Annotated in this window: 47 protein-coding genes and 1 other RNA gene (1 of these 48 cut by a window edge); 34 read left to right on the forward strand and 14 right to left on the reverse strand. The window is 69.9% G+C overall.

The window, feature by feature from the left end:
- From U742_RS0111205 to U742_RS0111220, 4 genes are all read left to right on the forward strand, one after another.
- The coding region (locus U742_RS0111205) for a Re/Si-specific NAD(P)(+) transhydrogenase subunit alpha (protein ID WP_051660780.1) at window positions 1–1,143 on the forward strand (1,143 nt) is incomplete at its 5' end.
- A 202-nt stretch (window positions 1,144–1,345) separates the two neighbouring features.
- On the forward strand, window positions 1,346–1,795 hold the full coding sequence (locus tag U742_RS0111210; RefSeq protein ID WP_029349539.1) for a proton-translocating transhydrogenase family protein: 450 nt from the start codon (window positions 1,346–1,348) through the stop codon (window positions 1,793–1,795).
- 13 nt (window positions 1,796–1,808) lie between these two features.
- The gene (locus U742_RS0111215; RefSeq protein WP_029349537.1) at window positions 1,809–3,215 is read left to right on the forward strand and encodes an NAD(P)(+) transhydrogenase (Re/Si-specific) subunit beta; all 1,407 of its coding nucleotides are present in this window, start codon (window positions 1,809–1,811) and stop codon (window positions 3,213–3,215) included.
- 139 nt (window positions 3,216–3,354) lie between these two features.
- Window positions 3,355–4,518 (forward strand): extensin-like domain-containing protein, encoded by a 1,164-nt coding sequence (locus tag U742_RS0111220; protein ID WP_051661088.1) that lies wholly within the window; start codon window positions 3,355–3,357, stop codon window positions 4,516–4,518.
- 18 nt (window positions 4,519–4,536) lie between these two features.
- Here U742_RS0111220 and dapB read toward each other — a convergent pair whose 3' ends face one another.
- From dapB to U742_RS0111235, 4 genes are all read right to left on the reverse strand, one after another.
- Entirely contained in the window at window positions 4,537–5,346 is an 810-nt protein-coding gene (gene dapB / locus U742_RS0111225) for a 4-hydroxy-tetrahydrodipicolinate reductase (protein WP_029353016.1), read from the reverse strand.
- Window positions 5,347–5,453: 107 nt separating this feature from the next.
- Window positions 5,454–5,843: RNase P RNA component class A (gene rnpB / locus U742_RS22535), an RNA gene on the reverse strand.
- 91 nt (window positions 5,844–5,934) lie between these two features.
- A complete protein-coding gene (locus U742_RS23565; protein WP_029353017.1) occupies window positions 5,935–6,429 on the reverse strand; it encodes a transglycosylase SLT domain-containing protein in 495 nt (164 codons plus the stop codon).
- A 210-nt stretch (window positions 6,430–6,639) separates the two neighbouring features.
- Entirely contained in the window at window positions 6,640–7,440 is an 801-nt protein-coding gene (locus U742_RS0111235) for an N-acetylmuramoyl-L-alanine amidase (protein WP_051661090.1), read from the reverse strand.
- Window positions 7,441–7,703: 263 nt separating this feature from the next.
- On the opposite strand from U742_RS0111235, the gene U742_RS0111240 reads away from it, so the two are divergent.
- The 22 genes from U742_RS0111240 (at window position 7,704) to U742_RS0111345 (ending at window position 36,208) form a co-directional block, all read left to right on the forward strand.
- A complete protein-coding gene (locus tag U742_RS0111240; protein ID WP_029353019.1) occupies window positions 7,704–8,183 on the forward strand; it encodes a division/cell wall cluster transcriptional repressor MraZ in 480 nt (159 codons plus the stop codon).
- Window positions 8,180–9,235: a 16S rRNA (cytosine(1402)-N(4))-methyltransferase RsmH gene (gene rsmH / locus U742_RS0111245; protein WP_029353020.1), complete on the forward strand. Its 1,056-nt coding sequence runs from the start codon at window positions 8,180–8,182 to the stop codon at window positions 9,233–9,235. The genes U742_RS0111240 and rsmH overlap by 4 nt, the downstream gene beginning before the upstream one ends.
- A gap of 13 nt (window positions 9,236–9,248) precedes the next feature.
- Window positions 9,249–9,914, forward strand: a complete 666-nt coding sequence (locus tag U742_RS0111250) for a cell division protein FtsL (protein ID WP_029353021.1) — start codon at window positions 9,249–9,251, stop codon at window positions 9,912–9,914.
- 20 nt (window positions 9,915–9,934) lie between these two features.
- Window positions 9,935–11,737 carry a peptidoglycan D,D-transpeptidase FtsI family protein gene (locus tag U742_RS0111255; protein WP_029353022.1) on the forward strand — a complete coding sequence of 601 codons (1,803 nt, stop codon included), beginning with the start codon at window positions 9,935–9,937 and terminating at the stop codon, window positions 11,735–11,737.
- A gap of 195 nt (window positions 11,738–11,932) precedes the next feature.
- Complete coding sequence (locus tag U742_RS0111260; RefSeq protein WP_029353023.1) at window positions 11,933–13,408, forward strand: UDP-N-acetylmuramoyl-L-alanyl-D-glutamate--2,6-diaminopimelate ligase; 1,476 nt, start codon at window positions 11,933–11,935, stop codon at window positions 13,406–13,408.
- Between the two features lie 3 nt (window positions 13,409–13,411).
- Window positions 13,412–14,848 (forward strand): UDP-N-acetylmuramoylalanyl-D-glutamyl-2,6-diaminopimelate--D-alanyl-D-alanine ligase, encoded by a 1,437-nt coding sequence (locus tag U742_RS0111265; protein WP_029353025.1) that lies wholly within the window; start codon window positions 13,412–13,414, stop codon window positions 14,846–14,848.
- A 4-nt stretch (window positions 14,849–14,852) separates the two neighbouring features.
- Window positions 14,853–15,938, forward strand: coding sequence for a phospho-N-acetylmuramoyl-pentapeptide-transferase (gene mraY, locus U742_RS0111270; RefSeq protein ID WP_029353026.1), 1,086 nt, complete (start codon window positions 14,853–14,855; stop codon window positions 15,936–15,938).
- 4 nt (window positions 15,939–15,942) lie between these two features.
- A complete protein-coding gene (gene murD / locus U742_RS0111275; protein WP_029353028.1) occupies window positions 15,943–17,337 on the forward strand; it encodes a UDP-N-acetylmuramoyl-L-alanine--D-glutamate ligase in 1,395 nt (464 codons plus the stop codon).
- A 350-nt stretch (window positions 17,338–17,687) separates the two neighbouring features.
- On the forward strand, window positions 17,688–19,202 hold the full coding sequence (locus U742_RS0111280) for an amino acid permease (protein ID WP_029353030.1): 1,515 nt from the start codon (window positions 17,688–17,690) through the stop codon (window positions 19,200–19,202).
- Window positions 19,203–19,364: 162 nt separating this feature from the next.
- Entirely contained in the window at window positions 19,365–20,528 is a 1,164-nt protein-coding gene (gene ftsW / locus U742_RS0111285) for a putative lipid II flippase FtsW (protein ID WP_029353032.1), read from the forward strand.
- Window positions 20,529–20,553: 25 nt separating this feature from the next.
- Window positions 20,554–21,702 carry an undecaprenyldiphospho-muramoylpentapeptide beta-N-acetylglucosaminyltransferase gene (gene murG / locus U742_RS0111290; protein ID WP_029353033.1) on the forward strand — a complete coding sequence of 383 codons (1,149 nt, stop codon included), beginning with the start codon at window positions 20,554–20,556 and terminating at the stop codon, window positions 21,700–21,702.
- A 90-nt stretch (window positions 21,703–21,792) separates the two neighbouring features.
- Window positions 21,793–23,190, forward strand: a complete 1,398-nt coding sequence (murC, locus tag U742_RS0111295; protein ID WP_029353036.1) for a UDP-N-acetylmuramate--L-alanine ligase — start codon at window positions 21,793–21,795, stop codon at window positions 23,188–23,190.
- A 4-nt stretch (window positions 23,191–23,194) separates the two neighbouring features.
- Window positions 23,195–24,133, forward strand: coding sequence for a UDP-N-acetylmuramate dehydrogenase (gene murB / locus U742_RS0111300; protein WP_029353037.1), 939 nt, complete (start codon window positions 23,195–23,197; stop codon window positions 24,131–24,133).
- A 24-nt stretch (window positions 24,134–24,157) separates the two neighbouring features.
- Window positions 24,158–25,078 carry a D-alanine--D-alanine ligase gene (locus U742_RS0111305; RefSeq protein WP_029353039.1) on the forward strand — a complete coding sequence of 307 codons (921 nt, stop codon included), beginning with the start codon at window positions 24,158–24,160 and terminating at the stop codon, window positions 25,076–25,078.
- A 116-nt stretch (window positions 25,079–25,194) separates the two neighbouring features.
- Window positions 25,195–26,064 carry a cell division protein FtsQ/DivIB gene (locus U742_RS0111310; RefSeq protein ID WP_248310338.1) on the forward strand — a complete coding sequence of 290 codons (870 nt, stop codon included), beginning with the start codon at window positions 25,195–25,197 and terminating at the stop codon, window positions 26,062–26,064.
- Between the two features lie 32 nt (window positions 26,065–26,096).
- Window positions 26,097–27,386 (forward strand): cell division protein FtsA, encoded by a 1,290-nt coding sequence (ftsA, locus tag U742_RS0111315; protein WP_029353043.1) that lies wholly within the window; start codon window positions 26,097–26,099, stop codon window positions 27,384–27,386.
- Window positions 27,387–27,473: 87 nt separating this feature from the next.
- Window positions 27,474–29,219 (forward strand): cell division protein FtsZ, encoded by a 1,746-nt coding sequence (gene ftsZ / locus U742_RS0111320; protein WP_029353045.1) that lies wholly within the window; start codon window positions 27,474–27,476, stop codon window positions 29,217–29,219.
- Between the two features lie 307 nt (window positions 29,220–29,526).
- Entirely contained in the window at window positions 29,527–30,468 is a 942-nt protein-coding gene (lpxC, locus tag U742_RS0111325) for a UDP-3-O-acyl-N-acetylglucosamine deacetylase (RefSeq protein WP_029353047.1), read from the forward strand.
- 278 nt (window positions 30,469–30,746) lie between these two features.
- Entirely contained in the window at window positions 30,747–31,619 is an 873-nt protein-coding gene (locus U742_RS0111330) for an outer membrane protein assembly factor BamD (RefSeq protein ID WP_029353049.1), read from the forward strand.
- Between the two features lie 72 nt (window positions 31,620–31,691).
- Window positions 31,692–33,371, forward strand: a complete 1,680-nt coding sequence (recN, locus tag U742_RS0111335) for a DNA repair protein RecN (protein ID WP_029353051.1) — start codon at window positions 31,692–31,694, stop codon at window positions 33,369–33,371.
- 28 nt (window positions 33,372–33,399) lie between these two features.
- The gene (gene ligA / locus U742_RS0111340) at window positions 33,400–35,592 is read left to right on the forward strand and encodes an NAD-dependent DNA ligase LigA (protein ID WP_029353053.1); all 2,193 of its coding nucleotides are present in this window, start codon (window positions 33,400–33,402) and stop codon (window positions 35,590–35,592) included.
- A gap of 49 nt (window positions 35,593–35,641) precedes the next feature.
- Window positions 35,642–36,208: a cysteine hydrolase family protein gene (locus tag U742_RS0111345; RefSeq protein WP_029353055.1), complete on the forward strand. Its 567-nt coding sequence runs from the start codon at window positions 35,642–35,644 to the stop codon at window positions 36,206–36,208.
- Window positions 36,209–36,214: 6 nt separating this feature from the next.
- On the opposite strand, the gene U742_RS0111350 is transcribed toward U742_RS0111345, so the two are convergent.
- The 4 genes from U742_RS0111350 to U742_RS0111365 all read right to left on the reverse strand — a co-directional run bounded on the left by U742_RS0111350 (window position 36,215) and on the right by U742_RS0111365 (window position 39,562).
- Entirely contained in the window at window positions 36,215–36,697 is a 483-nt protein-coding gene (locus tag U742_RS0111350) for a hypothetical protein (RefSeq protein WP_029353056.1), read from the reverse strand.
- Between the two features lie 92 nt (window positions 36,698–36,789).
- Window positions 36,790–36,942 carry a DUF3309 family protein gene (locus U742_RS22890; RefSeq protein ID WP_038361327.1) on the reverse strand — a complete coding sequence of 51 codons (153 nt, stop codon included), beginning with the start codon at window positions 36,940–36,942 and terminating at the stop codon, window positions 36,790–36,792.
- 156 nt (window positions 36,943–37,098) lie between these two features.
- Entirely contained in the window at window positions 37,099–38,931 is a 1,833-nt protein-coding gene (locus U742_RS0111360) for an aminopeptidase P family protein (RefSeq protein WP_029353058.1), read from the reverse strand.
- Window positions 38,932–38,953: 22 nt separating this feature from the next.
- Window positions 38,954–39,562 carry a LysE family translocator gene (locus U742_RS0111365; protein ID WP_051661091.1) on the reverse strand — a complete coding sequence of 203 codons (609 nt, stop codon included), beginning with the start codon at window positions 39,560–39,562 and terminating at the stop codon, window positions 38,954–38,956.
- A 141-nt stretch (window positions 39,563–39,703) separates the two neighbouring features.
- Between U742_RS0111365 and U742_RS0111370 the strand changes: the two genes are divergently transcribed.
- The 3 genes from U742_RS0111370 (at window position 39,704) to U742_RS0111380 (ending at window position 44,028) form a co-directional block, all read left to right on the forward strand.
- Window positions 39,704–40,483: an ABC transporter substrate-binding protein gene (locus U742_RS0111370; RefSeq protein ID WP_038361331.1), complete on the forward strand. Its 780-nt coding sequence runs from the start codon at window positions 39,704–39,706 to the stop codon at window positions 40,481–40,483.
- Between the two features lie 49 nt (window positions 40,484–40,532).
- The gene (locus tag U742_RS0111375; protein WP_156034206.1) at window positions 40,533–43,043 is read left to right on the forward strand and encodes an ATP-dependent helicase; all 2,511 of its coding nucleotides are present in this window, start codon (window positions 40,533–40,535) and stop codon (window positions 43,041–43,043) included.
- Window positions 43,044–43,113: 70 nt separating this feature from the next.
- A complete protein-coding gene (locus U742_RS0111380; protein ID WP_029353067.1) occupies window positions 43,114–44,028 on the forward strand; it encodes a 50S ribosomal protein L11 methyltransferase in 915 nt (304 codons plus the stop codon).
- Window positions 44,029–44,046: 18 nt separating this feature from the next.
- Here U742_RS0111380 and U742_RS0111385 read toward each other — a convergent pair whose 3' ends face one another.
- The gene (locus U742_RS0111385; RefSeq protein WP_029353069.1) at window positions 44,047–44,559 is read right to left on the reverse strand and encodes a thioesterase family protein; all 513 of its coding nucleotides are present in this window, start codon (window positions 44,557–44,559) and stop codon (window positions 44,047–44,049) included.
- Between the two features lie 250 nt (window positions 44,560–44,809).
- Here U742_RS0111385 and U742_RS0111390 point away from each other — a divergent pair, with 250 nt between their 5' ends.
- A complete protein-coding gene (locus U742_RS0111390) occupies window positions 44,810–46,222 on the forward strand; it encodes an FAD-binding oxidoreductase (protein ID WP_029353071.1) in 1,413 nt (470 codons plus the stop codon).
- Window positions 46,223–46,293: 71 nt separating this feature from the next.
- On the forward strand, window positions 46,294–50,079 hold the full coding sequence (locus U742_RS0111395; protein WP_029353073.1) for an AsmA family protein: 3,786 nt from the start codon (window positions 46,294–46,296) through the stop codon (window positions 50,077–50,079).
- Between the two features lie 120 nt (window positions 50,080–50,199).
- Here the strand turns inward: U742_RS0111395 and serB are convergent, their stop codons facing one another.
- Complete coding sequence (gene serB, locus U742_RS0111400) at window positions 50,200–51,093, reverse strand: phosphoserine phosphatase SerB (protein WP_029353075.1); 894 nt, start codon at window positions 51,091–51,093, stop codon at window positions 50,200–50,202.
- A 104-nt stretch (window positions 51,094–51,197) separates the two neighbouring features.
- Between serB and miaA the strand changes: the two genes are divergently transcribed.
- Window positions 51,198–52,112, forward strand: a complete 915-nt coding sequence (gene miaA / locus U742_RS0111405) for a tRNA (adenosine(37)-N6)-dimethylallyltransferase MiaA (protein WP_029353077.1) — start codon at window positions 51,198–51,200, stop codon at window positions 52,110–52,112.
- 27 nt (window positions 52,113–52,139) lie between these two features.
- Here miaA and U742_RS0111410 read toward each other — a convergent pair whose 3' ends face one another.
- The 4 genes from U742_RS0111410 to purE form a co-directional block, all read right to left on the reverse strand.
- Entirely contained in the window at window positions 52,140–52,613 is a 474-nt protein-coding gene (locus U742_RS0111410; RefSeq protein ID WP_029353080.1) for a nuclear transport factor 2 family protein, read from the reverse strand.
- Between the two features lie 24 nt (window positions 52,614–52,637).
- Complete coding sequence (locus U742_RS0111415) at window positions 52,638–53,621, reverse strand: protein-methionine-sulfoxide reductase heme-binding subunit MsrQ (RefSeq protein ID WP_029353082.1); 984 nt, start codon at window positions 53,619–53,621, stop codon at window positions 52,638–52,640.
- Between the two features lie 177 nt (window positions 53,622–53,798).
- On the reverse strand, window positions 53,799–54,875 hold the full coding sequence (locus U742_RS0111420; protein ID WP_029353084.1) for a 5-(carboxyamino)imidazole ribonucleotide synthase: 1,077 nt from the start codon (window positions 54,873–54,875) through the stop codon (window positions 53,799–53,801).
- Between the two features lie 16 nt (window positions 54,876–54,891).
- On the reverse strand, window positions 54,892–55,371 hold the full coding sequence (purE, locus tag U742_RS0111425) for a 5-(carboxyamino)imidazole ribonucleotide mutase (RefSeq protein WP_156034215.1): 480 nt from the start codon (window positions 55,369–55,371) through the stop codon (window positions 54,892–54,894).
- A gap of 162 nt (window positions 55,372–55,533) precedes the next feature.
- Between purE and U742_RS0111430 the strand changes: the two genes are divergently transcribed.
- Both U742_RS0111430 and U742_RS0111435 read left to right on the forward strand, forming a co-directional pair.
- Window positions 55,534–57,072: a sigma-54-dependent transcriptional regulator gene (locus U742_RS0111430; protein ID WP_029353088.1), complete on the forward strand. Its 1,539-nt coding sequence runs from the start codon at window positions 55,534–55,536 to the stop codon at window positions 57,070–57,072.
- A gap of 232 nt (window positions 57,073–57,304) precedes the next feature.
- On the forward strand, window positions 57,305–57,448 hold the beginning of the coding sequence (locus U742_RS0111435; RefSeq protein ID WP_051661095.1) for a L,D-transpeptidase family protein. It continues 1,974 nt past the right edge of the window; 144 of the gene's 2,118 nt are visible here — the first part of the coding sequence; the start codon lies at window positions 57,305–57,307; its stop codon lies off the right edge, out of view.

A 57,448-nucleotide genomic window follows, 5' to 3' on the forward strand; every position in this document is an offset into this window, starting at 1 on the left:
TCGGAGCCACGGGTTGGTGCGTCTGTTGAGACGGTTCGGCGAGTTGTTGGGCTTGGCGGGGAGGTTGTTGTGGCTTCGGGCGCGGGATTGCGCTCGGGGATTTTGGACGGGGAGTACGCGGCGGCGGGGGGCGTGATCGTCGCGGACAATGCGGCGGCGGTTGCGGGCGCGGACGTCGTGCTGGCGGTGCGGCGGCCGGCGGCGGCGGAGCTCTCAGGGGTGAAGCCCGGGGCGCTGGTGATCGCCATTGCGGACCCTTACGGCAACGAGGCGGCGCTCGGTGAGATCGCGCAGACCGGGGTGTCGCTGTTCGCGATGGAGCTGATGCCGCGCATCACCCGGGCGCAGGTGATGGACGTGCTGTCCTCGCAGGCGAACCTTGCCGGCTACCGGGCGGTGATCGACGCCGCCGAGGTGTTCGGGCGGGCGGTGCCGATGATGATGACGGCGGCCGGCACGGTGCCGGCGGCGCGGGTGTTCGTGATGGGCGCGGGCGTGGCGGGGCTTCAGGCGATCGCCACGGCGCGGCGTCTGGGCGCGGTGGTGTCGGCGACCGACGTGCGCCCGGCCGCCAAGGAGCAGGTGGAGAGCCTCGGGGCCAAGTTCATCGCGGTCGAGGACGAGGAGTTCAAGCAGGCGGAGACGGCGGGCGGCTACGCCAAGGCGATGTCGGCGGAGTACCAGGCCAAGCAGGCGGCGCTGGTGGCCGCGCATATCGCCAAGCAGGACATGGTGATCACCACCGCGCTGATCCCCGGACGGCCGGCGCCGAAGCTGGTCTCGGCGGAGATGGTGGCGGCGATGAAGCCGGGCTCGGTGATCGTCGACCTCGCGGTGGAGCGCGGCGGCAATGTCGAGGGAGCGGTGCCGGGCGAGGTGGTGACGACGGCCAACGGGGTGTCGATCGTCGGCTATCTCAACGTGCCGGGGCGCCTCGCGGCGACCGCCTCGCAGCTCTACGCCAAGAACCTCTACGCCTTCCTGGAGACGCTGATCGACAAGGGGTCGAAGAGCCTCGCCGTGAAGTGGGACGACGAGCTGGTGAAGGCGACGCTGCTGACCAGGGACGGGGCGGTGGTGCACCCGAACTTCGGCGGCGCCAAGGCTGCTGGAGACAAGCCTGAGGCGGCGAGCGCGGCGTAGACGCCGACGCGCTACGCCCTTTGCCCGGGCCCGGCCCGGGCATCCGAGGATCCCGGATCGGCCTGCGGCCGCCCGGGACGAGGCTATCCGGAACGACTGAGCAAAAGGGACGGCCGGTGACGGCCGACCCGTCGCAAAGCAAGGACAAGGCGGCGGGCGGCGGGATCGCCGGCCCGGCCAGATAAGGATCGGGGAGAGGACCATGGCGACAGCGGGAACACCGAGCGCCGATCAGGCGGCGGAAGGGGCGCGGGCGGCGGCCGAAGTGGCGCGGCAGGCGGCCGAGGCCGCGGCGGCCTATGCGGATGCGGCGGCCAGCGCGGCGGGCGCGGCGGCGCACGGGCTCACCGGCGGGGCGATCGACCCCTTCGTGTTCCGCCTCGCCATCTTCGTCCTGGCGGTGTTCGTCGGCTATTACGTGGTGTGGTCGGTGACGCCTGCGCTGCACACGCCGCTGATGAGCGTCACCAACGCGATCTCCTCGGTGATCGTGGTCGGCGCGCTGCTGGCGGTCGGCGTGGATACCGTGGCCGAGGGGACGGGCTGGGCGCGGGGCTTCGGCTTCGTCGGGCTGATCCTGGCATCGGTGAACATCTTCGGCGGCTTCCTGGTGACCAGCCGGATGCTCGCCATGTACGCCAAGAAGAAGTGAGGGCGCGGGGACCATGAACGCCAACCTTGTGGCCCTTCTGTACCTCGTCTCCGGGGTGCTGTTCATCCTCGCGCTGCGCGGGCTCTCCAGCCCGGTGACCTCGCGCCGGGGCAATCTGTTCGGCATGGCCGGCATGGGGATCGCCATCCTCACCACGCTGGCGGCCTCGCCGCCGGCGGGGATCGGCGCCTTCGCGCTGGTGGTCGGCGGCCTCGCCATCGGCGGCGGGGCGGGCGCCTATATCGCCAAGAACATCGCGATGACGCAGATGCCGCAGCTGGTGGCGGCGTTCCACTCGCTGGTCGGCCTTGCCGCGGTGATGGTGGCGGCGGCCGCGCTCTATGCGCCGGAAGCCTTCGGCATCGGCGAACCGGGCGCCATCCACGGCCAGGCGCTGATCGAGATGAGCCTCGGCGTCGCCATCGGCGCCATCACCTTCACCGGCTCGGTGATCGCCTTCGCCAAGCTCAACGGCAATATGAGCGGCAAGCCGATCCTGCTCCCCGCTCGCCATGTCATCAACGCCGCCCTGGCGGCGCTCATCGTGGTGCTGATCGGCGTGCTCACCGCCACCGAGAGCCACACCGTGTTCTGGCTGATCGTGATCGCCAGCCTCATCTTCGGCGGGCTCTTGATCATCCCGATCGGCGGCGCCGACATGCCGGTGGTGGTGTCGATGCTGAACAGCTACTCCGGCTGGGCGGCGGCGGGCATCGGCTTCACGCTGGGCAACACCGCGCTGATCATCACCGGGGCGCTGGTCGGCTCGTCGGGCGCGATCCTGTCCTACATCATGTGCAAGGGGATGAACCGTTCCTTCATCTCGGTGATCCTCGGCGGCTTCGGCGGCGACGCCGCTGCCGCCGGCGCCGGCGGAGCGGTCGAGACGCGCCCGGTCAAGCAGGGCTCGGCGGAGGATGCCGCCTTCATCATGAAGAACGCCTCCAAGGTGATCATCGTGCCGGGCTACGGCATGGCGGTCGCCCAGGCCCAGCACGCGCTGCGCGAGATGGCGGACCGGCTGAAGGCCGAAGGCGTCGAGGTGAAATACGCCATCCACCCGGTCGCCGGGCGCATGCCCGGCCACATGAACGTGCTGCTCGCCGAGGCCAACGTTCCTTACGACGAGGTGTTCGAGCTCGAGGACATCAACTCGGAGTTCGCTCAAGCCGACGTGGCCTTCGTGATCGGCGCCAACGACGTCACCAACCCGGCGGCCAAGACCGACCCGCAGAGCCCGATCTTCGGCATGCCGATCCTCGACGTCGAGAAGGCCAAGACCGTGCTGTTCATCAAGCGCGGCATGGCGGCCGGCTATGCCGGCGTCGAGAACGAGCTGTTCTTCCGCGACAACACCATGATGCTCTTCGCCGACGCCAAGAAAATGGTCGAGGACATCGTCAAAAACCTCGCACACTGACAGGGGCGGGGCTGAAAACTAGATAATGATACCGTGAAGCAGCCGGATCGTCGCGATCCGGCTGCTTCTTTTTGCCCGCCGTGTGTGGAGCGCCGCGCGCTTAACGTCGTGTCAACCAACAGCGCCGCATTTTACTCAAATGACGCGCGGCGTTTCCTGGTTTTTCGTAGCCCCGCTCGTCCTACTGGGGCTCTCCGCTTGCCAATTCTCGCTGTTCGAACAGCGGGAACCCTGGCGCTCGGAAGCCGAGGAACGGTGTCTGGCGGAGGGCCTCGTCAAGTCCTCCGCCTACATCACCCGCCTGCGCGAGGTCGACGGCGCCGGCACCTGCGGCATGGACCATCCCTTAAAGATCGCGGCCTTTGCCGAGGGACAGGTCGCCGTCGCCCCCAACGCGACGCTCGCCTGCCCGGCGACCGCTTCGGTCGAACGCTGGCTTGACGGCAGCATCCAGCCCGCGGCGATGGCCTGGTTCGGACAGCCGGTGGTCAAGATCAAGCAGATGTCCTCCTATTCGTGCCGCAACATGAACGGCGCGAAGACCGGCAAGATTTCCGAGCACGCCTTCGGCAACGCGCTCGATATCGGCGGCTTCGTGCTCGCCGACGGGCGCGAGGTGATGGTCAAGACAGGCTGGAAGGGCCAGCCCGACGAGCAGGGCTTCCTGCGCACCGTGCACGCCACCGCCTGCGAGCAGTTCTCGACGGTGCTGGGGCCGGGCTCCAACGTCTATCATTACGACCACATTCATGTGGATCTGATGCGCCGGCAGAGCACCCGCGTGGTCTGCGAGCCCTCGCCCCGGGTGCCGACGCCGCCGAACGGGCCGATGGTCGCGATGCCCGGCATGCAGCAAATGCCGCCGCAGACGGCGCCGCAGGCGATGCCGCCGGCCGAAGCGGGCATGGCGCCCGCGCCGGGAGAGGCGCCGATGCCCGAGGATTCCGGCCAGCCGCTCGTCATCTCGCCGCCGGCGGACGGCAATTACAATCACGGCGTCGACCCGAACTATCAGCCGCAGCCGGCCGGCTATCCGGTGCCCGCGAACACCGCGCCCCCGGCACCGGAGCCGGCTAACAACTATCCGCCGCCCGCCGCCTCGCCGCAGCAGGCGCCGCGTCCGGGGCTTCCGCTGCCGCCGGCGGCGGTGCCGATGGTCAAATGGCAGAAGGGTGCCGATCCGCTCGTCACCGGCTCGGTGAAGGCGCAGTCCTATGCGCCGGAAGCACCGCGCGCCTTCCCGCCCATGCCGCGGCTGGCGGCGCCGATCGAGCCGCCGCGCGCGATCCCCGGCGAGGATTGAGCCGGGCGGTACCCCGTCTCAGTCGAGCAGCGTGTCGAGACCCCGCCTGACGCCGGTCCAGCCGGCCACCTTGCGCGCGGCCAGCAGCGTGCCGGCGACATAGGGCGCGGCCGAGGAGCCAGCGTCGTGACGGATGGTGAGGCGCTCGTCGGGCGCGCCGAACACGGCTTCCACCGACAGCACGAAGGACGGCATGCGCAGCGCATGCACGCGCACCTCGGTAGGCCCCTCGCCGAAGGCGCCGCCGCGCGTCGCCGGCACGCCGGAGACATCGGCCACCGGGCGGCTGGTCGCGGGCCGGCGGGCGGCCGCCAGCGTCTCGGCGAGCTCGCGGGCGGTGCCGGAGGGCGCGTCCGGCTTGCTGGCCGAGGCGTAGTCGATGATCTCGACATCGGCGACATATTTCGCGGCTTCCAGCGTGAAGCGCTTCAGCAGCGTCGCGGTGATCGAGAAATTGCCGGCGGCCAGCACGCCGACGTCGGCCTTCTTCGCGGCGGCGTCGATCTCGTCATAGTCGGCGGCGCCGAGCCCCGAGGTGCCGACCACGACATGCCGCCCCGCCGCGACGGCGGCCAGCGCATGGGCCTTCACCGCGCCGGGCTTGGTGTAGTCGATGACGACGTCGGCCGGAACCGCGAGCGCCTCCTCCAGCGTGCCGAACACCGGGACCTCCGTCGGCGGGCCGCCGAGCGCGGAGCCGAGGTCCTGCCCGGCATGGCTGCGGGCGACGCCGGCGACCAGCTCGAGGTCCGGCGCATTGGCGATGGCGGGGGCGAGCGCCCGGCCGACCCAGCCGGTGGCGCCGCTGAGGATGATGCGGATCGTCATTGGCGGATCTCCTGTCGCCGGTGCGGGAGCCAAGGTCCTAGCAAGCGATGCGCGGGTCGCCAACCGCGGCGACCGCGGGACGGTCCCGGCCGGACCGGAGAAGGAAGAGTGCCAGCCGGCCTGTAAGCCGGGTTCTGTATGGCGGGATTTCTCCCGCGTGACGGCCATTCCTCTGGGACGCCGGTTACCCGGCGCCTCGAGCAGTCAACCCGGGCGACTGTCCGCAGACAGGACCTGAGGCCGGCGGACCGGCCTCGTGCCACCCCTATACGACTTTGCTCCCGGTGGGGTTTGCCGTGCCGCTTCCGTTGCCGGACGCGCGGTGGGCTCTTGCCCCACCGTTTCACCCTTGCCGCGGGCGCACCCGCGGCGGTCTGATTTCTGTGGCACTTTCCCTGGGGTCGCCCCCGCCGGACGTTATCCGGCACCGTGTCTGTGTGGAGCCCGGACTTTCCTCGGCGTCCATTGCTGGGCGACGCGGCCGTCCGGCCGGCTGGCGGCGGCACAGATGGGGGAGACGCGCGCGCGCGTCAAGCTTGACGCGCAACCTGGTGGGCCGGACGCACGCGCGCGAAACCGTTCGGATGGTCAGTTCGAGGCCATGATGGTGCGGGCCTTGCCGCAATAGGTGCGGGCGGCGCCCGACATGCGCTTGGCACCGTGGCCGCCCTGATAGCGCATCACCGTTCCGCAGGTGTCGCCGCCGGCGAGACGATAGGCGCCGGCGAGATAGCGCATGCCCCATTTGATGTTGGTGGCGGGATCGTAGAGCGCGGCGCGGGTGCCAGTGTAGCCGATGCCGCGCGCCGTCGGGTGCTTGATCTGCATGAGGCCGACCTCGCCGGCGCGCCCGGTCAGCCCGGCATTCCAGTTGCTCTCGATGCGCACGACGGCGCGAGCCAGGGCGATTGGAATGCCGTTCGCGCGGGCTTCGCGATCGACAATGGCGACGATGCCGTTCGAACGGCCTTCGTCTATCCGCGTTGTCTTGTCCGTATTCTGTTTCGCGAGAGCGATGTTCGCTCCGAGCAACATGGATAGTGAGACGGTAAGCGTAGTCAATCCGATCTTACTCAACACCATTCTTATGAACGCCCTTATGTCTGTTGTGATGGCGGGCGGCCATTGACCTTCCGAATCGGGCCTGAATGAGGCTCGATTTGGATTGGGTAGTGGAAATACAGGGGAGATCGGCGTCTATACGAAGGAGGTTGCGGCTCCCATGCGAGACGAATCGCCGCGGCTGAAGAGCATCCGGGTGAGGGCCCGACTCGGCGCCACCGCGTGCGCCCGTCAGGCGACCTCGGTCTCGCCCCTCTGGCTGGGATCGGGCCGCGCGGCGATGAGCTCGTAGAGGGTGGTCAGCGTCGAGACATCGGCGATGCCGTCGACGCGGGCGCGACGGAAATGGCGCTGGAAGGCGGTGACCACCGCCTCGGTCTCAGCGCAGAACGTGCCGGTGATCGGCACGCCATAGCCATACATGGCGAGCATGGCCTGCAGCGCCTCGATTGGCTGGCCGTGCTCGCCGCGCATGAAATAGCGCCCGTCGGTGACCGGCGCCTCGGGCACGAGATGGCCGACGCCGTGGCGGTGCAGCACCTCCCAGGGGAATTTCTCGCCGGGGTCCTGCTTGCGGCCGGGTGCTACGTCGGAATGGGCGAGCACCCGCTCGGCAGGGATGCGCCAGCGCGTCACGATGTCCTTCGAAAGCGCCGCCACCGCCTCGATCTGCCGCGCCGGGAAGTCCGGATAGCCGAAATCATGGCCCGGATTGGCGATCTCGATGCCGATGGAGCGCGAGTTGATGTCCCGCTCGCCGTCCCAGAAGGAGGCGCCGGCGTGCCAGGCGCGGCGCGCCTCCGGCACGAGCTGGAGGATGGTGCCGTCCTCCTCGACCACATAATGCGAGGAGACCGCGCGCTCCGGTGAGCGGAGCCACTCCACCGCCTGCGCCGTGGATTCCATGCCGGTGTAGTGCAGTAGCAGGATGTCCGGCGCAACGACGCCGACACGTTCGCCATGGTTCGGCGAAGCAAGGACCTTCGCGGCGAGCGGGGAATCCGCGGGGAAGAGGTCGGCGTCGGTGTCCATGCCGGCAGATAAGCTGCGGCGCGAAGCCGATTCAACCGATTCTTAAGGTTCAGAGAGCGTTAATGCCGGATGCCAAATTCGCTGCGTCGCCACTTCGGCGCGGCGCGTTTCGCGACCGCCTTCGAATTGACGCCCATCTGGTCCCATGCTATCCCAAACCATCCCGTTGCAGTATCTCGACAGCGTAGGCGAAGGGCGCCATTTGGCGGCCGTCGGCGGGCTGTGCGTTGCCGGCGGGAGCTGGGGGGATGTGTGGCCGTTCGATGGATCGCTTCGTATCGACCTATGTGCTGCGGCTCGATGCCAAGGGGCGCATCTCGGTGCCGGCGGCCTGGCGGGCGCTCATCGCGCGGGACGGACTCGACCATCTCTACTGCCACCCGGCGCTGGACCGTCCGGCGCTCGATGCGGGCGGGATGCGGCTGATGGCGGGGATCGACACCCTCATCGAACGCTATCCGCCCTATTCGGAGGCGCGGGAGGAACTCGCCGCGGCGCTCTACGGGGCGATCGAGACCCTGAAGCTCGATCCCGAGGGGCGGGTGACGCTGACCGAGAGCCTGAAGACGCACGCCTTCATCAAGGACGAGGTGGCGGTGGTCGGTCTCGGCACGAATTTTCGGATCTGGGAACCGGGGCGCTTCCGGGCGCACCTCGCGGAGGCCAACGCGAAGGTGCGCGCTCTGAAGCAGGGGCTCGGGGACCAGGGGGCGACGCGGGAGCACCGCGGCGAGGCGACATGACGGCGGGCGGCGGCGTTCCCGGAGGGAGCTCCGCTGGCGGACCAGCCCGCCATCTACCCGTCATGCTCGGCGAAGTCGTCGCCCACCTCGCGCCGAAGGATGCCGGCATCTATGTCGACGGCACCTTCGGCGCGGGGGGCTATACGCGCGCCATTCTGGAGGCCGCCAACTGCCGGGTCATCGCGATCGACCGCGACCCGAGCGCCATCGCCGGCGGGGCCGACCTCGTGCTCGCCTTTCCGGGTCGGCTCGCTTTGGTTGAGGACCGCTTCGGCAATCTCGACGCGGTGGCCGAGCGGCTCGACGCCCCCGCGTTCGACGGCGTGGTGCTCGACATCGGCGTCTCCTCCATGCAACTCGACGAGGGCGAGCGCGGCTTCTCCTTCCGCCGCGACGGACCACTCGACATGCGCATGTCGGGGGAGGGGGTCTCGGCCGCCGAGCTTGTCGCGAAGCTGCCGGAGGAGGAACTCGCCAACCTCATCTATCGCTTCGGCGAGGAGCGGCTGTCGCGTCACATCGCCCGCGCCATCGCGAAGGCGCGCGCCGAGGCGCCGATCGAACGCACCCGCCAGCTCGCCGACATCGTCTCGAAGGTGGTGCGGACGAAGCCGCACGAGCCGCATCCGGCGACCCGCACCTTCCAGGCGCTGCGCATCGCGGTGAATGACGAGCTCGGCGAGCTCGCCCGCGCGCTGGCCGCCGCCGAGCGGGCGCTCAAGCCGGGCGGCCGGCTGGTGGTCGTCACCTTCCACTCGCTGGAAGACCGCATCGTGAAGAGCTTCCTCGCCACCCGTTCGAAGGTCGCCGCCGGCTCGCGCCACATGCCGGCGGTCGGCGGCGCGGCGCCGAGCTTCCGTCTTGTCGCCAAGGGGGCGGTGGAGCCGTCGGAAGCCGAGACCGCCGCCAATCCGCGGGCGCGCTCGGCCAAGCTCCGTGCGGCGGAGCGCACCGACGCGCCGGCCCGCGACGTCGCCGACCTCGACGACCTGCTGCCGCCCTTGCCCGATCCCGACGCCCGCCGTCCCGCCGCTTCACACCGTCGCCGCTGAGGTTTTGCTGGTCATGTTCCGCGTCCTGAACCTCGTCTCCGTGCTGGCCCTGCTGGCCGCGGCCGGTGCGGTCTACCACGTCAAATATTCCTCGGTGTTCGAGGCGCAGGAGATCGCCAAGCTGCGCGACGACATCCGCGCCGAGCGCGACCGTATCGCCATCCTCAACGCCGAATGGGCGCGGCGCACCTCGCCCTCGCGCATCCAGACGCTCGCCGAGCATCATCTCGGCATGCAGATGCTCGACGCCGACCGCATCTCGACGCTCGCCAGCCTGCCGGCCAAGGCCGAGCGGAACGACGACGCGCTCGGCGGCATGATCGAGGCGCTGGTCGATGCGCCGGGCTCGGCGCCGATCACCGCGCCGGGCGAGCTGAAGAAGCCCGATCCGTTCAAGCTGCCGAAACCCGCTGCAACGCCGTCGCCGGCGAAGCCGCAGGCCACCGGCACGCCGGCGGCCAAACCCGCTCCCGCGCGCGTCCCGGCACCGTCCGCGCGGCAGGCCCGCGACGCCGGCCAGCCGCGCGCGCCGCTGCCGCTTTCGGCGATGCCGTCGGCCGGCACGGTGGCGCCGCGCATGGCCGGGCCGTCCGTGCCGGCGCCGGCGCAGCAGCCGATGGTTTCGGCGCCCGTCACCTCAAACGCACCATTCCTGCCGCCCGGCCTGGTCGGCCAGTAGCCTTTCGGGGATACCGCATCATGTTCGCGTTCCGCCTTCCCGCGTTCGGCTCGCTTTCCGGCTCGCTGCTCCGCACCGCGCGCGGCCTGCCGCGTCTCGCCTTCGGCTTCGTGAAGGGCGTGGTTCGGGTCGCCGCCGGACGCGACCGGCCGGACCCGAACGCCGTGGCGCGGGCACGCATCCTGCTCTGCATGATGGTGTTCGGCGTCGTCTACGTCGTCATCGCCGGGCGGCTCGCTCTGTTCGCCTCGGCGCCCGACAGCCAGCTCTCCCGGCGCACCTTCAATTCCGACGCGGTCGCCTCGGCGCGCCCCGACATCCTCGACCGCAACGGGCTGATCCTCGCCACCGACGTGAAGACCGCCTCGCTCTATGGCGAGCCCAAGCGGCTCATCGATGTCGACGAGGCGGTCGAGGCGCTGACCGCCGTCATGCCGGACCTCGATGCCGACGAATTGCGCCAGCGCCTTGGCTCCAAGCGCGGCTTCGTCTGGCTGAAGCGCGAGATCACGCCGCAGCAGCAGCGGGAGATCTATCGTCTCGGCCTGCCGGGCATTGGCTTCATGACCGACAACCGGCGCGTCTATCCGGGCGGGGACCTCGCCGGCCATGCGCTGGGCTCGACCAATATCGACAATCAGGGCATCGCCGGGCTGGAGAAGTGGGTGGACGGCAACGGCCTTGCCGAGCTGCATCTCGCCGGCCTCGCCACCGACCGCCAGCAGGAGCCGGTCGAACTCGCCCTCGACCTGCGGGTCCAGCATGTGGTGCGCGACGAGCTCATCGCCGCCAAGGAGAAGTTCAAGGCGATCGCCGCCGCCGGCACGGTGGTCGACGTGCGCACTGGCGAGATCGTCGCCATGGTGTCGCTGCCCGATTTCGACGCCAACGAGCCGGCCAAGGCGCTCGACCCGAAGAACCTCAACCGCCTCACCACCGGTGTGTTCGAGATGGGCTCGACCTTCAAGGCGCTGACCTTCGCCATGGCGCTCGACAGTGGCAAGGTCAACCTCAACTCCATGATGGACGCGCGCTCCGGGTTGAAGATGGGCCGCTTTACCATCAGCGACTATCACGCCCAGCGCCGCATGTTGTCGCTGCCGGAGGTGTTCACCTATTCCTCCAATGTCGGCACCGCGCGCATGGCGCTGTTGTGCGGCGTCGACGCCCACAAGGCGTTCCTCAAGAAGATGGGCCAGCTCGACCGGCTGCGCACCGAGCTGCCGGAGAGCGCCGCGCCCATCGTGCCGTCGCGCTGGGGCGAGCTGAACACCGCGACCATCGCCTTCGGCCACGGCCTCGCGGTGGCGCCGCTGCAGGCGGTGATGGCGGTGAACGCGCTGGTGAACGGCGGCTACCTCATTCCGCCGACCTTCCTGAAGCGCACGCCCGATGAGGCCGCCGCGCTCGCCAAGCGGGTGCTGAAGCCGGAGACCAGCGCCAAGATGCGCTATCTGATGCGGCTGAACGCCGAGAAGGGTTCGGCCTCGAAGCTCGCTCAGCTCGCCGGTCCCTATTATCCCGGCGGCAAGACGGGTACGGCTGAGAAGGTGATCCACGGTCGCTATTCCAAGACCAAGCTGCTCACCACCTTCACCGGCATCTTCCCGATGGACGATCCGAAATATCTCGTGCTGGTCATCCTCGACGAGCCGCAGGGCCTGCCCGAGACCTATGGCTTCGCCACGGCCGGCTGGAATGCGGGGCCGACCACCGGCAAGATCATGGCGCGAATCGCGCCCCTCCTCGGCGAGATGCCGCGCAGCAATTTCCCGCCGGTCGAGAGCCTGCTGACCGGCGGCAAGGTGGCCGCCGCCAACTGACGGCACTGCAGGGCCGCGCGCAGCGGGAGCCTGTTCCGCGCGCAAAAGCCTTTCAACTTTTGCGGGACTTGCTCTAAAGCCCCGCATGCCGATCCCGGCCGCGAGCGAAGCGGGGGCGCCGGGCACGGCGGCCGGAGGCGCCCTGCGGCGCGCCGGCGTTCACTGTCCCCGCTCGGCGGTTCTCGACGAGGCGACATGTCCGACGTCACGCGATCCTGGTCCGGCACTCTGGGCGACCTCGTCGGCCCGGATGCCGATTACGACGCGGCGGACGCCTCGATCAGCGTCGGCCGGCCGGCGCTGGACAGCCGCAAGGTCGAGCCGGGCGACGTGTTCTTCGCGGTCGGCGGAGCGAAGCTCGACGGCGCCGCCTTCATCGCCGACGCGGTGGCGCACGGCGCGGTCGCCGTGGTCGGCGAGGCGGAGCGCCCCGCAGTGCTCGATCCCGCCGTCTCCTATGTGCGCGTCGGCAATGTGCGCCGCGCCGTGGCGCTCGCCGCCGCGCATGCCTATCCCCGCCAGCCGGGCGTGATCGCCGCCGTCACCGGCACGTCGGGCAAGACCTCGGTCGCCACCTTCACCCGCCAGATCTGGCAGCGCGCCGGCCATCCGAGCGCGAGTCTCGGCACGCTCGGCGTTGTCGCGCCCTCCGGTGCCGTCTACGGCTCGCTCACCACGCCAGACCCGATCGCGCTCCACCGTACGCTGGACGATCTCGTCGAGCAGGGAGTGAGCCATCTGTGCCTTGAGGCCTCCTCGCACGGCCTCGACCAGCACCGGCTCGACGGCGTGCGGCTCTCGGCCGGCGCCTTCACCAACCTCTCGCGTGACCATCTCGACTACCATCCGAGCATGGAGGCCTATCTCGCCGCCAAGATGCGCCTGTTCCGCGATCTGGTGCCGCGTGGCGGCGGCGCGGCGATCTGGGTCGACAGCGAGGAGGGCGGGCGGGTGGCCGACGTCGCCGCCGACCATGAGCTGAACGTGCTCGGCATCGGCACCACGGGCGCCGGCATCGCGCTGCTGGAGCGCACCGACGACGGGCTCGGCCAGCGCCTCGTCGTCGAGGTGGACGGCAGGCGCCGCACGCTCCACATGCCGCTCGTCGGCGCGTTCCAGGCGTCGAACGCGCTGGTCGCCGCCGGGCTCACCATGCTGACCGACATCCCCGCCGCCGAGGCGCTGTCCGCCATCGAGCATCTCGAGGGCGTGCCGGGGCGGCTGGAGCTGGTCGGCAAGAAGCTCGGCGCCGGCGTCTTCGTCGACTATGCGCACAAGCCCGATGCGCTGGAGAACGCGCTGGCGGCGCTGCGGCCCTATGCGACCGGGCGGCTGATCGTGGTGTTCGGCTGCGGCGGCGACCGCGACCGGGGCAAGCGCCCGATCATGGGACGCATCGCTAGCCAACATGCGGACGTGGTGATCGTCACCGACGACAACCCCCGCAGCGAAGAGCCTGCCGCCATCCGCGCTGAAATCATGGCCGCGGCGCCGGGCGCCCGCGAGATTGGCGACCGGGCGGACGCGATCGAAGCCGGCATCGCCATGCTGAAGCCGGGCGACGTTCTGCTGATCGCCGGCAAGGGGCACGAGACCGGTCAGATCGTCGGCGCGCGTACGCTGCCATTTTCCGACCGCGATTGCGCGGTGGAGGTTCTGGGAAGGACCTGAACCATGACCGCACCGATTCCCGCACCCCTCTGGACCCCCGCCGAACTCGCCGCCGCGACCGGAGGCGAGCTTATCGGCACGCCGGCCGCGTCCATCGGCGGCGTCTCGATCGACAGCCGCACGCTGCAGCCGGGCGACGTCTTCTTCGCCATCACCGGCGAGCGCACCGACGGCCATGACTATGTCGCGGCGGCTGCCTCGCGCGGTGCCGGGCTCAGCGTCGTCGCGCGCGCCCGGCTTCCCGACATGCCGGAAGGCGCGCCGCTGCTCGTGGTGGAGGACGTGCTCGCGGCGCTGGAGGCGGCGGGCCGGGCGGCGCGCGCGCGCTCGGATGCGCGGATCGTCGCGGTGACAGGATCGGTCGGCAAGACGACGACCAAGGAGGCGCTGCTGCTGGCGCTCGGTGCCGATGGCCCGACCCACGCCTCGGCCGCCTCGTTCAACAATCACTGGGGTGTGCCACTCTCGCTCGCCCGCCTTCCGCGTACGGCGCGCTACGGCGTATTCGAGCTCGGCATGAACCATCCCGACGAGATACGCCCGCTCACCAAGATGGTGCGCCCGCACGTCGCCATCATCACCACGGTGGAGCCGGTGCATATCGCCCAGTTCCCGAATGTCGAGGCGATCGCCGATGCCAAGGCGGAGATCTTCGAGGGCGTCGAGCCGGGCGGGGCGGCGGTGCTGAACCGCGACAACCCGCATTTCGAGCGCCTCGCCGCCAGCGCCCGCGCCGCCGGCATCGAAACCATCGTCGGCTTCGGCGAATCCCCCAAGGCCGAGGTGCGGCTCCTCAGCGTCGCCCTCCAGTCACAGGGCTCGGCGGTGACCGCCGACGTGCTTGGCGAGACGGTGAGCTACAAGGTGGGGCTGCCCGGCCGCCATATCGTGCAGAACACCCTTGCCGTGATGGCGGCGACCAGGCTGGCCGGAGCCGACCTTGCCCTCGCCGGCCTCGCGCTCGCCTCGCTCGGCCCGCCACCAGGGCGCGGGGTGCGCACGCCGCTCGCCGCCAAGGGCGGCGAGGCGCTGCTGATCGACGAGAGCTACAACGCCAATCCCGCCTCGATGCGCGCCGCGCTCGCCGTGCTCGGCCAGACGCCGGTCGGCGCGCGGGGACGGCGCATCGCCGTGCTCGGCGACATGCTTGAGCTCGGCGAGACCGGAGAGAGCCTGCATCGTGATCTCGCGGCTCCGGCCGAGGCGGCCGACCTCGTGTTCTGCGCCGGGCCGCTGATGCGCGCGCTATGGGACGCGCTCCCCGCCAGCCGCCGCGGCGCCTGGGCGCCGAATGCCGCCGAGCTGCTGCCGCTGGTGGCCGGCGCGGTGCGCGGCGGCGACGTGCTTATCGTGAAGGGTTCGAACGGCAGCCGGATGGGGCCTCTCGCCCGCGGCCTCGCCGAGCGTTTTCGCGCCGACGGCGTGCCTGCGGAAGGTTGATCAGATGCTGCAATGGCTGGCCCAGTTCCAGGAGAGTCTGCCGGCTCTCAACGTCTTCCGCTACATCACCTTCCGCACCGGCGGGGCGATGATCACCGCGCTGCTCTTCGTCTTCATGTTCGGGCCGGCGATCATCGCGCTGCTACGGCTGAAGCAGGGCAAGGGCCAGCCGATCCGCACCGACGGGCCGCAGTCGCACCTCATCACCAAGAAGGGCACGCCCACCATGGGCGGGCTGATGATCTTCTCCGGCCTGATGGTCGCCACCCTGCTGTGGGCGAACCTCTCCAACGTCTATGTCTGGGTGGTTCTGTTCGTGACCATTGGCTTCGGGCTGATCGGCTTTTATGACGACTATCTGAAGGTCACCAAGCAGACCCATGCCGGCCTCTCCGGCAAGGCGCGGCTCGCCATCGAGGCGCTGATCGCCGGCTCGGCGGCGGTCATCATCATGCATGCCGGGCGCGAGCCGCTGTCGAGCTCGTTGGCGTTCCCCTTCTTCAAGGACCTGCTGCTCGACCTCGGCCTGTTCTTCGTCATCTTCGGCGCCTTCGTCATCGTCGCCGCCGGCAATGCGGTGAACCTCACCGACGGGCTCGACGGCCTCGCCATCGTGCCGGTGATGGTGGCGGCCGGCAGCTTCGGCGTGATTTCGTATCTCTCGGGCAACGTGCTGTTCGCCGACTACCTGCAGATCCACTACGTCGCTGGCGTCGGCGAGCTGGCGGTGATCTGCGGCGCCATCATCGGCGCCGGCATCGGCTTCCTGTGGTTCAACGCGCCGCCGGCGCAGATCTTCATGGGCGACACCGGCTCGCTGGCGCTGGGCGGCCTGCTCGGCACCATCGCGGTTGCCACCAAGCACGAGATCGTGCTCGCCGTGATCGGCGGGCTGTTCGTGCTGGAGGCGGTGTCGGTGATCGTGCAGGTGCTCTCCTTCAAGCTGACCGGCAAGCGCGTGTTCAAGATGGCGCCGATCCACCACCATTTCGAGCAGATGGGCTGGACCGAGCCGCAGATCGTCATCCGCTTCTGGATCATCGCCGTGGTGCTGGCGCTGATCGGCCTGTCGACGCTGAAGCTGCGGTGAACCGATGATCGCCGTCACCTCCCTGCGCGGCCGCTCCGTCGCGCTGTTCGGGCTCGGCGGCTCGGGCCTCGCCACCGCGCGCGCGCTGGTCGCCGGCGGTGCCATCGTCACCGCCTGGGACGATTCGCCCACCTCGGTCGCCAAGGCGCAGGCCGAGGGCATCCCAACCGCCGACCTGCGCGGCATCGACTGGGCCGGTGTCGCCGCGCTGGTACTGGCGCCGGGTGTGCCGCTGACGCATCCGGTCCCGCACTGGACCGTCGGCCTCGCGCGCAATGCGGGGGTGGAGGTGATCGGCGACATCGAGCTGTTCTGCCGCGAGCGGCGGCTCGCCGCGCGGCGCTCGCATTTCGCCGCCATCACCGGCACCAACGGCAAGTCGACCACCACGGCGCTGCTGGCGCATCTGATGCAGGTCGGCGGGCGCGACGTGCAGATCGGCGGCAATTTCGGCCCGGCGATCCTCTCGCTGGAGCCGCCCAAGCCGGGCCGCGTCCACGTGATCGAGTGCTCCTCCTACCAGATTGACCTCGCGCCCTCGCTCGACCCCTCGGTCGGCATCCTGCTCAACCTCTCGCCTGACCATCTCGACCGCCACGGCACGATGCAGCATTACGCCGCGGTCAAGGAGCGCCTCGTCGCTGGCGTCGAGGCGGGTGGCACGGCGGTGGTCGGCGTCGATGACGACTGGTGCCAGGCGATCGCCGATCGGCTGGAGCGGGCCGGCGTCAATGTCGTGCGCATCTCGGTGCGCCGCCCGCTCGCCGACGGCATTTATTACGAGAACGGCCGGCTGATCGTCGCCGAGGGCGGTGCGACGCGCTTTACCGTGCCGCTCTCCGGCATCGGCTCGCTGCGCGGCACGCATAACGGCCAGAATGCCGCCGCTGCCTTCGCGAGCGCCCGGGCGCTCGGCCTCGCGCCGGAGATCATCGCGGCGGCGATGAAGAGCTTTCCGGGCCTCGCGCATCGCATGGAGGAGGTGCGGCGCATCGGGCCCGTGCTGTTCGTCAACGATTCGAAGGCGACCAATGCGGATGCCGCCGAGCGGGCGCTGGCGAGCTTCGAGGACATCTACTGGATCGCCGGCGGCAAGCCGAAGGCCGGCGGCATCGCGCCGCTCGCGCCCTATTTCCCGCGCATCCGCAAGGCCTATCTGGTCGGCGAGGCGGCTGAGGCGTTCGCCGCAACATTGGGCGGTGCGGTGACGCACGAGATGAGCGGCACGATCGATAACGCGGTGGCGGCGGCGGCGCGCGACGCGGCGGCTTCGGGCGACGCGCATCCCGTGGTGCTGCTGTCGCCGGCCTGCGCCAGCTTCGACCAGTTCCCGAATTTCGAGGTGCGCGGCGACCATTTCCGCGCGCTGGTGCAGGCGCTGCCCGAGCCGGCGAACTGACCGTCCACGGCTTTCCCTAGCGTAATCATTCTTTCGTCTAGGGCATCTTCCCGGCGCAAGAGCTGGGAGGTTCTTGCGCCGGGAAGATGCTTCAACTCCTTGAATCAGAGCACTTTCTTGTCGATCGGACGATTTCACCCGATCGGCAACGGTTCCCGATTTTCGGTTCCCGGCTGTGGACTGGAGCGAATCCCCGTTGACCAAGGGTTAATGCACTGAAAACATGCATGCCTATCCGCGCGGCATGTCCGAGGCGGAACGGCACAAGACGGACGAACGGGCGGTCGCAGCGACCCGGTTCTTCGCGCTGGCGCGGCGCCTGCCCCCTTCTTCAGGGGATTTGCAGCGTCATGAGCATCGAATCAACGCAGGGCTCGCTTCCAGCGAGCGGAGGCGGCGTCACCTACACCACAGTCGACGTCGCCTATTTCGAGGCCCGCGGCCTCAAGCGCTATGCCGGCGTCGCCTCGCTGTGGGCGCTCGGGGTGGGCGCGGTCATCTCCGGCCATTTCTCCGGCTGGAACCTCGGCCTCGGCACCGGCGGCTGGGGCGGGCTATTCATCGCCTCGGTGATCATCGCCATCATGTATCTCGGCCTGACGCTGTCGATCGCCGAGATGTCCGCCGCGCTGCCGCACACCGGGGCGGCCTATTCCTTCGCGCGCACCGCGATGGGGCCGTGGGGCGGCTTCATCACCGGCCTGTGCGAGAACGTCGAATATGTCGTCACGCCGGCGGTGGTGGTGTTCTTCATCGGCTCCTATCTCGGTTCGATCTTCGGAACGCCGCCGGAGTTCCAGCCGGTCTACTGGGTGTTCGGCTACATCGTCTTCGTCGGGCTCAACGTCGTCGGGGTGGAGCTCTCCTTCAAGGTCACGCTGGTGGTGACGCTGCTGGCGCTCGCCTGCCTCGTCGCCTTCTGGGTCAGCGCGTTGCCGAACATCGACTTTACCCGCTGGGCGCTCAACATCGGCGCCGACGGCACCGAGCTGCCGGAAGGCGGCGGGCCGTTCCTGCCGTTCGGCTTCTACGGCGTGCTCGCCTCGCTGCCCTTCGCGGTGTGGCTGTTCCTCGCCATCGAGCAGCTTCCGCTGGCGGCGGAGGAATCGATCGATCCGAAGCGCGACCTCCCGCGCGGCATCATCCTGGGCATCGCCACGCTGATCGTCTCGGCCTTCATGATCCTCTGGCTGAACTCCTCGGTGGCGAACGGCGCCTTCGCGCTCGGCAAGTCCGGCGAGCCGCTGCTCGACGGCTTCCGCGCCATCTATGGCGACGGCGCCGCCAAGGTGCTGGCGCTGATAGCGGTGATCGGGCTGATCGCCTCGTTCCACACCATCATCTACGCGCAGGGCCGGCAGATCTATTCGCTGTCGCGCGCCGGCTACTTCCCGCGCTGGATGTCGATCACGCACGGCACCCGCAAGACCCCGCACCTCGCCATGGTGGTCGGCGCGGTGGTGGCGCTGCTGCTGATGCTGGTGATCTGGTTCAGCGTCGGCGCCGAGCAGGGCGCCTCGGTGATCGGCGGCACGCTGCTGAACATGGCGGTGTTCGGCGCCATGCTCTCCTATGTGATGCAGGCGCTGTCCTACATCCTGCTCAAGAAGAACGCGCCCCAGATCGAGCGGCCCTACAAGAGCCCGTTCGGCGTCGTCGGGGCGGGGCTCACCATCCTCATCGCGGTGGTGACGCTGTTCTTCCAGCTCTCCGATCCGGTCTACCGCGCCGGCGTCATCGGCGTCGCCATCTGGTTCGCGCTCGGCATCGTCTATTTCGCGCTCGCCGGCCGCCACAAGCTGGTGCTTTCGCCGGAGGAGGAGTTCGCGCTCTCCAAGGGCACCGCCGAATACAAGTCCCACTGATCTCCCGCGGCCAACCTCCCGCGATCTCGCCGGGCGTCCCCCACGGATGCCCGGCGCTTTCTTTCGCGGCGCCGCTCGCGAAAACCGCCGCGCTCTTAAGGCTCCATCAACCCTAACCGTTCGATATTTCCGGAAGTCAGTTGCGTTCCGGAGTGTGGCGTAATGATTTCGCGTGCCGAACGGACGGTGGTCGGCGAATGGTGGTGGACCGTCGACCGGCTGCTGCTTGGTGCGCTCGCCGCGCTGATGATCACGGGCATCGTGCTGGCGCTCGCTGCGAGCCCGCCCGTCGCCGCCCGCCTCGGCATTCCCGATCCGTTCCATTTCGTGAATCGGCAGGTGATGTTCCTCATCCCCGCCGTGGTCGTGCTGATCGGCACCTCCTTTCTCAACCCGCGGCAGATCCGCCGCGTGTCGCTGGTGCTGTTCCTGGTCTTCCTCACCCTCCTGTTCGCGACGCTGATCATAGGACCGGAGGTTAAGGGCTCGCGGCGCTGGCTCACGCTGGCCGGCATCACCATCCAGCCCTCCGAATTCCTGAAGCCCAGCTTCGTGATCATCGCCGCATGGCTGTTCTCGGAGAGCGTGCGGCGCCCGGAGATGCCCGGCCAGTTGCTCGCCATCGGCCTGCTCGGCGCGGTGGTGACGCCACTGGTGCTGCAGCCCGATTTCGGCCAGACCATGCTGGTCTCGCTGGTCTGGGGCAGCCTGTTCTTCCTCGCCGGCCTGCGCATCATCTGGGTGATGGCGCTCGGCGGTGTCGGCGCCTTCGGTCTGGTCGCGGCCTATTTCATGGTGCCGCACGTGACGAAGCGCATCGACCGCTTCCTCAACCCGGATTCCGGCGACACCTACCAGATCGACCGCGCCATCGACAGCTTCCTGAACGGCGGCTGGTTCGGGCAGGGGCCGGGCGAGGGCACCTACAAGCGCATCCTGCCGGACGGCCACACCGACTTCATCTTCGCGGTGGCGGGCGAGGAATTCGGCGCGGTGCTGTGCCTGATGCTGCTCGCCTTGTTCGCCTTCATCGTGCTGCGCTCGCTCAACCGGGCGATGGACGACGACGATCCCTTCGTGCGCTTCGCCGTCTCCGGCCTCGCCATCCTGTTCGGCCTGCAATCGGCCATCAACATGATGGTCAATCTGCACCTGATGCCGGCCAAGGGCATGACGCTGCCCTTCGTCTCCTATGGCGGTTCCTCGCTTCTTTCGCTCGCCTATGGCATGGGCATGCTGATCGCGCTGACCCGCCGGCGGCCGCGCAGTGCCACCCTCGCCGAGCTCGAGCGGCTCGGCACGCGCCTCGGCGGCCGGCTCGCCTGAGGCCAATGATGCGAGCTCCGCTGCCATGAGCGCTGCCGACAATCCGGCGGGAAAGCCCGTCATCCTGCTCGCCGCCGGCGGCACCGGCGGCCATCTGTTCCCGGCCGAGGCGCTGGCGGGCGCACTCGGGGCGCGCGGCGTGCTGGTCGATCTCGCCACCGACGACCGGGCGGCGCGCTATGCCGGCCAGTTCCCGGCGCGGCGGCTGCACATATTGCCGGCCGACACGGTGCGCTCGCGCTCGCCGCTCTCCCTCGCCCGCACCGCTTTCTCGCTCGCCTCCGGCATCGCCAAGGGCATGGCGCTGATGCGCTCGCTCAAGCCCGCCGCGGTGGTCGGCTTCGGCGGCTATCCGACCGTGCCGCCGATCATGGCCGGGGTGTTCGCCCGGCGGCCGACGATCATCCACGAGGCCAACGGGGTGATGGGACGGGCCAATGCGCTGCTCGCCCCGCGCGTCAAAGCCATCGCGACCGGCTATCCGGGCATCTGCGACGGCGATCCCGCGCTCGCCGCCAAGGCGCATCACACCGGCAATCCGGTGCGACCGGCGGTGCGGGCGGCGGCCGGCGCGCCGTTCCGCGCTCCGCAGGCCGGCGAGCCCTTCCATCTGCTCGTCTTCGGCGGCAGCCAGGGCGCGCGGGTGATGAGCGAGATCGTGCCGCCCGCTATCGAGCGTCTGGCGCCGGATCTGCGCGCGCGGCTGCGCATCGTCCAGCAGTCGCGGGCCGAGGACATCGAGGCGGTGCGGGCCGTCTATGACCGGCTCGGGGTCGAGGCGGAGCTCGCGCCCTTCTTCGACGACCTGCCGGCGCGCATGGCGCGCGCGCATCTGGTGGTCGGGCGCTCCGGCGCCTCGACGGTGGCCGAGCTCTCGGTGATCGGGCGGCCCTCGGTGCTCGTGCCGCTGCCCCATGCGCTGGACCAGGACCAACTCGCCAATGCGAAGGCGCTGGCGAATGCCGGCGGCGCGCTGCTGATGCCGCAGGACCAGTTCACGCCGGAGCGCTTCGCGGATGAGCTGGCGCGGCTCGCCGGCGAGCCCGCCGCGCTCGATGCGATGGCTGCCGCGGCGCTCGCGCTCGGCCGGGCGGACGCGGCCGAGCGGCTGGCCGACCTGGTTCTGCAGGTCGCCGGCCTCGGCACGCATGGCGGGACCGGCGCCCATGCCTGAGACGGGACGGGGCGGGGATGACGCAGCGGCGCGGCTGGTCTATTCCTCCGCGCCCATGAGCCGGCCGCATCCGGCAAGGAACGATACCCGATGAAGCTTCCCCTCTCCCTTGGACCCATCCATTTCGTCGGCATCGGCGGCATCGGCATGAGCGGCATCGCCGAGGTGCTGCACAATCTCGGCTATACGGTGCAGGGCTCCGACGCCGCCGAGAGCGCCAACGTGAAGCGCCTCGCCGAGAAGGGCATCAAGGTGCTGATCGGCCACGACGCCGGCAACATCGAGGGGGCCGAGGTTCTGGTCGTCTCTTCGGCGATCAAGCGCGACAATCCCGAGCTCGTCGCCGCGCGCCACAAGCGCCTGCCGGTGGTCCGCCGCGCAGAGATGCTAGCCGAGCTGATGCGGCTGAAGAGCTGCGTGGCCATCGCCGGCACGCACGGCAAGACCACCACCACCTCGCTGGTCGCCACTCTGCTCGACGCTGGCGGCCTGGACCCGACCGTTATCAATGGCGGCATCATCAACGCCTACGGCACCAATGCCCGCCTCGGCGACGGCGAATGGATGGTGGTCGAGGCCGACGAGAGCGACGGCACCTTCCTGAAGCTTCCCGTCGAGGTGGCGATCGTCACCAATATCGACCCCGAGCATCTCGACCACTTCAAGACCTTCGACGCGGTGAAGGACGCCTTCCGCGCCTTCGTCGAGAACCTGCCCTTCTACGGCTTCGCGGTGATGTGCACCGATCATCCGGTGGTGCAGGCCCTCGTCGGGCACGTCGAGGACCGGCGCGTCATCACCTATGGCGCCAATCCGCAGGCGGATGCGCGCATCGTCGACATTGACCTGCGTGGCGGCCAGTGCCGCTTCGGCGTCGTGTTCCGCGACCGGCATGGCGTGGTGGTGCACGAATTGCGCGACCTCGTGCTGCCCATGCCCGGCCACCACAACGCACTGAACGCCACGGCGGCGGTGGCGGTGGCCCGCGAGTTGGGGCTCTCCGACGAGCAGATCCGCACCGCGCTCGCCGGCTTCGGCGGGGTGAAGCGGCGTTTCACCCGCACCGGCGAATGGAACGGCGTCGCCATCTTCGACGATTACGGCCACCATCCGGTGGAGATCGCCGCCGTGCTCCGCGCCGCCCGCGCCTCGACCGAGGGGCAGGTGATCGCCATCGTGCAGCCGCACCGCTACACGCGGCTGCAATCGCTGTTCGACCAGTTCGCGACCTGTTTCAACGATGCCGACCACGTCATCGTCGCCGAGGTCTATGCCGCCGGCGAGGCGCCGATCCCCGGCATCGACCGCGATCACCTGGTCGAGGCGCTGCGCGCGCGCGGCCACCGCTCGGTGACGGCGCTGCCCGGCCCGGAGGCGCTGGCCGGCATCGTGAAGGGCTTCGCCCGCCCCGGCGACTATGTGGTCTGCCTCGGCGCCGGCAACATCACCCAATGGGCCTACGCGCTGCCCGGGCAGCTCGGGGCGTGAGGCCATGAGCGCCGCCGCGGTCGGCTTCCCCGACATCACCGCCGAGCTCGCCACCGCCATGCCGGAGCTGCGTGGGCGCATGAGCGCGAATCAGGCGCTCGCGGACGTCACCTGGTTCCGCGTCGGCGGACCGGCGCAGATGCTGTTCGCGCCGGCCGACGAAGCCGATCTCGCCTATTTCCTCGCGCACCTGCCGGCGGATGTCCCGGTCGTCGTCATCGGCCTCGGCTCGAACCTCATCGTGCGCGACGGCGGCGTGCCGGGCGTGGTGATCCGGCTCGGGCGCGGCTTCAACGCGGTTGCGGTCGAGGAAGGTCATCGCCTGCGGGTCGGCGCGGCGGTGCCGGATGTGAAGGTCGCCCGCGCGGCGGCGGATGCCGGTATAGACGGGCTCGCCTTCTATCGCGGCATTCCCGGCGGCATCGGCGGCGCGCTGCGCATGAATGCCGGGGCGCATCACGGCGAGACGCGCGACTGCCTGATCGAGGCGCGGGCGGTCGACCGGCAGGGCCGCGTGCATGTGCTCGCCAATGCCGATTTCGGGTTCAGTTACCGGCATTCCGGCGTGCCGGCCGATTTCATCTTCACGCAGGCGCTGTTTCTGGGGCGCCCGGGCGAGCCCGAGGCGATCCTCGCCGAGATGGAACGCATCACGAGCGCCCGCGAGGCCTCGCAGCCGATTCGCGAGAAGACCGGCGGCTCGACCTTCAAGAACCCGCCTGGCTCCAAGGCCTGGCAGCTCGTCGACGCGGCCGGCTGCCGGGGTCTGAGGCTCGGCGGTGCGCAGGTCTCGGAGATGCACTGCAACTTCCTGATCAACACCGGCGGCGCCACCGCCGCCGACATCGAGGGACTGGGCGAGGAGGTCCGGCGACGTGTGAAGGCGTCCTCCGGCATTGAGCTCGAATGGGAGATCAAGCGCATCGGCGTTCCCCTGTCCTGACGCGCCGGCGACCCGGAGTATGCCATGTCCAAGCATGTCGCCGTCCTGATGGGCGGCTGGTCGGCCGAGCGCGAGGTGTCGCTGCGCTCGGGGGCGGCCTGCGCCAACGCGGCCGAGAGCGTCGGCTACCGCGTCACCCGCGTCGATGTGGGGCGCGATATCGCCCAGGTGCTCACCGAGCTGAAGCCGGACGTGGCGCTCAACGTGCTGCACGGCCGGCCGGGCGAGGACGGCATGCTGCAGGGCGTGCTGGAGATCCTGCAGATCCCCTACACCCATTCCGGAGTGCTCGCCTCGGCGCTGGCCATGGACAAGGCGCAGGCCAAGATCGTGCTGGCCGCGTCCGGCGTTCCGGTGCCTGACGGCAGGGTCGTCTCGCGATTCGAGGCGGCGCGCGGGCACGTGCTGCCGCGCCCCTATGTGCTGAAGCCGGTGAGCGAGGGATCCTCGGTCGGCGTGTTCATCGTCACCGAGGAACACGAGCATCCGCCGCAGGAACTGACGCGCGCGGACTGGTCGCACGGCGATGCGCTGCTGGCCGAGCGCTACATCCCCGGGCTGGAGCTGACCTGTGCGGTGATGGGCGATGAGGCGCTCGGCGTCATCGAAATTCAGTCCGACCTAAGGTTCTATGATTACGAGGCAAAATACGCTCCGGGCGGCTCCCGCCACATTTTGCCTGCTAAAATTTTACCTAATATTTACCAAAAGGTCCGGATGCTGTCCCTCACGGCGCACCGTGCGCTCGGCTGTCGGGGCATCAGCAGGTCCGACTTCCGCTATGACGACCGGACCGGAGACGAATCCGGCCTTGTCTGTCTGGAGGTCAACACGCAACCCGGCATGACCGAAACGTCACTGGTGCCCGAGCTGGCGGCCCATGCGGGTCATTCGTTCGGCGAGCTTGTGAGATGGATGGTGGAGGACGCTTCGCTCGACCGCTGACCCCCCGGCAGCAGCCGGTGCGGGGACGGGAAGGCGTAGCCGGTCAAACAAAGCGTGCGCGGCCGGAATACCGGCCGGCGCTGCGGGTCTCGTCGGCTCCCGGCGGGGTCGGGCGCGTGCGGCCGGCCGACCGCTTCGTCATCGGTACCAAGCGCCTGATGGTGGCGCTGACCGGCTCGCGCATCGCCAATGGCGGCGGCATCTGGCTGCTGGCGGCGCTGTTCGCGGCGACCGGCGCCTATGGCGTCTCCCGCGGCGGCCATGTCGAGATGGTGACCGAATCGGCCCGCGACATCGCGGATGCCGGCGCCAACCTCGTCGGATTCAAGATCAGGACCGTCAATCTCTCAGGCCAGAATCACGTCACCCCCGGCGAGATCCTGGCGACCGCCGGCGTGAAGCCGACCTCCTCCCTGCCGTTCCTTGACGCCGAGGCGGCGCGCACCCGGCTCGAGGCAACGCCGTGGATCAAGCGCGCCACCGTGCAGAAGCTCTATCCGGACCGGCTGGACATCCAGGTGGTCGAGCGCGAGGGCTTCGCGCTTTGGCAGAAGGACGGCAAGATCAACGTCATCGCCCGCGACGGCACGGTGATCGCCCCCTATTCGGACGACCCGCGCTATGTGCGCCTGCCGATCGTGGTGGGCGAGGGGGCGCAGGAGCACGTCGTCGAGATCGTCGAGGCGCTGGACCTGGTGCCCGGTGTGCGCGACCAGGTGCGCGCCGCCATCCGGGTCGCCGACCGGCGCTGGACCCTGAAGCTGCGCAACGGCATGGATGTGCGCCTGCCCGAGCGCGGCCTCGACGACGCGCTGACCTCGCTCGCCGTGCTCGACCGCGACAAGCAACTGCTGACACGCGACATCACCGTCATCGACCTGCGCCTGCCCGACCGCGTCACGGTGCGCCTGTCGGACGCCGCCTATGAGGCGCGCCAGGCTGATCTCAAGGCCAAGAACAAGGCCAAGAAGGGGGGCAACACGTGAGACCCCGCGCTCCGTTCGAGATCGCGCCGAAGATGCGCCCGGTGCCCGCCCGCCGCACCATGGTGGTCGGCGCGCTCGACGTCGGCACCTCGAAGATCGTCTGCGTCATCGCCCGGCTGAAGCCGCGTGATTCCAGCGACGTGCTCCGCCGCCGCACCCATGCCGTCGAGATCATGGGCATCGGCCACACCCGCGCCCACGGCATGAAGGGCGGCACGGTGGTCGACATGGACCGTGCCGAGCAGTCGATCCGCCGCGCGGTTGACGCCGCCGAGCGCATGGCCGGCGTGCAGATCGCTTCGGTCATCGTCTCGATGGCCGGCGGCCGGCTCGGCTCCCAGCACTACGCCGCCGAGGTGGACCTGCCCGATCCGTCGGTGGCGGAAGGCGACATCCGCCGCGTGCTCGACGCGGCCTCCACCTTCGCGGTGGCGCAGGGCCGCGCCGTGCTGCACGCGCTACCGGTGGGCTATGCGCTCGACGGCGTGTCCGGCATCAGCGAGCCGCGCGGCATGCTCGGCCGCCGGCTCGGCGTCGACCTCCACGTGGTGACGGCGGAAGCCTCCGCCGCGCGCAACCTGCTGCTCTGCGTCGAGCGCTGCCATCTCGGCGTCGAGGCGATGGTGGCGGCGCCCTATGCGGCCGCGCTCTCGACACTGGCCGACGACGAGGCGCAGCTCGGCGTCACGCTGATCGAGTTCGGCGCCGGCACCACCACCGTCTCCGTGGTCTCGCAGGGGCACTGCGTGCATGTCGACGGCGTGGCGCTGGGCGGCCAGCACGTGACCAACGACGTGGCGCGCGGCCTCTCGACCCGGCTTTCCGAGGCCGAGCGGATCAAGACGCTGCACGGCGGCGTCACCGCGGTGACGGCGGACGAGCGCGACATGCTCACCGTTCCCTCGATCTCGGACGACGAGCGCGACCTGCCGCAGGCGGTGCCGAAGTCGCGGCTGATGCACATCATCCGCCCGCGCGTCGAGGAGACCATCGAGCTGGTGCGCGACCGACTGGTGGCCTCCGGCCACGCCGCCGATGCCGGCCAGCGGATCGTCCTCACCGGCGGCGCCGCGCAGCTCATGGGGCTGCCGGAACTGGTCGGGCAGATTCTCGGGCCTCAGGTCCGCATCGGACGCCCGCTCGGCATCTCGCGGCTGCCGGAGGCGGCGCGCGGTGCCTCCTTCTCGGTGGCGACCGGCCTGCTGGTCTACCCGCAGGTGGCCGGGCTCGAACATTTCGAAGCCCGTCGGCGGCGTGCCTCGCACGCCTCCGCCGACGGCTATTTCTCGCGCGTCGGAAACTGGCTGAGGGAGGCCTTCTGACGTGTCCATATCTATCCGCGCCGGCGGAACCGGCACTTGTGGGATCAACTCGGGACTGGGGCCCGCCGGCGTAAAGGGACGATAGCCATGACCATCAATCTTCAAGCACCCGATATCCGCGAGCTGCGGCCCCGGATCACCGTGTTCGGCGTCGGTGGCGCTGGCTCCAACGCCGTCAACAACATGATCACGGCCGGCCTGTCGGGCGTCGACTTCGTCGTCGCCAACACCGACGCGCAGGCGCTGACCCTCTCCAAGGCCGAGCGCATCGTGCAGATGGGCGTTGCTGTGACCGAGGGCCTCGGCGCCGGTTCGCAGCCGGAAGTCGGCCGCGCGGCGGCCGAGGAGGCGCTTGACGAGATCCGCGACCACCTCGCCGGCGCGCATATGGTGTTCATCACCGCCGGCATGGGCGGCGGCACCGGCACCGGCGCGGCGCCGGTAATCGCGCGGGCCGCCCGCGAGCTCGGCATCCTCACCGTCGGCGTCGTCACCAAGCCCTTCCACTTCGAGGGCCAGCGCCGCATGCGCATCGCCGAGATGGGCATCGCCGAGCTGCAGAAGGGCGTCGACACCCTGATCGTCATCCCGAACCAGAACCTGTTCCGGGTGGCCAACGAGAAGACCACCTTCGCCGACGCCTTCGCGATGGCCGACCAGGTGCTCTATTCGGGCGTCGCCTGCATCACCGATCTGATGGTCAAGGAAGGCCTGATCAACCTCGACTTCGCCGACGTGCGCGCGGTGATGCGCGAGATGGGCAAGGCGATGATGGGCACCGGCGAGGCTTCCGGCGACAAGCGCGCGCTGCATGCCGCGGAAGCCGCGATCGCCAACCCGCTGCTCGACGAAGTCTCGATGCGCGGCGCCCGTGGTCTGCTGATCTCGATCACCGGCGGCAAGGACCTCACCCTGTTCGAGGTGGACGAGGCGGCGACCCGCATCCGCGAGGAAGTCGACCCGGACGCCAACATCATCCTCGGCGCCACCTTCGACCAGACGCTCGACGGCCTGATCCGCGTCTCGGTGGTGGCCACCGGCATCGATCCGGCGGTGATCCCCGAGCAGATCCCGCACGGGCTGTCGAACCTCGCCGACATTGGCGGGCGTCGCGTCTCCAACGCCGGCCGGGCCGCCATCGAGGCGCGTCGCGACGCGGCGCTGCGTTCGGTCGCCTCGGCGCTCGACGACGTCGGCACCTCGCTGCCGCAGGAGAGCTTCGAGCCGACCTTCGCGCAGGCGCCGCGCGGCGAGCATGTCTATGCCGCCGACACGGCTCCGGTTCCGGCGCCGGCCGCCGCGGCGATCGACAATGTGACGATCCGTACGCTGGCGCCCAAGCCTGCGCTCTATGTCGAGCAGGAGGCGCCGGCCGCCTATGCCGAGATGGACAGCCACATCCACGACGAGCCGTTCATCCCGCCGCAGGCCGAGCGCCCGGAAACCCGCGTGCCGCGCATGCCGCGCGTCGACGAGCTGCCGATGCCGGCGCAGAACCAGATCCGCGCCGCCCGTGGCGAGCTTGCCGAGCATGAGCACCACGGCGACAAGAAGCGGATGAGCCTGCTGCAGCGCCTCGCCAATGTCGGCCTCGGCCGCCGCGACGAGGATGAGGCCCCGGCCCAGGCCGAGCCGCAGCTACGCGCCGCTCCCCAGGCCCCGGCTCCCGCCTATGCCGAGCCGCGCCCGCTCAGCGACCGGCGGCCGGAGGCGGGCTCCGAATTCGCCAAGCGGCCGCAGGCGGCGCGTCCGATCGACCCCTATGGCCGGCCGAACCGCCCGAGCGAGGACGAGCATCTCGACATTCCGGCCTTCCTCCGGCGCCAGGGCTGATCACGGGATCTGAAACACGGCGTAACAAAGACGCTTTTGCGGCGCCCTCCACGGGCGCCGCTCTGCGTGCAAGTGATTGATAATATTGGGTTGCACAGTGCCTGTGATTTCGCTGCGCAGCGGTAACAGACGGTAAACAAGCGTGATTTGGCACCTAAGGACCCCGCCGGTAGGGTGCCCGAGATAAAAATTCAGGTCGCGATTCGGCTCCGTTGCCGAAAATTCGATGGCCAAAGTCTGATGGTTTCGGGGAATTTGGGGGAGAGACGGGTTCGCGTCGCGTATCGGGCCCAACTCTTGATCTGGGATGAATGCTGTAAGGCAGACCACACTCGCTGACAGCGTCGCTTTCTCGGGCGTCGGAGTCCACTCCGGCAAGCCCGCCAGCGTTCGCATCTCTCCCGCCGCGGCCGACCACGGCATCGTCTTCCATCGCTCCGATTCGGCCCAGCAGGTGCGTGCCTGCCGCGGCGCGGTGCGCGGCAGCGATCTCGCCACTGTGCTGCGCGACGAGGCCGGCCCGGCCGTCTCCACCGTCGAGCATCTTCTCGCCTGCTTCGCCGGCCTTGCCATCGACAATGCCCATGTCGAGATCGACGGCCCCGAGGTTCCGATCCTCGACGGCAGCGCGGAGGCCTTCGCCGCCGCCTTCGATCAGGTCGGCATCATCGAGACCGACCGCGCCCGCCGTTATCTCAAGGTGCTGAAGCCGGTACGCGTCGAGACCGAGAACGGCTTCGGCGAACTCGTTCCCTATGACGCTGGCTTCCGCGTCGAGATCGAGATCGACTTCGCCCACGAGATGATCGGCCGGCAGCGCTATGCCGCCACCCTCTCGCCGGAGGTGTTCCGCAGGGATCTCGCCCCGGCCCGCACCTTCGGCTTCGTGAGCGACGTCGAGCGGCTGTGGCAGGCGGGCTATGCGCTCGGCGCCTCGCTCGAGAACACGATCTGCCTCGACGACACCGGCATCATGAACACGGACGGCCTGCGCTATGCCGACGAGTTCGTCCGTCACAAGGCGCTTGACGCGGTCGGCGACCTCGCCCTCGGCGGCCTGCCGATGATGGCGCGCTACCGTTCCTATCGCGGCGGCCACAAGCTCAATTTCGCCGTCGTCGATGCGCTGCTGTCCGACCGCTCGGCCTATGAGCTGGTCGAGGCCCACGTGCCGGCGCGCCGCCCGCTGCGCGGCCATGCCGGCTTCGGTATCGCGGTGGCGGTGCCGGCCTACGCGCCGGAGCTGTGAGCGTCACCTTATCGCCACGACCGGCGATCTCCCGAGGCCCGCATGTGGACTTCGGCCCCCAGGCGGAGCTATCCGCCATATTCCGGTCGGAAAGCGTCTTTAGCCGCTCTCTGTGGGGCCTTCCGTCGAAGGCGGCCCGAAGCATGTCCTGTCGGGGGCTGTCCCCGCGGCCGGCATGCGGTCCCAGCGGGCGGCCATTCGGCATCGTCCGTCCCGAAGACATGTGGTCAGGCGGCGGTCCGCGACGGGCGGTCCGGCAAGCGGGATAGAATGTGGTGATGCGTCTTCTCACTCTCGCGCCGGCGTGGGCCGGCTCTTCCCGCGGGCTGGCGGCCCGCCTGCTCGCCCTCTCGATGGTCGGGCTGACGGTGGCGGGCTGTGCCAATCCGTTCGCCGAGAAGGAAGACGAGCTCGTCATCACCGACGAGCCGGCCGAGAAGATCTATAATGAGGGTCTGACCCTCATGGCCAAGGAAGACTACGAGGCCGCCGTCAAGCGCTTCGAGGACGTCGACCGCCAGCATCCCTATTCGGACTGGTCGCGCAAGGCGCTGCTGATGATCGCCTATGCGAACTACACCCAGGGCAGCTATGACGAGGCGATCGCCGCCGCCAAGCGCTACCTCGCTTTGCATCCCGGCAGCGCCGACGCCGCCTATGCGCAATATCTGATGGCGGCGTCCTATTACGATCAGATCCCCGACATCTCGCGCGACCAGGCGCGCACCAACGCGGCGCTCGACGCGCTGAACGAGGTGGTGCGCAAATATCCCGATACGGAATATGCGGCCAGCGCCAAGAAGAAGATCGAGGTCGCCCGCGACCAGCTCGCCGGCAAGGAGATGATGATCGGGCGCTATTATCTCGAGCAGCGCAACTACATCGGCGCCATCAACCGCTTCAAGGTGGTGGTCACCCGCTATCAGACCACCCGCCATGTCGAGGAGGCGCTCTACCGACTCACCGAGGCCTATATGGCACTCGGCATCGTGAACGAGGCGCAGACCTCGGCCGCCGTGCTCGGCTATAACTTCCCGGACAGCTCCTGGTACAAGGACGCCTACAAGCTGGTGCAGTCGCGCGGGCTGGAGCCGGCGGAGAACCAGGGCTCCTGGATCAGCAAGGCGTTCAAGAACCTCGGGCTGGGCTGATGGACGGGCGGGCGCCCGCCCTGTTCAATGTGGCCGGGCGATTCGGCCCGATCGCGGCTCCGGAGCTTCATCATGCTGGCGGCCCTGTCGATCAGGGACATCGTGCTCATCGAGCGGCTCGACCTCGCCTTCCAGCCCGGCCTGACGGTGCTGACGGGCGAGACCGGTGCCGGTAAATCGATCCTTCTGGACGCCTTCACGCTCGCCCTCGGCGGGCGCGGCGACGGCTCGCTGGTGCGCCAGGGCGCCGCGCAGGGGCAGGTGAGCGCCGAGTTCGACCTGCCGCTCGACCATCCGGTGCGCGCGTTGCTGGCGGATGCCGGCATCGACGACGAGGGCGCGCTGGTGCTTCGCCGCGTGCAGCATGCCGACGGGCGCACCCGTGCCTTCGCCAACGACCAGCCGGTCAGCGCGCAGATGCTGCGCACCCTCGGGCGCGGGCTGGTCGAGATTCACGGCCAGCACGACGACCGCGCGCTGGTCGACCCCGCCTCGCACCGCACCCTGCTCGATGCCTATGGCGGGCTCACCGAGCTCGCCCGCGCGGTCGCCGAGCGCTGGCGGGACTGGAAGGGCGCGCGCAAGGAGGCCGATGCCGAGGCGGCGCGGCTCACTGAGGCGGCCAAGGAGGCGGACTATATCCGCCATGCGGTCGAGGAGCTGGGGGCGTTGTCGCCGGAGCCGGGCGAGGAGGAGCGCCTCGCTGGGCGCCGCACCGAGATGATGCGCTTCGAGAAGATCGCGACTGACCTCGCCGAGGCGCAGGACGCGGTCGGCGGCGCCGCCTCGCCGGTCCCGGCGCTGGCCGCTGCCGTCCGGCGGCTGGAGCGCCGGGCGGGGGAGGCAGAAGCGCTGGTGCGGCCGGCGGTGGAGGCGATCGACCAGGCGCTCAACGCCCTCGAGACCGCCACCAACCTGCTGAACGCGGCGCTCGCCGAGGCGGATTTCGACCCGCATGAGCTGGAGCGCATCGAGGAACGCCTGTTCGGCCTGCGCGCCGCGGCACGGAAATATCATTGCACGGTCGACGACCTGCCGCTCACGGCGGCGCGCTTCGCCGACGCGCTGGATGCGCTGGACCATGGCGCGGAGCGGCTCAAGGCCCTGGAATCGAAGGCCTCCGAGGCCGAGGCGGCCTATCGCCGTGCTGCGGCCGATCTCTCGGCGCGGCGCCGTGCCACCGCCGCCGAGCTCGACGCGGCGGTGAACGCCGAATTGCCGCCGCTCAAGCTCGAACGGGCGCAGTTCGTCACGGATTTTCAGGCCGACGAGAGCGACGGCCAGGCCGACGGGTATGATCGCATCGAGTTCTGGGTGCGCACCAATCCCGGCACGCGGCCGGGGCCGATGATGAAGGTCGCCTCGGGCGGCGAGCTTGCCCGCTTCCTGCTGGCGCTCAAGGTGGTGCTGGCCGACAAGGGCTCGGCGCCGACGCTGGTGTTCGACGAGATCGATACCGGGGTGGGCGGCGCGGTGGCGGATGCCATCGGCGCGCGTCTCGCGCGCCTCGCGCGGCGGGTGCAGGTGGTGGCCGTCACCCACGCCCCGCAGGTGGCGGCGCGCGCCGGCAACCATTTCCGCATCGCCAAGGAGCCGCTGCCCGACCTCGACCAGGTGGCGACCCGGGTCGCCCCGCTGGCTCCCGCCCACCGCCGCGAGGAGATCGCCCGCATGCTGTCCGGCGCCGAGATCACCTCCGAGGCGCGGGCGGCCGCAGAACGGCTGCTCAAGGGCGCGGAATCCGTTAAATAGGCTCTCCCTTCACCGGGTGAGTCCGCCAATGCCGCGTGCGCCGAAATCCTCCCTCCCCGACGCTCCCGACGTCGCCACGCTGACCGCCGACGAGGCGGCAAGCGAGCATGCCCGGCTCGGCGAGGAGATCGCCGCGCATGACCGGCGCTATTATCAGGAGGACGCGCCGACCGTCTCGGACGCGGAATATGACGCGCTGCGGCGGCGCTACGAGGCGATCGAGGCCGAGTATCCCGAGCTCAGGGGCATCGACAGCCTTTCGGAGAAGGTTGGCGCCGCGCCATCGGCGAAATTCGCCAAGGTGCGTCATGCGGTGCCGATGCTCTCGCTCGGCAACGCCTTCGCCGACAGCGACATCGAGGAGTTCGTGGCCCGCATCCGCCGCTTCCTCGGCCTGCCGGCGGACGCCGACATCACGCTGACCGCCGAGCCGAAGATCGACGGGCTGTCCTGCTCGCTGCGCTATGAGCGCGGCCGGCTCGTGGTGGCGGCGACGCGCGGCGACGGCTTCGAGGGCGAGGACGTCACCGCCAATGTGCGCACCATCGGCGAGATCCCGCAGGTGCTGATGGCGGAGGACGTGCCCGACGTGCTCGAGGTGCGCGGCGAGGTCTATATGGGGCACGCCGATTTCGCCGCCATCAACGCCCGCCAGCAGGAGGCCGGCAAGCCGCTCTTCGCCAATCCGCGCAATGCGGCTGCGGGAAGCCTGCGCCAGCTCGACCCGAAGATCACCGCCAGCCGGCCGCTGCGCTTCTTCGCCTATGCCTGGGGCGAGGTCTCGTCGGGTGGGCTGCCGGCCGACACCCAGTTCGGCGTCATCAAGGCCTTCGCGCGCTGGGGCCTGCCGACCAACCCGCTGACCGTGCTGTGCCATTCGGCCGATCAGCTTCTTGCGCATTACCGCATGATCGAGGAGCGGCGCGCCACCCTCGGCTACGACATCGACGGCGTGGTCTACAAGGTGGACAGCCTCGCCTTGCAGGAGCGGCTCGGCTTCGTGTCGCGCTCGCCGCGTTGGGCGATCGCCCACAAATTCCCGGCGCAGCGGGCAGTGACGCAGCTCGAGCGCATCGAGATCCAGGTCGGGCGCACCGGCGCGCTCACCCCGGTCGCCAAGCTGACGCCGGTGACGGTCGGCGGCGTCGTGGTGTCGAACGCCTCGCTGCACAACGAGGATTACATCAAGGGCATCGGCGGCGACGGCGAGCCGATCCGCGGCGCCTTCGAAGACAAGCCGGTCGACATCCGCGAGGGTGACTGGGTGACCATCCAGCGCGCTGGTGACGTCATCCCGCAGGTGGTCGACGTGGTGCTGGAGCGCCGGCCGCCTGAGGCGAAGCCCTACGCCTTCCCAACCGTCTGCCCCGCCTGCGGCTCGCATGCCGTGCGCGAGGACGACGAGGTGGTGCGGCGCTGCACCGGCGGACTCATCTGCCCGGCGCAGGCGGTGGAGCGCATCCGCCATTTCGTCTCGCGCGACGCCTTCGACATAGAGGGGCTGGGTGAGAAGCAGGTGCAGGCCTTCCACGACTGGGGGCTGGTGAAGGAACCGGCCGACATCTTCCGGCTCGAGGCGCGCGATTCTGACCCGCAGGCGCTCACCCGGCTGAAGAACCGCGAGGGCTGGGGCGAGACCTCGGCGAAGAACCTGTTCGCCGCCATCGAGGCGCGGCGCCGCGTGCCGGTGAACCGCTTCCTCTATGGGCTCGGCATCCGCCATGTCGGCGAGACCAATGCGAAGCGGTTGATGCGGCATTTCCCGAGCATCGAGGCGCTGCGCGAGGCCGCGCTCGCCGCCGTGCCGCCGGGCGAGGAGCATCCCAAGGGCAACGAGGCGTGGGCCGAGATCGTCGGCATCGAGGGCATCGGCGCGGTGGTGGCGGAGGCGGTGGTCGACTTCTTCGTGGAACCGAACAACGAGGCGGCACTCGATGCGCTGCTGAAGGAGGTGACGCCCGAACCGATGGAGAGCGTCGCCGCCGGAGGGGCGGTCGCCGGCAAGACGGTGGTGTTCACCGGCGCGCTGGAGAAGATGACCCGCGACGAGGCCAAGGCGATGGCCGAGCGGCTGGGCGCCAAGGTGGCGGGCTCGGTGTCAAAGAAGACCGACTATGTGGTGGCCGGGGCGGACGCCGGCTCCAAGCTCGCCAAAGCGCGCGAGCTCGGCGTCGCCGTGCTCACCGAGGAGGAATGGCTGGAGCTGGCGCGGAGCGGCTGAGCGCGCCCGCACGACAACGGCCGGTGCAAAGGCTTATCGAGGAACCGAGATGGCTGACACGACGCTTCTGCTGATCGACATCCAGAACGACTATTTTCCCGGCGGCAAGTATCCGCTGGCGGGTATGGAGGCGGCGGCGCAGGAGGCCGCGCGGCTTCTGGAGGCGGCACGCCGCTCCGGGCTCGGCGTGGTGCATGTCCGCCATGAGAGCCCCGATCCGGAGGCCGGCTTCTTCGGCGCCGGAACGATCGGAGCCGAGATCAGCCCCGCCGTGCTCCCGAAAGGGGACGAACTCGTGGTGGTGAAGCAGAACGTCAACGCTTTCCTCGACACCGGTCTCGACGCGGCGCTGAAGGCGCGCGGGACGGCTGAGCTCGTCATCGTCGGGGCGATGAGCCATATGTGCGTCGATGCCGCGACCCGCGCGGCGCTCGATCTCGGCTACGGCGTCACCGTGGCGCATGACGCGACGGCGACGCGTGATCTCGCTTTCGATGGCGCCGAGGTGCCGGCGCCGAGCGTGCAGACCGCGATGATGGCGGCGCTGGAATTCGCGGGCGCCAGGATGAAAAGCGGCGCACAGATCGCGCAGGAATGGAGCGGCGAGGGGCGCTGACGCCGCCTACGTCTCGGCGCTGTTGCGGGCCTCGCGCTCCGGGCCGATGTCGCGTTCGGCGGCGGCGCTAAGGCGCTGGAAGACGCCGAGCGAGACCAGGATGGCGCAGCCCGCGCCCATCATGAACACCGGATAGATGACGTCGGACGCCTCGTTACGGGTCGCCTCGAAGGCCAGCACCAGTGCCTCGAGAAACACCGCGATCACGATGGTCGAGATGAATTTGGTGAGGCCGCGACGGGCGTCGGCGGGCGTGCGCTTCTCGCGGCGCGCCGGCACCTCCTCCTCGAAGAAGTATTTGGCGACGTCGAACAGGGCGATCGCCACGATGATGTAGCCGACAATGCCGAGCAGCCCGGTCTCCAGCGCCTCCTCGCCGGCGAGGCTGCCGCGCAGCGCCGTGTAGGGCGCATAGACGAGCAGCACGCTCGCCACCGCCATCAGCGCGCAGGCGCCGAGCGCGAAGACGAGGCGGATGAGGAAGCTCATGGGTGCTGACCGGGCTGTTCGGCCGCCGGCGACTGCCTGCCACGCCATTCAGGAAAGGGGCAGGCGCCGTGCGGGTTGGACGGGGCGGAAGCCTAGACCCGTCCCGTCAGCATCATGACGATCAGAATAATCAGAAGAATTGTTACGAGGCCGCTCGGGCCATAGCCCCAGCTTCGGCTGTATCCCCAGCTCGGCAGCGCGCCGACGAGAATCAGAATCAAGATGATGATCAGAATTGTCGTCATGGATGGGCCTCCCGTCGCCGCCGATTGCCATCTGAGGTGAGCGCATTTCCCTTGTCGTCAGGCGGGTTCACCTGAATCGGGAAAGGCTCCGGCTGCGGGAAAACGCGACGACGACGCAATGGTTCCATTGAACCGCCGCGGACGGTGGCGACGGAATCAGTCGTCGAGCGGCGCGGTGGCCTTGAGCAGCCAGTCGCGGGTGGCATCGTCGACCAGCGGGCCGATCTCGGCGGCGACGCGGGCATGATAGGCGTCGAGCCAGGCGCGCTCCTCGCCGGTGAGCAGGCCGGTCGCGATCAGCCGCCGGTCGAAGGGTGCCAGCGTCAGCGGCTCGAAGCCCAGCAGCTTCTTCTCCGCGCCCTCCGGCGCCGGGCGCTCGACCACCAGCTCCAGATTCTCGAGGCGGATGCCATAGGCGCCGGTCTTGTAATAGCCGGGCTCGTTGGAGAGCACCATGCCGGGGGCGAGTGCCACCGTGCCGAGCTTGGAGATGCGCGCCGGGCCCTCATGCACCGAGAGATAGGCGCCGACGCCGTGGCCGGTGCCGTGCTCGAAATCGAGCCCGGCCGCCCACAGGAACTGGCGGGCGAAGGGATCGAGCTGCGCTCCGGTGGTGCCGGCGGGGAACACCGCACGGGCGATGCCGGCATGGCCCTTCAGCACACGGGTGTAGCGCTCGCGCATCTCCGGCGTCGGCGTACCCACGGGAAGCGTGCGGGTGACGTCGGTGGTGCCATCCTCGTATTGCGCGCCGGAATCGATGAGGAACAGCTCGTCCGTGCCAACCTTCCGGTTGGTGGCGTTGCTCACGCGGTAATGCACGATGGCGCCGTTCGGCCCGGCGCCGGCGATGGAGGGGAAGGAGACGTCCTTCAGCGCGCCAGTCTCGCGCCGGAAGGTCTCCAGCGCGCAGACCACGTCGATCTCGGTGAGCCCTCCCTTCGACGCCTCGGCGTCGAACCAGGCGAGGAAGCGGGCGAGCGCTGCGCCGTCGCGCCGGTGCGCGCTCCGCATGCCAGCGATCTCGGCGGCGTTCTTCGAGGCCTGCATCAGCGCGCCGGGGTTCGGGCCCTTCGAGACCTTGCCCCCCGCCGCCTCGATGCGCGCGGCGAGCGCCGCCGGCGCGGTCGCCTGGTCGAGCCGGATGGTGGCGCCGGTGGCGGCGATCAGGTCGATCGAGCGGTCGAGATAGACCGGCTCGACGATCTCGGCGTGGCGCGCGAGCTCGTAGCGCACCTCGTTGGAGAGCTTGCGCCCGTCGATCAGCAAGGTCGGCCGGCCATCCGCGGGCACGATCGCCCAGCTCAGCGGCAGCGGCGTGAAGGCGACATCGCCGCCGCGTATGTTGAAAGTCCAGGCGACCGCGTGCGGATCGGACAGCACCACGGCGTCGAGCTTTTCCGCCTTAAGCGCCGCGCGCAGTCGGCCGAGCTTGTCTTCGACGCCCTCGCCGGCGAGGGCCGGATCGCGGATGGTCACCGGCGCCACGGGCGGGGAGGGGCGGTCGGCCCACACCGCGTCGAGCGGATTGGAATCGACGGCGACCAGCACGCCGCTGGCGCCCGCCACCGCGCGGCGCAGCCGGTCGAGGCCGTCGGCGGTGATCAGCCAGGGGTCGTAGGCGAAGCGCCCGCCGGCCGGCAGATGCGTCTCGATCCAGCGCTCCGGCGAGGTCTCCGCGCTCGGCACCACGGTGTAGGCGCCCGCATCGGTCTGGCTGGCGGCCTGCAGCGTGTAGCGACCGTCGACGAACAGCGCGGCTTCTCCCCGCAGCACCACGGCGACGCCGGCCGAGCCGGTGAAGCCGGTGAGCCAGGCGAGGCGCTCCTCGCTCGGCGGCACATATTCGTTCTGGTGGGCGTCCGCGCGCGGCACGATGAAGCCGTCGAGGTCGCGGCGCGCCAGTTCCGCGCGCAGCAGGGAAAGATGCGCGACGCCGAGCGCCGGCGCGGCGGAATCCTCGAAGGACTGGTACTTGGCTTCGAACATGCGGAACCTCAGGCGCGGCTTCTCACCCGCGGCTCGTCAGGCCGCGGCTGGCGTCATAGAGCGACTTGGCGCCGAAGGCGATGAACATCAATCCCACCAGCCGCGTCACGATCAGCCCGTGGGTGAGGAAGAAGCGCCGCACCGGCGCGAGACCCGCCATCCAGACCAGCAGGATGTCCGCGGCGATGAAGCCGGCGAAGGCCGCCGCCAGCAGCAGCGGCGCGGATTCCCACGAAAGATTGGACGCATAGCTGGCAGTCAGCGCGGTGAACATCGCCACCGAGACCGGATAGGCCTTGGGGTTGGTGAGCCCGAACAGCACGCCGGTGGTAAGTGGTCGCCGCGCGCCGATGGGGGCGACCGCGCCACCTTTGGCGGTTAATGCCTTGAAGCCCAGGCAGACCAGATAGAGCCCGCAGCCGATGCCGAGCAGATCGAACAGCAGCGGCCCGAGCTGGTTCACGCCGATGATTGCGGCGAAGGCCAGCGCGGTCCAGAACAGGTCGCCGACGAGGTGGCCGCCGACGAAACGCGCGCCGGCCGGCCGGCCATGGGCGGCGGAAAGCGAGAACAGGGCGAGGAAAGCCGGGCCGGGGGACAGCACATAGAGCGCGCCGGCCAGCGCGGTCATCAAATAAAGTCCTGAGGACATTGGGAGAATCCGACTGGACGAAGGCGCGAGAATAAATCAGCATCGGTCCGTTCGCTGCAGGCGTCAATCGCGACAGATGGCCGTCGGGGGATGGAAAGGCCGATGTTGACGACGCGACGAGTGTTATTTCTGCTGACGCTGGCCCTGCTCGCCCTGAGCGCGGTTGGCGGCGCGCGCGCCGAATCGGCCGGCATGCTGCGCGTCGGCACCTATCTCGACAACAAGCCCTGGCAGTTCCGCGATGTGGACGGGCGCATCGTCGGCTTCGAGGTCGACATGGTGGACTACATAGCGAGCCATCTCGGCGTGCGGGTCGAGGTCGCGCAGATGCCGTTCCGCGAACTGTTCGGCGCGCTCGAGCAGAACCACATCGACATCGCCATGTCGTCGATCAGCGTGACGTCGGAGCGGCGGGCGCGCTTCGATTTCACCCAGCCCTATTTCGACACCACGCAGGCCGTGGTGGTGCTGAAGACCTCGCGCATCCGCAACCTCGCCGGCCTCGCGGGCAAGACGGTGAGCGTCATTCCGTGCACCACCAGCGATTTGTGGGTGGAGGTCAACAAGGGCCGGTATAGGATCGGCCGCGTGGTACCGGCGGTCGGGCTGGATGAGGGGCTCGACAATATTTCGAGCGGCAAGGCGGATGCCCATATCGGCGACCTGCCGGCGCTGCTCTACCGGCTGCTGAAGCGCACAGACCTCGCCGTGGTCACGCGCCTGCCGACCGACGAGCGTTATGCGCTGATGCTCGCCAAGGGCTCGCCGCTGACGGCCAAGGTCGACGGGCTCGTCAGCCAGATGAAGCAGGACGGCACGCTCGCCCGCATCCACGAGAAATGGTTCGGCATTCCGCCGGAATCGACCTCCTCCGTGGTCCGCGTGACGCCGCGGCCGTGAGCCCGGCATTGGCCGGCGGTTCGTCCACCCTCGCCAAACGACCATGCCGATGCCATTTTGTTCCGGTCAGAATCACTCTCCGAGTGCGAGCGAGACGTTATTGGCCGGCCCCCTGAAGCAACCGCGCGACGACGACGCCTTCGACGAGGTGCCGTTCGATCTTCCCGCCGAGGTGCCGCCGGCGCCGCGGCCGGGCGGCATTGCCGCGCGCGCCGCCGCGCTGGCGGGCGCGGCTCCGGCGCGGGGGCGTGACGGAGGCTATCTCGCAGGCCTCAACCCCGAGCAGCGCGAGGCGGTCGAGACGCTGGACGGCCCGCTACTGGTGCTGGCCGGCGCCGGCACCGGCAAGACCCGCGTGCTGACCACGCGCATCGCGCATATCCTCTCGCTCGGCCGCGCCTGGCCTTCGCAGATCCTGGCCGTGACCTTCACCAACAAGGCCGCCCGCGAGATGAAGGAACGCGTCGGCGCCATGGTGGGTGAGCAGGTGGAGGGGATGCCGTGGCTCGGCACCTTCCACTCGATCGGCGTGCGCATGCTGCGCCGGCACGCCGAGCTGGTCGGCCTGAAGTCCGGCTTCACCATCCTCGACACCGACGACCAGATCCGCCTGCTGAAGCAATTGCTGCAAGCGGAGAACATCGACGAGAAGCGCTGGCCGGCGCGCCTCCTCGCCAACACCATCGACGGCTGGAAGAATCGCGGCCTCACCCCGGAGCAGGTGCCGGCCGGAGAGGGCGCGACTTTCGCCAATGGGCGCGGGCAGGCGCTCTACGCCGCCTATCAGGCGCGGCTGAAGGCGCTGAACGCGGTCGATTTCGGCGACCTTCTGCTGGAAGGCATCCGCCTCCTGCGCGAGAACCCGGACGTGCTGGCGGAGTATCACCGGCGGTTCCGCTATATCCTGGTCGATGAGTATCAGGACACCAACGTCGCGCAATATCTCTGGCTCCGGCTGCTGGCGCAGGGCTCGAAGAACGTGTGCTGCGTCGGCGACGACGACCAGTCGATCTATGGCTGGCGCGGCGCCGAGGTGGACAACATCCTGCGCTTCGAGAGCGATTTTCCCGGCGCCAAGGTGATCCGCCTGGAGCGCAATTACCGCTCGACCGGCCATATCCTCGGCGCCGCCGCCCATCTCATCGCGCATAATGAGGGCCGGCTCGGCAAGACGCTGTTCTCGGAGGGCGAGCTCGGCGAGAAGGTGACGGTGACGGGCGCCTGGGACAGCCAGGAGGAGGCCCGCGCCATCGGCGAGGAGATCGAGGACCTGCAGCGCCACGGCCACTCGCTGGCGCAGGTCGCCATCCTCGTGCGTGCTTCCTTCCAGATGCGCGAATTCGAGGACCGCTTCGTCACGCTCGGCCTCAATTACCGCGTCATCGGCGGCCCGCGCTTCTATGAGCGGGCGGAAATCCGCGACGCGCTCGCCTATCTGCGCGTCATCGCCTCGCCGGCCGACGACCTCGCCTTCGAGCGCATCGTCAATGTGCCCAAGCGCGGGCTCGGCGACGCGGCGCTGCGCCAGCTCCACGACCATGCGCGCATCGCCGGCGTGCCGCTGCTGGAATCCGCGCGCCAGCTGGTCGCCAGCGAGGAGCTGAAACCGAAGGTGCGGCTCGCGCTTCGCGATCTCGTCGCCTCCTTCGACCGCTGGACCGGGCAGATGGCGCAGCTCCCGCAGGGCGAGCTCGCCGAGATCGTGCTCGACGAGAGCGGCTATACCGAGATGTGGCAGAAGGACCGTTCGGCCGATGCCGCCGGCCGGCTGGAGAACCTGAAGGAACTCGTGCGCTCGATGGAGCCGTTCGAGAACCTCACCGGCTTCCTCGAGCATATCTCGCTGGTGATGGACGCCGACGGCTCGGGTGCCGGCGAGGCGGTCAGCATCATGACGCTGCATTCCGCCAAGGGGCTGGAATTCGACACCGTGTTCCTGCCCGGCTGGGAGGAGGGGCTGTTCCCGCACCAGCGCGCGCTCGACGAGCAGGGCCGCGCCGGGCTGGAGGAGGAGCGGCGCCTCGCCTATGTCGGGCTGACGCGCGCGCGGCGGCTCGCCAAGGTGTTCTTCGCCTCCAACCGGCGCATCCACGGCCTGTGGCAGTCGAGCGTGCCGAGCCGCTTCCTGGACGAATTGCCCGAGGCGCATGTCGAGGTCACCGAATCCAAGGGCGGCAGCGGCTGGGGCGGCGGCCAGGGCGCCGGGCGCTACGGCTACGGGCCGAGCCGCTTCGACCAGGCCGAGACCTTCTCCTCTTCCTATTCGACGCCAGGCTGGCAGCGCGCGCAGGCGGCGCGGAACGCCGGCTCGGGGTTCTCGGAGAGTGGTCGCTCGAATTTCGGTGGCGGCGGCTATTCCGGCGGACGGGGGCGCACCATCGAGGGCCAGCTTGTCGCCAAGTCGACCGGTGCGGAATCCGCCTTTGCCATCGGCGAACGGGTGTTCCACCAGAAATTCGGCTATGGCGAGGTGACGGCGGCCGAGGGCAACAAGCTCACCGTGCAGTTCGACAAGGCCGGCGAGAAGCGCGTGGTGGACAGCTTCCTCGCCCGCGCGTGAATGTGTGACGGGCTGGCGCTTTCGCCCGGCCTCTGGCACATGAGCCGCCTAAACCGCTCGTGAGGATCAGATGCTCGAAGGATTGCCGCCGAACGGGGCGACGCATGTGATGCGGCTGCGCGCCAACGAAGCGGCGGCGCGCGCCGCCGCCGATCTCGTCGGCGAGAGCTTCGATCCCGCCGAGGTCGCCACTTCCGCTTTCGAGATCGAGGACGGCGCGGCATGGCTCGCCGAAGCCTATTTCGCCGAGCCGCCTGACGAGGAGGCGGTGCGCGAACTCGTCGAGCTGGCGGCGCCCGGCTGCGGCGCAGCGGTGGCGTTCGACACGCTGGAGCGCAAGGACTGGGTCGCCGCCTCGCTGGAGGGGCTGGCGCCGGTCGCGGTGGGGCGGTTCGTGGTGCACGGATCGCATGATCGCGAGCGCATCGGGCCGAACCGCATCGGGCTGGAGATCGAGGCGGCGCTTGCCTTCGGCACCGGTCATCACGGCACCACGCAGGGCTGCCTCGCCGGCATCGCCGCCTTCGGCAAGAAGCGCCGGCCACAGCGCACGCTCGACGTCGGCACCGGCACCGGCGTGCTCGCCATGGCGGCGGCACGGCTGTTCCACACACCGGTGCTGGCGAGCGACATCGACCGGGTGGCGGTGGCGACCGCGAAAGCCAATGCGCGGGCCAACCGCGCGGCGCCGGAGATCACCTTCCTGCACGCGCCGGGGCTCGGCGCGCGGGCCTTCAGGAATGGCGCGCCCTACGACCTCATCGTGGCGAACATCCTGCTGCCGCCACTGAAGCGGCTGGCGCGTCCGCTGCGCCCGCTGCTGGCGCCGGGCGGCACCGTGGTGCTTTCCGGCCTGCTGCCCTCGCACGCCAATGCGGCGCTCGCCGCCTATCGTGCGCAGGGCCTGCACCTCAGGCGCCGGCGGACGATCGAGGGCTGGGTGACGCTGGAACTCGCCGCGGACGCCGGGCGTCCGTTGCGCTGATCGCCGGAACGAAAGCCCTCAGGACAGGCGGATCGGCATGTCGACGCGCCGGCCGAGGCCTTCCGGCTCCGGCAGGGCGCCATGCGCCGCCTTCATCAGCGCGAGGCGCTCCAGCACCTCGTCCGGGAAGGGCGCGACGCGGCGGGTGGCAAAGTCGACATGCACCGCCACCTGCTCGCTGGTCGCCGCGGTCCAGCCCTCCTGGGCGTGGTGCAGCTCCTGGAAGAGGTGCATGCGCTTCTCGTCGTAGTTGATCAGCCGCAGCGTGACGCGCACCTCGTGCCCGGCCTTCAGCTCGCGCAGATAGCGCTGATGCGTCTCGACGGTGAAGAAGGAGGCGCAGCTACGCTCCACATAATGCGGGCCGAGGCCGACGAGGAACACCGCCTCCTCGACCGCGCGGTCGAACAGCACGTTGTAATAGGCCGTGTTCATGTGCCCGTTATAGTCCACCCACGCCGGCTCGACGGTCATGACCGACGACACGAACGGCGCGAAGAACACGGGTTCGAAGTCAATCCCGTCCAGCATGACGCAACCCCTGCAGCGGCATTCTTGGGACAACGGTGTTGCCTGATTGACAAGCATTGTGCCGAGTTTTCATGCAGTCGTCACCTGTTGAAATGCCTTCCGACTGGCAGAATTTGAGCAATTCGTGATTCTTTTCCGCAGCTTGGGTCCGGATGCGACGCGATGCGGGGCTCGCCGCCTCCGGCGATAGGGTATAGATCGAGATTGGGACCGGCCGACGGCGACCGGGAAGCCGATATGGAGCTGAAGCATGGCTGAACTGGTCGACGAGCGCGTGACACCGCAGGCCGTCGGCGGGGTCGAGGCGGTCATCGCCGCCCTTTCGGCGCATTTCGGCAGCCGGCTGACCACCGGGCGGGCCTTGCGCGAGCAGCATGCCAACACGGTGACGTGGCTGCCCAACGAGGCGCCGGATGCCGTGGTGTTCGTCGAGAGCACGGAAGAGGTACAGAGGGTGGTGCGCGCCTGCGCCGCCCATGGCGTGCCGGTGGTGCCCTATGGCACCGGCACCTCGCTGGAAGGCCAGATCAACGCGCCGCGCGGCGGCATCTCGATCGACCTGTCGCGCATGAACCGCGTGCTCGCCGTGCATGCCGAGGACCTCGATTGCGTGGTCGAGCCGGGGGTGACGCGCAAGCAGCTCAACGAGCATCTGCGCGACGTCGGCCTGTTCTTCCCGATCGATCCCGGCGCCGACGCCTCGCTGGGCGGCATGGCCTCGACCCGCGCCTCCGGCACCAATGCGGTGCGCTACGGCACGATGAAAGACAACGTCATCGCGCTGACCGCCGTGCTGCCGAACGGCGAGGTCATCACAACTGCGCGACGGGCCAAGAAATCCTCGGCCGGCTACGACCTCACCCGCCTGTTCGTCGGCGCCGAGGGCACGCTCGGCGTCATCACCTCGCTCACCCTGCGCCTCGCCGGCATCCCGGAGGCGATCTCGGCCGGCGTGTGCGGCTTCCCGACCATCCGCTCGGCCTGCGACGCGGTGATCGCCACCATCCAGTCCGGTATCCCGGTGGCGCGCATCGAGTTGCTTGACGAGGTGCAGGTGAAGGCGTGCAACCTCTATTCGAAGCTCGATCTCGCCGAGCAGCCGACGCTGTTCCTCGAGTTCCATGGCACCGAGGCGAGCGTGCACGAGCAGGCCGAGCGCTTCGGCGAGCTGGCGGCCGAGTTCGGCGGCTCCGCCTTCCAGTGGGCGACGCGGCCGGAGGACCGGGCCAAGCTCTGGCAGGCGCGGCACGACGCCTATTGGGCCTGCCTGCCCATGCGCCCGGGCGCCAAGGCGCTCGCCACCGACGTGTGCGTGCCGCTCTCGCGCCTCGCCGACTGCGTCGACGAGACCAAGCACGACATCGAGGAGATGGGCATGATCGCCCCTATCGTCGGCCATGTCGGCGACGGCAATTTCCACACCGTGACGCTGGTCGATATGAACGACCCGCAGGACGTGGCCAAGGCCAAGCTGTTCATCGGCCGCATGGTGGAGCGCGCGCTCGCCATGGGCGGCACCGCGACTGGCGAGCACGGCGTGGGGCAGGGCAAGCGCAAATATATGGAGGCCGAGCATGGCCGCGCGACGCTGGACGCGATGCGCGCGATCAAGCAGGCGCTCGATCCGCTGGGCATCATGAACCCCGACAAAGTTCTTCCATAGACGGGCGTTCTGATCAGGCTTTCCCTGGCGTCACCGGCGCGGCCGGCAGGGCGCCGATCCGGAGGAGTTGCGTGCAGACCCTGCTGCTCACCGTCGCGAGCGTCATCATCCTTGCCGTGGCTGCCGCCTTCGGGGCGCCGTACTACGTCGACTGGAACCAGTGGCGCTCCACTTTCGAGACGCAGGCGGCGCGCACGCTCGGCGCGCCGGTGGTGATCCGCGGGCCGATCGAGGCGGAGATCCTGCCCATTCCGCGCCTCCTGTTGCGCGACGTGTCGATCGGCGCCGACGGGGTCGGCACCGGCATCGCGGTCGAGGAGCTGCGCGCCAATCTCGCCCTCGGCTCGCTGATCAAGGGCGAGATCGTCGCCGACCACGCCCGCCTGGTGAAGCCGCGCATGCGCCTCGTGCTCGACGCCACCGGCAAGGTGGCGCTGCCGACCGGCGCCGGGCGGCCTTCCGGCTTCACGATCTCCAGTCTCGCCATCGAGAACGGCACGCTGGAGCTGCTCGACCGTGCCGCCGGGCGCAGCTTCAAGCTCGACGACATCGACATGCGCGGCGAGGCCGGCAGCGTGGTCGGCCCATTCAAGCTGGAGGGCGAGGTGCAGGCCGGCCAGCGGCGCCAGACAGTGCGGCTGTCGCTGGCCGCCTTCGCGCCCGACGCCTCCGCCAAGCTGCGCGCGAGCGTGCAGGGGCTCGGCAGCCCTCTTGCCTTCGAGGCCGACGGCGTCTTCCGCCTCGCGAGCGGCCAGCCGGCCTATGAGGGGCGCGCCTCGCTCGCTATGCCGGCGCGCGAGGGCGCCGCGACGCCGCTCGCCAAGGCCGGGTGGAGCCTCGCCGGCACGCTCAGGGCGACGCGCGAGATGGTCGAGGCGCAGGACCTCTCCCTCAGCCTCGGCAATATGGACAAGCCGGTCGAGCTGACCGGCAACGGCCGGCTCGGCATCGATCCTGCCACCGCCGGCCAGCCGCCGGCACGCCAGACCGCGCGGCTCGACCTGTCGCTCGCGGCCCGGCAAATCGACCTCAACGCCGCGACCGCCGGCTCCAGCCCGCTAACGGCGATGGGCGAGATCGCGCAGGCGCTGGCGCCGCTCTCGAACCTCGCGCCGGCCGGCGGCGTCAACCTGTCGAGCGACACGGTGCTGCTCGGCGGCGCGCCGATGCGCGAGCTCAAGGCCGATCTCGCCTGGGCGAGCACGCCCGCCGGCCTGATGTGGCAGGTCAAGGGGCTGCAGGCGAAGCTGCCGGGCCGCGCCACGGTGCGCACCTCGGGCCAGATCCCGATCGAGGCGTCGGGTGGCGCCCAGGGCTTCAACGGCACGCTGGCCTTCGACGCCGAGGACCTGCCGGCGCTGGTCGGCTGGGCCACGCCGGGCGGCGCCGCGCTGCTCTCCGGCCTGCCGCCGGGCGCGGCGAGCCTCAATGCCGCCGTCGAGCTCGGCACCGGGCGGGTCGCGCTCAAGCGCGCCACCTTCGGCTATGGCGGCATGAAGCTGACCGGCGACGTCGCCTATGCGCTGCCCGACGACGGCAAGGCCGGGCGGATCGAGGCCGGCCTCGCCGCCGACGGCATCGACCTCGACGCGCTGCTGCCGGCCATCCGCCGGCTGCTGGCGACGCCGGACGGCCCGGACGTGGCGCTCGGCTTTTCGGGGCGCGGGCTGCGGCTCGCCGGCATCACCGCCGCCAAGGTCGATCTGACGCTCGCCCGCGACGCGCAGGGACTCGGCATCGAGCGCGCCGCCATCACCGATCTCGGCGGCCTCGACATCGCCGGCTCGGGGCGGCTCGCCGGCGCCGACCGCACCGATGAGGGGCGCTTCGAGGCGCGGCTCACCGGCAACGGCGCCGACGGGCTGGCGGCGCTCGGCCGCCTGTTCGGGCCGCCCAACGCCGAGGCGCTGGTGCGCCGGCTCGGCCCCATGCTGGCGCCGCTCGATCTCAAGGTGACGCTGGAGACCACCGCCGGGCGCTCGGCGCTCAAGGCGGCCGGCGCGCTGGGCAAGGCGAAGGGCACCGGGGAGGTCGGCTATGGCGGCGGCCTCGCGCTCACCGGCAAGCTCGGCCTCGACATCGCCGATGGCGGCGAGCTGCTCGGCCGGCTCGGCGTGCCGGGGCTGCGGCCCGGTCTCGGCGCGGCGCGGCTCGATGCGGAACTGTCGCCGGCGCTCGACGCCCGCCTCGCCTTCGCCAACGCCAAAATCGCCGCGCGCGGCGAGGTGCCGGCCGATGCACAGGGCGTGCTGCGGCCGCGCCTCGACGTCGCGTTCGACGGCGCCGATCTCGCCCGCCTGTTCCCCGCGGTCGCCGCGGCGGCGGAAGCGGGGCAGGAGGTGCCGGCCGCCTTCGCCGCCAAACTGACGCGGCAGGAGGAGACCTGGCAGCTCGACGGGCTGAAGGGTACGCTCGCCGGCATCGCCCTCGAAGGCACGGCGAGCTACGCGCCGGACCGCCCCGAGCCGGTGACGCTCGACCTCGCGCTCGACCGCTGGAACCTCACCCGCGCGCTTGCACTGGTCGCCGGCCGGGCCGGCGGCAATGCGGTCGGCAGCTCCGCGAGTGGCGCCGGCTGGGCGGATGGCCGTTTCGCTCCGCAGCCCTTCCCCGATCTCGGGGCGCTGGTGAGCCTGAAGGTGAAGCGGCTCGACGTGCCGGGCGGGCTGGCGCTGGAGGAAGCGCGCCTGCGCACCCGCCTCGCCGCCGGGGCGGCAACGCTCGATGAGATCTCCGGCAATCTCGCCGGCGGCACGCTCAGCGGCAATGCCCGGCTGCGGCGGCGCGGCGAGGTGCTGGAGGCCGACGGTCATCTCGCCATCACCGGCGCCGACATTATCCGCCTGCTCGCCGGCGTCTCGGCCCAGCCGGCGCTGACCGGCAAGGCGACGATCGGCATCGACCTCGCCGGTGCCGGCCGCTCGCCGCTTAACCTCGCCCAGGCGCTGGCCGGGCAGGGCAGCCTGGTGATCGACGGTTTCCAACTGGCCGGGCTCGACCCGCGCGCGCTGCAATATGTGATGCTCGCCACCGAGCGCGGCTCGCCGCCGGACAACCGGCGTATCGCCGAGCTGCTCGACCGCAATCTGGCGCGGGGACCGCTCGCGCTGCCGCGCGTCGAGGCCTCGCTGAGCGTGCTGAACGGCGTCGTGCGCACCGGTGCCGCGCGGCAGTCGGTCGGCTCGCAGAACTTCGCGCTGGAGGGCAGCCTCGACCTCGCCCGACTGAGCCTCGACGCTTCCGTCGAGATGGACGACGCGGCCGATCCGAAGGCCACGGCGCCACCCGGCGCGGTGGTGATCTGGCGTGGGCCGCTGGCCGGGCCGGACCGGCGGCTCGACGTGACCGCGCTCGGCTCGGCGATCAACATGCGGGCGCTGGAGCGGGAGACCAAGCGGCTGGAGCAGCAATATGGCCGCTCGCCGGTGATGGATGCCGGCCATTCAACCGATGCGCCGGCGGTGCCGCCCTCGCTATTCTCGCCGACCCCGATGACGCCGAATCCGGCAGCGCCGAACCCATCTTCCACCGCGGCGCCCAATCCGCCGTCGCTGCTGTCGCCGGAACCCGCCGCGCCGGCGCCGCCCGCCATCGCGCCGGCCGATCCGGCGGCGACCGCCTCGCCAGAGGCGCCGAAGCCTTCGTCCGAGCCGCCGAAGCCCGCGCCGGAACGGGCCGAACCGGCCGCTCCGAAACCGCAGCCTCAGGCGCAGCGCCCGCGCCCGTCCGTCACGCGATCGCCCGAGCGCACGCCGCGCGACGGGACGCCGGCGGCCGCGCCGCCGCTGCCGCCGCCCTTCGTCATCCAGCCGGACCCGCTTCTGCGGCCGCCGGGAACGGTGCCGCTGGCGCCTTGAGCATTTTCCGCGAAAGTTGGTCGACTTTCGCGATCAGAAAATGCTCCAGCCAACTGAATCGAGAGCACTTTCTTATCGATCAGGTGATTCCACCTGATCGGAAAGGGCTCTAGGGGCGGTTCAGTCGCTCACGAACTCGTCGCGGCGATAGCCCTGCAGATAGAGCAGCGCGGTGAGGTCGCCATAGTCGATGCGCACCTGCGCGGATTCCGCCACCTTCGGCTTGGCGTGATAGGCGACGCCAAGCCCCGCCTCGCCGAGCATGGCAAGGTCGTTGGCGCCGTCGCCCACCGCCAGCGTCGCCTCGGGCGGCAGGCCGAGCGCGGCGCGCTGCTCGATAAGCGCGGCGAGCTTTGCCTCGCGGCCGAGGATCGGCTCCACCACCGTGCCGGCGAAACGGTCGCCCTCCGTCACCAGCACATTGGCGCGGTCGGCATGGAAGCCGATGGCGGCGGCGACGCGGCCGGTGAACAGGGTGAAGCCGCCGGACACCAGCATGGTGTGGGCCCCGTTGGCGCGCATGGTGCGCACCAGCTCCCGCCCGCCGGGGGTCAGCGTGATGCGCGTGGCGATCACCTCGTCGACCACGGCGAGCGACAAGCCCTTCAGCAGTGCGACGCGCTCGCGCAGCGCCGGCTCGAAGGCGATCTCGCCGCGCATGGCGCGCTCAGTGATGGCGGCGACATGCGCCTTCATGCCGGCATAGTCGGCGAGCTCGTCGATGCACTCCTGTCCGATCATGGTGGAGTCCATGTCGGCGAGGAACAGGCTCTTGCGCCGGCCCTCCGCGGGCAGGATCGCGACGTCGACCGGCGCGCCGCCGAGGGCTGCCCGCAAGGCGGCGATGTCGGCGGCATCCGGCAGCGCGATCTCGGCGGCGATCCCTTCGGCGAGGATGCGCGCCTCGCCGGCGCCGGGCAGCGCCTCGCGTGCGGCGTCGATCAGCGCCACGTCGACCGCCGGGGCGGCCGGGTTGGAGATCAGCACGGCGACGAAGGGTAGTGCGTTCGGCATGTCGGCTCTGGCGGCGCGGCGCGAATGGCTTGCCTGCGCGGTTGCGCCGGGCAAGAAGGAGGGGATGCGTCGGCAGGCCGACGCGAGAGAACGGAGAGGCAGGTTTGAGCCCGCGCGCGGTGCTTATTGCAGGGCCGACGGCGAGCGGCAAGTCGGCGCTGGCGCTCGATCTGGCGCGGCGCGTGGGCGGCATCGTCGTCAACGCCGATTCCATGCAAGTCTATCGCGACCTGCGCATCATCACCGCGCGCCCGACTCCCGAGGAGGAGGCGCAGGCGCCGCACGCGCTCTACGGCCATGTCGACGGCGCCGAGGACTATTCGGTGGCGCGCTTCATCGAGGATGCGCGGTGCGCCATCGAGGAGGCGCGCGCGGCGGGCCGGCTGCCGATCCTGATCGGCGGTACCGGGCTCTATTTCAAGGCGCTGACCGAAGGGCTCTCAGCCATCCCGCCGATCCCCGAGGAGGTGCGCGCGCGGGTGCGCGGCCTCGGCGAGGACGCGCCGGCGCTGCATGCGCGCCTCGCCGCCTGCGATCCCGAGACGGCGGCACGGCTGCGCCCCTCCGACACGCAGCGGCTGATGCGCGCGCTGGAGGTGTTCGAGGCGACAGGGCGCCCGCTCGCCCGCTGGCAGGCCGAGCCCGCCATGCCGGCGGTGCTGGACGGGTGGGACACGGTGAAGATCTTCCTCGCGGTCGAGCGCTCCGCCCTGCGTGAGCGCATCGCCCGGCGGTTCGGCGTCATGCTGGAGGCGGGCGCGCTGGAGGAGGTACGAGCGCTGGCGGCGCGTGGCCTGCCCGAGGACCGGCCGGTGCTGAAGGCGCACGGCGTGCCGGCGCTGCGCCGCCATCTCGCCGGCGAGATCACGCTGGAGGAGGCGGCGGAGGGCGGCATCCTCGACACCCGCCGCTACGCCAAGCGACAGGAGACCTGGTTCCGCCACCAGTTCGAGGGCTGGCTGCATCTCCCTCCCGAAGTGGCGGGCGAGGCGCTGCGCGGCGTGACCGCCGCGCCATGAGGCGTGGAGCGCGAGGGGCGGTCGCCCTCACAATCCGAGATCGGAGAGGCCGGGATGATCGGCCGGCCGGGGCCCCGAGCGATCCCAGTGATATTTGCGCTCCGAATCGCGGATCGGCAGGTCGTTGATGCTGGCATAGCGCTGCTGCATCAGGCCGTTCTCGGCGAATTCCCAGTTCTCGTTGCCGTAGGAACGGAACCAGTTGCCGGAATCGTCGTGCCATTCATAGGCAAAGCGCACGGCGATGCGGTTCTCGGTGAAGGCGAAGAGCTCCTTGATCAGTCGGTAGTCGAGTTCCTTCGCCCATTTGCGGGTGAGGAAGGCGACGATCTCGGCGCGGCCGGTGACGAACTCGGACCGATTCCGCCAGCGGCTGTCCGGCGTGTAGACGAGCGAGACGCGCTCGGGATTGCAGGAATTCCAGCCATCCTCGGCGCCGCGCACCTTCTGGGTCGCAGTCTCGCGGGTGAAGGGGGGAAGCGGCGGGCGGGTCTCGCTCATGCGGGGCTCCATCGGGGTGGACGTTCAGGCCCGCGCCGTCCGGGGCGCGGGCAGGGGACGCAGGCGCAGCGCGACCTGGCTCGCGGCGGTCACCGCGAGGCCGAGGCCGGCGACCCACCAGGCGGGGCGGATCGAATAGTCGAAGGCGAGATTGGCCTGAAGCACCCGCACCGGATCGACACCCGTCGCGAGCGCATACCAGCCGGCCTCGAGCAGGGCGGTCGCGAGCCCCGCACCGATGGCGAGGCCGACAAGGGCGAGCGGGCTGGTGCCGAGATCGCGTTTCTGCAGCAGCCTCCAGCCCATCAGCCAGAGGAAGAAGCCGGCGAGCAGGGTGGGCGGCGTCACGTCGAGCTTCTGCTGCATGAAATAGTGCAGCAGGCCGAGCATCGCGATCGGATAGACGAGCGAATGCAGCCGGTTCCAGCGCTCCGCCCCGAGCCGCTGCACCGCGCCGTCCCATGAGGTGGAGCCGAGCGCGACGAGGCCGATGAGCGCGACGAAGCCGATGGTGAGATAGATGCGCAGCACGATCTCGCGCGCCACCGTGACGAGGTCGCCGCTCATGTCGACGATGTAGAAGCCGAAATGCAGCAGCACATAGAAGAGCGCGCCGAGGCCCAGCGTGCGGCGGGCGAGGATCAGTTTCGGCCAGTTGAACAGACGCCGCGCCGGCGTCACCGCCAGCGTGACGACGATGAGCCGGATCGCCCAGTCGCCGATGAAGCGGATGGCCTCGGTGAGCGGCCGGGCACCAAGCGCCGGCTCGCCGCCGGGACCCCCGCCACCCAATCCGCCACCCGGCGCTCCGAGCCCCGGCCCGCCGAGGCCGGGACCGCCCAACGCCGGGCCGCCGCCGAGACCGGGCGGCTGGCCGAAGGGCGAGGGTGGCGCGAGATCGCCCGAGAAGGCGCGCCACAGCAGCCAGCCCAAGGGCAGCAATACGCCGATGAAGGCGATGATCTTCTCCGGGCTCAGCCGGCCGGAACGTTCGCGCAGGAAGGGCATGGGTCAGGATGGACCGGGATCACGCGGGATGGAATTCTATCCGGATACGCGATCCATGGGGCCGGCGTTACACGGAGCGCCGCACTTTCGCGTGAAAGCGCGGCGACGTGCCGCGCATTTCTCGCCCCGTGCGCAATGGGCCAGTGACCCCGTTCCGAGATGCCGTTGAGGCGACGATCAGCCTTCCGGGAAGATCCGCGTCACGTGCCCCATCTTGCGGCCCGGCCGGGATTCGGCCTTGCCGTAGAGGTGGAGATGCGCGCCCTTCTCCTCCAGCACCTTGTGCCAGCTTCCCGCCTCGTCGCCGATCAGATTGGTCATCTCGACCCGTCCGCGCCGCGTGGTCAGGCCGAGCGGCCAGCCGGCTATCGCCCGCACATGCTGCTCGAACTGGCTGGTCTCGGCGCCGTCCAGCGTCCAGTGCCCGGAATTGTGGACGCGCGGGGCGATCTCGTTGACCACCACGCGCTGGCCGCCGTCGGCCTCGACGACGAACAGCTCGACCGCGAAGACGCCGACATAGGCGAGCGCATCGCCGATGCGCCGCGCGATCTCCTGCGCGGCCGCCTCGGTCTCCGGCGTCACGTTCGCCGGCACGGTGGAGCGGTGCAGGATGTGGTGGCGGTGCACGTTCTCCGTCACCTCATAGGCGGCGAAGGCGCCGTCGGCCCGGCGGGCGGCAACCACCGAGACCTCGCGCACGAAGGGTACGAAGCCCTCGAGGATCGCCGGGTGGCGGCCGATGGCGTCGAAGGCGGCTTTCGGCGCGTCCTCCTCGCGGATCATAACCTGGCCCTTGCCGTCATAGCCGAAGCGGCGGGTCTTCAGCACCGAGGGGCGGCCGATATGGTCGAGCGCGTGGACGAGCTCATCCTCGTCGTTCACCGCCGCGAAGGGCGCCACCTCGATGCCGAGGCCGGCGACGAAGCTCTTCTCGACGAGGCGGTCCTGCGTGATGCCGAGCGCGCGGGCGCCCGGATGCACCGGCCTGAAGGCCGAGAGATGCTCGGCGGTCGCCACCGGCACGTTCTCGAATTCGTAGGTGACGACGTCGACGCCATGCGCGAAGCGCTCCAGCGCCGCGAGGTCGTCATAGGCGGCCTCGGTATGCGCGCTTGCGACGTCGAAGGCCGGGCTGCCGGCCTCGGGGGCGAAGATGTGCGTCTTCAGGCCCAGCGGGGCGGCGGCGAGCGCGATCATCCGGGCGAGCTGGCCGCCGCCGAGGATGCCGATGGTGGAACCGGGAGCGAGCATGTCTGAGGGGCTTCCGTCAGCTCGGTTCGTGGGCGACGGCGGCGGTGCGCTCGGCACGCCAGAGGTCGAGGCGCTGAGCTAGCGCCGGATCGGACAGCGCCAGCACGGCCGCGGCGAGCAGCGCGGCGTTGATGGCGCCCGGCTTGCCGATGGCGAGCGTGCCGACCGGAACGCCGGCCGGCATCTGCACGATGGAATAGAGGCTGTCCTGGCCGGAGAGCGCCTTGCTTTCCACCGGCACGCCGAAAACGGGGAGCGAGGTGAGCGAGGCGACCATGCCGGGCAGATGCGCCGCTCCGCCGGCGCCGGCGATGATGACCTTGAAGCCGGCGGCGCGGGCGCTCCGGGCGAAGTCGAACATGCGCTCGGGGGTGCGGTGGGCCGAGACGATGCGCGTGCGGTGCAGGACGCCGAGCGCGTCGAGCGTCTCGGCGGCGTGTCGCATGGTCTCCCAGTCGGACTGGCTGCCCATGATGATGGCGACCGGCGTCGGCACGGTCGTCGCGGCGTTCATCGCTTTTGCCTTCCCCCGAAAAAGAAGGCGCGGATTATAGGAATCGCGAATGCGGCGGCAAGGGGAATAGGCGCAGGACGGAACTTAATGGGGCATTAAGTTTCCAAGGCCAGATTGCCCCGAAACGGGACAAGGAAGCGCCGTGTGACCGCCCGCGTGCTCGTGGTCGATGATGATCCGGTGCAGCGCCGCCTCATTGAGGCGATGGTGCGCCGTTTCGGCCATGAGCCGGTGGTGGCCGAGGGCGGCGACGAGGCGATCCGCCGCATCACTGCGGCCGGTGAAGCGCCGATCGACTGCGTGGTGCTCGATCTCGTCATGCCCGACCTCGACGGCCTCGGCGTGCTCGGAAAGCTCCGTTCCCTCGGCATCGACGTCCCGGTGATCGTGCAGACCGCCCATGGCGGCATCGACACCGCGGTGACGGCGGTGCGCGCGGGCGCCTTCGACTTCGTGGTGAAGCCGGTCGGCGCGGAGCGGCTGCAGGTCTCGCTCGCCAATGCTCTAGCGGCGCAGGTGCTGAAGGGCGAGGTGCGGCGCATGCGTCGCTCGGCCTCCGGCATGCTCGACGTCGCCGACATCTCCAGCCGCTCGACGCGCATGCAGGCGGCGCTGAGGCTCGCCGCCAAGGCCGCCGGCTCCTCGATTCCGGTGCTGATCGAAGGCGAATCCGGCGTCGGCAAGGAGATCGTGGCGCGCGCCATCCACGGCTCGGGCGAGCGGCGCTCGAAACCGTTCGTGACGGTGAACTGCGGCGCGATCCCCGCCAACCTCGCCGAATCGATCCTGTTCGGCCATGAGCGCGGCGCCTTCACCGGCGCCGAGGCGCGTCATGCCGGGCGATTCTTCGAGGCGGATGGCGGCACGCTGTTCCTCGACGAGATCGGCGAGCTGCCGATGGACGCGCAGGTGAAGCTGCTGCGCGTGCTGCAGGAGGGCGAGGTCGATCCCGTCGGCGCGCGTCGACCGGTGAAGGTCGACGTCCGCATCATCTCGGCGACCAATCGCGATCTGGTGGCGCTGACCCGCGCCGGCGGGTTCCGCGAGGACCTGTTCTACCGGCTGCACGTGTTCCCCATCACGCTGCCGCCGCTCCGCGAGCGCTCCGAGGACATTCCGGACCTGGTGCGCCGCTTCGTGGCGCGCTTCGCGGCGGAGGAGGGCAAGCCGATCCGCACTGTGAGCGCGGCGGCGATGCGGCTGCTGTGCAGCCATCGCTGGCCGGGCAATGTGCGCCAGCTCGAGAATGTGGTGTTCCGCGCGGTGGTGCTGGCGGAAGGCGACCGCATCGACGTCGAGGAGCTGCCGCAGCTCGCGGCGGCGGCCGCGAACGCGCCGGAACAGGGACCAGGCGTCGAGATCCCGGATTTCGATCTCAGCATCGCGATCCGGCCGGGCGGCGTTCCGCGCCTCGTGCAGGTGACGGCCGACGCCCCCGCCACGTCGTTCACGCCGGTGGCCGGCGCGCTCGCCATGCTGGCCGCCAGCGGGCATGTGCGCTCGCTCGAGGACATCGAGGCCGAGGTGATTCGCTTCGCCATCGACCATTACAAGGGCCGCATGACCGAAGTGGCGCGACGTCTCGGCATCGGCCGCTCGACGCTCTACCGCAAGCTCGCCGAGCTCGGGCTCGATCCGGGAATGGACGAGCCGGAACCGCCCGGCCGTGTGGCGCGGGAGTGACGCGGGCGCATTATCGAACAGGGTGGCGGGTTCGTGAGTTGAACCCGTAACCATATCGTTCACAAAAGGTTCAGGCGGTGGATCGGACAAGCATACCGCCGGGCAGGTTTCGCAAAGATCATGGGGTCTTAGCGAAAGGAACGTGCCGAAATCATTGAGCCGGAGCATCTATCTGCCGCGGGGTGACCGCACCCGGCGGCATGTGTTCCGAAGGCGAGGGACGGAGAAGGTTATGTCGCGGCGTTTCGACTATCTCGCCGGCACTGCTCTGGCGGCTTTCCTGGCGCTGGGGCTCGCCATGCCGCTGGCGGCCCGCACCCAGCCCGAGGCCGATGTCGAGACCACCGACAATGCCGGCATGGGCACGGATGACCTG

Source organism: Allobosea sp. 117, from assembly GCF_000702305.1.
Lineage (GTDB): Bacteria > Pseudomonadota > Alphaproteobacteria > Rhizobiales > Xanthobacteraceae > Ancylobacter.

Excerpts from the sequence above, each read along its gene's own strand:
- U742_RS0111410 (WP_029353080.1), bottom strand. The coding sequence starts at position 52,613 with ATGAGCGAGACCCGCCCGCCGCTTCCCCCCTTCACCCGCGAGACTGCG.
- U742_RS0111235 (WP_051661090.1), bottom strand. The coding sequence starts at position 7,440 with ATGGACACCGACGCCGACCTCTTCCCCGCGGATTCCCCGCTCGCCGCG.
- murD (WP_029353028.1), top strand. The coding sequence starts at position 15,943 with ATGATCGCCGTCACCTCCCTGCGCGGCCGCTCCGTCGCGCTGTTCGGG.
- U742_RS0111385 (WP_029353069.1), bottom strand. The coding sequence starts at position 44,559 with ATGCTGGACGGGATTGACTTCGAACCCGTGTTCTTCGCGCCGTTCGTG.
- U742_RS0111420 (WP_029353084.1), bottom strand. The coding sequence starts at position 54,875 with ATGCTCGCTCCCGGTTCCACCATCGGCATCCTCGGCGGCGGCCAGCTC.
- U742_RS0111260 (WP_029353023.1), top strand. The coding sequence starts at position 11,933 with ATGTCCGACGTCACGCGATCCTGGTCCGGCACTCTGGGCGACCTCGTC.
- ftsA (WP_029353043.1), top strand. The coding sequence starts at position 26,097 with ATGCGCCCGGTGCCCGCCCGCCGCACCATGGTGGTCGGCGCGCTCGAC.
- U742_RS0111265 (WP_029353025.1), top strand. The coding sequence starts at position 13,412 with ATGACCGCACCGATTCCCGCACCCCTCTGGACCCCCGCCGAACTCGCC.
- U742_RS0111215 (WP_029349537.1), top strand. The coding sequence starts at position 1,809 with ATGAACGCCAACCTTGTGGCCCTTCTGTACCTCGTCTCCGGGGTGCTG.
- recN (WP_029353051.1), top strand. The coding sequence starts at position 31,692 with ATGCTGGCGGCCCTGTCGATCAGGGACATCGTGCTCATCGAGCGGCTC.
- U742_RS0111250 (WP_029353021.1), top strand. The coding sequence starts at position 9,249 with ATGTTCCGCGTCCTGAACCTCGTCTCCGTGCTGGCCCTGCTGGCCGCG.
- U742_RS0111380 (WP_029353067.1), top strand. The coding sequence starts at position 43,114 with ATGCTCGAAGGATTGCCGCCGAACGGGGCGACGCATGTGATGCGGCTG.
- U742_RS22890 (WP_038361327.1), bottom strand. The coding sequence starts at position 36,942 with ATGACGACAATTCTGATCATCATCTTGATTCTGATTCTCGTCGGCGCG.
- murC (WP_029353036.1), top strand. The coding sequence starts at position 21,793 with ATGAAGCTTCCCCTCTCCCTTGGACCCATCCATTTCGTCGGCATCGGC.
- murG (WP_029353033.1), top strand. The coding sequence starts at position 20,554 with ATGAGCGCTGCCGACAATCCGGCGGGAAAGCCCGTCATCCTGCTCGCC.
- U742_RS0111375 (WP_156034206.1), top strand. The coding sequence starts at position 40,533 with ATGCCATTTTGTTCCGGTCAGAATCACTCTCCGAGTGCGAGCGAGACG.
- rsmH (WP_029353020.1), top strand. The coding sequence starts at position 8,180 with ATGACGGCGGGCGGCGGCGTTCCCGGAGGGAGCTCCGCTGGCGGACCA.
- U742_RS0111350 (WP_029353056.1), bottom strand. The coding sequence starts at position 36,697 with ATGAGCTTCCTCATCCGCCTCGTCTTCGCGCTCGGCGCCTGCGCGCTG.
- dapB (WP_029353016.1), bottom strand. The coding sequence starts at position 5,346 with ATGACGATCCGCATCATCCTCAGCGGCGCCACCGGCTGGGTCGGCCGG.
- mraY (WP_029353026.1), top strand. The coding sequence starts at position 14,853 with ATGCTGCAATGGCTGGCCCAGTTCCAGGAGAGTCTGCCGGCTCTCAAC.
- ftsZ (WP_029353045.1), top strand. The coding sequence starts at position 27,474 with ATGACCATCAATCTTCAAGCACCCGATATCCGCGAGCTGCGGCCCCGG.
- serB (WP_029353075.1), bottom strand. The coding sequence starts at position 51,093 with ATGCCGAACGCACTACCCTTCGTCGCCGTGCTGATCTCCAACCCGGCC.
- U742_RS0111210 (WP_029349539.1), top strand. The coding sequence starts at position 1,346 with ATGGCGACAGCGGGAACACCGAGCGCCGATCAGGCGGCGGAAGGGGCG.
- U742_RS0111220 (WP_051661088.1), top strand. The coding sequence starts at position 3,355 with ATGACGCGCGGCGTTTCCTGGTTTTTCGTAGCCCCGCTCGTCCTACTG.
- U742_RS0111305 (WP_029353039.1), top strand. The coding sequence starts at position 24,158 with ATGTCCAAGCATGTCGCCGTCCTGATGGGCGGCTGGTCGGCCGAGCGC.
- U742_RS0111345 (WP_029353055.1), top strand. The coding sequence starts at position 35,642 with ATGGCTGACACGACGCTTCTGCTGATCGACATCCAGAACGACTATTTT.
- U742_RS0111280 (WP_029353030.1), top strand. The coding sequence starts at position 17,688 with ATGAGCATCGAATCAACGCAGGGCTCGCTTCCAGCGAGCGGAGGCGGC.
- ftsW (WP_029353032.1), top strand. The coding sequence starts at position 19,365 with ATGATTTCGCGTGCCGAACGGACGGTGGTCGGCGAATGGTGGTGGACC.
- U742_RS0111390 (WP_029353071.1), top strand. The coding sequence starts at position 44,810 with ATGGCTGAACTGGTCGACGAGCGCGTGACACCGCAGGCCGTCGGCGGG.
- ligA (WP_029353053.1), top strand. The coding sequence starts at position 33,400 with ATGCCGCGTGCGCCGAAATCCTCCCTCCCCGACGCTCCCGACGTCGCC.
- U742_RS0111330 (WP_029353049.1), top strand. The coding sequence starts at position 30,747 with ATGCGTCTTCTCACTCTCGCGCCGGCGTGGGCCGGCTCTTCCCGCGGG.
- U742_RS23565 (WP_029353017.1), bottom strand. The coding sequence starts at position 6,429 with ATGGTGTTGAGTAAGATCGGATTGACTACGCTTACCGTCTCACTATCC.
- U742_RS0111240 (WP_029353019.1), top strand. The coding sequence starts at position 7,704 with ATGGATCGCTTCGTATCGACCTATGTGCTGCGGCTCGATGCCAAGGGG.
- U742_RS0111365 (WP_051661091.1), bottom strand. The coding sequence starts at position 39,562 with ATGACCGCGCTGGCCGGCGCGCTCTATGTGCTGTCCCCCGGCCCGGCT.
- U742_RS0111415 (WP_029353082.1), bottom strand. The coding sequence starts at position 53,621 with ATGCCCTTCCTGCGCGAACGTTCCGGCCGGCTGAGCCCGGAGAAGATC.
- U742_RS0111255 (WP_029353022.1), top strand. The coding sequence starts at position 9,935 with ATGTTCGCGTTCCGCCTTCCCGCGTTCGGCTCGCTTTCCGGCTCGCTG.
- lpxC (WP_029353047.1), top strand. The coding sequence starts at position 29,527 with ATGAATGCTGTAAGGCAGACCACACTCGCTGACAGCGTCGCTTTCTCG.
- U742_RS0111360 (WP_029353058.1), bottom strand. The coding sequence starts at position 38,931 with ATGTTCGAAGCCAAGTACCAGTCCTTCGAGGATTCCGCCGCGCCGGCG.
- murB (WP_029353037.1), top strand. The coding sequence starts at position 23,195 with ATGAGCGCCGCCGCGGTCGGCTTCCCCGACATCACCGCCGAGCTCGCC.